Genomic DNA, 53,399 nt, shown 5'->3' on the forward strand with positions numbered 1-53,399 from the left:
CCAGGAATGGGGGCCATCGTTCACGACGACGGAGTTGCGTTCCGAGTTTGGGCACCCAACGCGGATCGCGTGAGCGTGGTCGGCACGTTCAACGATTGGCAATCAGAAGCCGCTCCGCTGAAGCGAGAAGAGCACGGGACTTGGTACGTGAACGTTGCCAATGCGAAAGCGGGTGACGAATACAAGTACAGAATCACCCGAGGCGACAACTCCTTTGATCGCATCGACCCGTACGCCCGCGAAGTCACCAACTCGATCGGCAACGCGGTCGTCTACAAAGACACATTCGATTGGAAGCATCCGACCTTTCACCGGCCGACTCAGAACGAGTTGGTGATCTACGAGATGCACATCGGAACGTTTCATCGAGACGATCCCGATCAACCGGGAACGTTCTCCGATGCGGTTGCGAAGTTCAAGCATCTCAAAGAGCTCGGTATCAATGCGATTCAGATCATGCCGGTCGCCGAGTTCGCTGGGGATCTTTCGTGGGGTTACAACCCAGCGCACATCTTTGCGGTCGAACAGGCTTATGGTGGTCCGGACGCGTTGAAAGCGTTTGTCGACGCAGCACATGAAGCTGGTTTCGCGGTGATCATCGACGTTGTCTACAACCACTTTGGCCCCAGCGATTTGGATTTGTGGCAGTTCGATGGTTGGAGCGAGAACGACAAGGGCGGCATCTACTTCTATCAGGATCACCGGTCCAACACGCCTTGGGGCGACACGCGACCTGACTACGGTCGCGGCGAAGTTCGCCAGTTCATCCACGACAACGCAATGATGTGGATGCGGGAATACCATGCTGATGGATTGCGGTATGACATGACCGCCTACATTCGTACGGTTTCCGGTATCGGCGACGACGACATCGCGGAAGGCTGGGGATTGATGCAGTGGATCAATCGCGATTTGCGAAACGAGTTTCCGGGGTGTTACTTGATCGCGGAAGACTTGCAGACCAACAACTGGTTGACCAAGACGGAAGACCAAGGCGGTGCGGGCTTCACAACCCAGTGGGACGCGGCCTTCGTTCACCCGATCCGAGCGGCGGTGCAAGAGATCGACGATGCACATCGAGACATGTGGGCGGTGCGAGACGCGTTGTGTCATCGATACAACGGCGACGCTTTCCAACGAGTCGTGTACAGCGAATCGCATGACGAAGTTGCCAACGGCAAGTCTCGCGTTCCCAGCGAGATCGATGCGGAGGATCCCGAAAGCCGCTTTGCAAAGAAACGAACGATCCTGGCAGCGGCTTTGGCGTTGACTGCACCGGGAGTTCCGATGTTGTTTCAAGGCCAAGAGATGTTGGAAGACGACTGGTTCGAGGACACGGATCCGCTCGAGTGGGAACGGACTCGCCGCCTTCGAGGAATCAAACGTCTGTTCCGTGATCTCATTCATTTGCGTTTGAACAAAGACGGTTTGTCAAAAGGGTTGACGGGCCAACACATCGTGATGCATCACGTCAATGAAAATGACAAGGTCGTCGCGTTCGTGCGGCGTGCCGAGGATCCTCAAGACGACGTTTTGGTGCTGGCCAACTTTGCCAATCGTTCTTGGGATCAATACGAAATCGGTTTTCCCGATTCAGGCGATTGGCAATTGAAGCTGAACACAGATTGGTCCGGCTACGATCAAGACTTCGACGATCACCCGGTTGAACATGTCGATGCGACGGACCAGCCGTACGACGGTCTGCCCGCTCGAGCGGCGGTGTCCTTTGGGGCTTACGCGGTGCTGGTGTACACGCGGAAGTGAGGCTTGGATAAGCGAGTCCCAAGGCCGATCGCGAACCTCAATTTAGGACTTCGTTGAGGACGTGGCCGTGGACATCTGTCAGGCGACGTTCAAAGCCGTTGTGATAGTAGGTGAGCCGCTTGTGGTTCAAACCCAACAGATGCAAAATCGTGGCGTGGAGGTCGTAGACGGTGCTGATATTCTCGACGGCTTTGTAACCGAATTCGTCGGTTGCTCCGTATGTGAAGGGGGCTTTGACGCCGGCTCCCATCATCCATGCGGTGAAGCCTTCCGGATTGTGGTCACGCCCGCTTGCTCCTTTCTGGAAAGTTGGCATGCGCCCGAACTCGGTCATCCATACGACCAAAGTGTCTTTCAACAGCCCACGCCGCTTCATGTCTCTCAGCAGAGCGGCGCAGGGTTGATCGAGCACCGGACCGTGCTTGCTGTATTGTTCGTGAAGCGATTTATGTCCATCCCAATTGCTCACACCTTCGCCGCCGGTTTGATAGGCGCCGTTGAACAGCTGCACAAAGCGGACACCGTTCTCAATCAGCCGCCGCGCGAGGATGCAGTTCTTCGCGAATTGTGCCTTCAGAATGTTCTGCGAATCGTCGGCTCCGTATTCCCTTAGGGTGCTCTTCGATTCGCTCGATAAGTCGGTGACTTCGGGAACGCTCAACTGCATTCTCGCCGCGAGTTGATAGCTGGAAATCCTGGCTGCCAATTCGGTATCACCCGGAAATTGTTTGAGATGCCGTTGGTTCATCCGTTCTAGAAAACCGCGAGTTGCTCGATCGGTTTCGGGACTGACACCCGCCGGGATGTCTAGGTTATCCAGCGGTTTGAGGGCACTGAATTCGGTGCCTTGAAAGGCGGCCGGCAGAAATCCTGGTCCCCAGTTGTTGACGCTTGACTGCGGAGTGCCACGCGGATCGGCGATCGCGACGTAGGCGGGTAGGTTTTCGTTTTCGGTTCCAAGGGCCCATGTCGCCCACGCTCCCATACTGGGGAAACCGTCGAGCGTTTGACCAGTCGACATGAAGTTTTCGCCGGGCCCGTGCGTGTTGGTTTTCCCCGTCAACGAATGGAAAAAGCACATGTCGTCGGCAAGTTCTCCGAGTTGAGGCACCAGCTCCGAGATCATCTTGCCCGACTGGCCACGTGGTTTGAACGCCCACGGACTCTTGGTCAGCATCCCTTGTTCGCCTTGAAACGTTACCAAGGACTCCGCACCCGGCATCGGCTGACCGTGGCGTTTGATCAGCTCCGGTTTGTAGTCAAAGGTATCGAGTTGACTGCAAGCGCCAGCGCAAAAGATCACCAACACGTTTTTCGCAGCGGCAGGATGGTGCGGAGGTCGGCTGGCAAACGGTTTCGCCGGATCGATGTTCGGGCGAATTGGTGTTGAATCAGCGAGCAATCGTTGTTGATCAAGCAAGCTCGCCAGAGCGATGCTGCTTAGCCCAGACGTCGCTTGAGTGAGAAAGTGTCTGCGGTTTAGGAATGGAGTCATGATTTACTCTCTTCGCGTCGCTCCCAATTACGGAATGAACACAAACTCGTTTGCATTCAGCATCGCCCGGGTGAATTGTTGAATGCCTTCTTGCTCGATGAAACTGACGCTATCGGCTAGTTCTTCATCGGTTGGCTTTCGTTGAAAACACAACCGCCAAGCTCGCGTGATTTGATGTGACAGTGTGTCTGATTCATTTTCCAAACGCTTCGCGAATAGGTCAGCTTGTTGCATGACAAATCGACTGTTCAGAAGATTCAACGCTTGCAGTGGCGTGGTGGAGCGACTGCGTTTCGCCACGACCATGCTGGCGTCGGGACAATCAAAAGCACCGAACACCTGCTCGCGTTCTTGACGAACCTTGGTCATGTAGATCATCCGTCGCCAATCTGCTGGGCCGAACGTTTGTTTTGCGTGATAGTGCCGCACGTTCTCCAGTTCCACTTCAAACGGGCTGAAGCCTGGCCCACCGGCGGCCTCAAGATCAAGCACATCGGTGACGGCAAGAATGGAATCGCGAATGGCTTCCGCCTCCAATCGTCGCGGAGGGAAACGCCATAGCAAGCGAGAGGTCGCATCGACTCGGATAGCATCTTCGTGGGGCCGATTGCTTTGTCGCCATGTGTCTGAATTAAGAATGAGCCGATGGATGTGTTTGAGAGACCAATCGTGGTCCATCAGTTCGCTGGCCAGCCAATCGAGTAGCTCGGGGTGACTGGGCGGTGATCCGTTGAGTCCAAAATCACTGGGCGTATCGACGATTCCCGTGCCAAAGTGGAATTGCCACAAGCGGTTGACGATCACGCGAGCGGTCAGCGGGTTGTCCTTGCTGGCGATCCAGTTTGCCAATGCGAGACGACGGTCCCGCTCGGGTGCATTGGTTGCCAAATTCAATGACGTGAAAACTTCGATCGCGTTGGGAGCAACTTGCTCACGCTTCGCGTCCGGCTCGCCGCGATAAAGACGATGAGTTGGCCCGGGTTGTACGAACGTCCCCGCATAAACGAGCGTTGACTTCTCGAGTTGTTGCTTTTCTTCGAGAGCCGCCTGCAAACGGTTTTGCCAATCTCGTCCTTGCTGTGCTTCCGCAGAGGGAAACTTTTCGAACTGATACTTTGGACTCGCTGACTTTTTGCCGGTGAACGTTTTGCGATCCGCCGATGATGTGAGCAATTCCCAGTTGTCAGCTTCCCTGGCGGAGTCGATGCGATATTCGATCGGCAATCGGTCGCTGTATTTTCCGCTGCGATCGCGACTCCACACGATGCGGTCGATGACGGTTGGTTCGGCGAGTTCAATTTGCACCCAGCCGCCACTGGAAGAATCGACAATCCAGCTGTGGTCATTGCCGTGGCGACCATCATTGATGTGCATCAACTTGTGTTTTGGATGCACGAAGTCGCCGGACGATATCACCTTGGAACCGCTGCTCGCCAAAGCGACATTGAGTCCGTTGGAATAAATTTCCAGCTCATCCAAGCACCCTTCCCCGCCGGTGGTTTTCTGAATGGTGAAACGAATGAACCGGGCTTCTCGTTCTTCGAAGACCTCTTCGTTTCGCTTTGCGTTGACTGCCGGACGGGGCTTCGACTCGTCAATGACGATGAATTTCTTCAATCGGTTGGTTAGTCCGGAGATCTCCTCATCGAGCGATGCGATTCGTTTCGCGGTTTCCGGCGTGGGTGGCAGTGCGCGATCGCCATGCTGGACGCCAGCGAACACGGCTTGCATGGAGTAGTAATCACGCTGGCTGATTGGATCGAACTTGTGGTTGTGGCATCGTGCGCATCCAGTCGTCAGCCCCAAGAACGCGGTGCCGGTGGTGTTGATCATGTCGTCCAACTCGTTCATCCGCTGAGTCTGTCGCAGCTTCGGATCGGACCCTTTGACTTGATCGACCGGACCAGCAACCAAGAACCCGGTTGCGACGTCCGCTCCCAATGCATCGCCAGCGATCTGCTGCCTTACAAACTCGTCATAGGGCTTGTCGTCATTGAGCGACTCGATGACCCAATCGCGATACTGCCAGGCTGTCGGGCGTTCACGGTTCATTTCATAGCCGTGAGTCTCGCCAAATCGCACCAAGTCCAACCAGTACGTCGCCCATCGCTCGCCGTAATGCGGGCTGGCGAGAACACGCTCGACAAGGTTCTGCCAGGCGTCGTCACTTTCATCGGTCGCAAACGCTTCGACCTGTTCCGGTGTTGGCGGGATACCGAGCATGACAAGATACAATCGCCGAACCAAAACCTTTCGTTCGGCGGTCGGTGACAAGGTCAAACCGTTGGCCACCAGTTTTTCATGAATGAAACGATCGATGGAACTTCCGTGCGAACGTTTCACCGGCTGAAACGACCAGTGCGATAGTTCGATGTCCGTCTTCTCAGGTCCGTAGCTTTCGGGAGTCTTGGCACCGCCGGCGATCCACGCTTTGATCGACGCGATTTCAGAATCCGAGAGCGAATCATCGGGCGGCATTTCCATACCGGATTCTTCGTGCTGAATGAGTTTCAGTAGAAAACTCTCGCCCGGTTTTCCCGGCACGACGGCGGGTTCGCCGGAGTTGCCACCGGAAATCAGAGCGGCCAGGCGGTCCAGGCGAAACTGGCTTTCCTGTTCATCCGGTCCATGGCAATCGATGCAATGAGCCTGAAAGATCGGTTCAATGTCTTTGATGAAGTCAACGGCGTTCGCTTCACAACCCAAGATGATTGTGAAGAGAAAGACAGAAAGACGGACCCGAGAGAATGAACGGCCTTGTCGATTGAGCGTCATAAGCCTGACATTCCATCATGGAGGAAGATCGTCTGGTCAGCCGATTGTGCATTTGCCGCAATGGAATATACACGGCGGCGAGCCCGGTGGTGGCGTGATGGCTCTTGAAGACTGGCTTATGAAACGCTTGGCTGCTCCGAATTTCTGTTGGATCTTTCTCGTTTGGACAAATGTCAGACGGTGGCTATTGCTCTTTCGCGGGCGTGATTTTGCCGAACAAGTGACCGCCCTTTGCATCATGCTGCCAAGTGCCGGCGTAGCGTCCGTCGTGAATCAGAACTCGCGAAGAGAACGTTCCCAGTCCGGGGATCCAAACGGAATCCATGGTGATGACCGGGGTGCGATCCGACCAAAGGATCTTCAGTTGCATCGGGAACTCGCCATCGGTGTCACCGTATTTGATGGCGACTTTCATCGAGTACATATCAGGCTCGGGAAGTTTCTCGCACGACTTGATCGTGTACGACTCGGGCTTCAACGCTCGATCTTCTTTGCCATCGACGGTGAAGTGGCCCGTGAACGTGGCACCGCTGAGGTACTTGGCCAATCGCAATTCGCGAGCATCTTTGTCGGTCGATTCCGTGGGAGCTTGTGCGGTCGCCACGCTGACGTTGGTGACAAGCATTGTGATACAAGCGAACACCAAAACGATGGATCGAATCATGGTTTCAAACTCCTGATGGGGCGGTAACAAAACACTTTCGTAACCAGAACAAACCCGCTTTTGCGACGCGGGCGTGCAAGATGCTCGGGTGAGCTCCGAGGTGTTGTGTGATGGATGGGAACGAACCATCGGGTGCTGCAACGAGGAATGTGACATTGCTTCCCGGCAGCGGATGATCGCTGGTTTGATGCAGGCTGGGGTACTCGTCGACGAGCAACACCCAGTCGGCCGATAACCGTTGACGCAGTGCGGTCAAACACGTTTCCGCGGAAGCGTCGTCGGCCATCCCGGTCCATTGTCGCAGATCGTCGAGGTTGGCGAGTGAAATTCCGCCGATGAATGCGGGAACATCCGCGGTGAATCCGGGCTCGTCCGAAACCGCAGCGAACCAATCACCCAGCGGAGCGGCGCGGCCGAGTTCCACCAACAGCAAACGTTGGCCGACTTTGTTGAGGTGTCGGATCACGGCGTGATGTTGTTCAAACGTTTCGCCGTCGCCAAAATAGTACTCGCCCGCTTTCTCAAGAATCTCATCGCGGGTGCCGGCAATCGCGGCTTCGCAAGCCTCGGGAGTTTCCCCGGTCGCGACGATGCGCAGTGAAATGGTCGCGGCGCTGACGGTGATGCCGACTCGCGGCTGGCGGTCTCGAGCGATCATGCCGCCCAGTTTGGCTTCCATGTCACTTTCGCCGATGCCAAAGAATTTCATGATGTGGTGGGCGATGTGCTGACGCTGGCCGTTGGTTGCCAGAACCGCGGGAGCCACCGATTCGTCGAACATCGTTTTCATCTCAGCCGGGACGCCTGGCAGGGCGAAGATGCGAGATTGGGTGCCGTCTTCGCGAGTCGCACGAACGTCGATGCCGGGCGCGGTCCCTTGCGGGTTGTGAATGGGGGTGGATCCCAGCGGGAACATGGCCTGGCAATGGTTGCGTTCCGGCATTTCGCGGCCGCGGCGTTTGAACATGCCGCGAATGAACTTCAGCGAAGGTTCGTGCAATTGCAGTGGCAGTCCCAGTGATTCAGCGATGGCTTCGCGAGTCAGGTCATCTCGTGTGGGCCCCAGTCCACCCGTTGCGACCACCACGTCCGCTCGTCGAGCGGCGATCCGGAAAACGTCGGTGTTGTGCGACAGGGTGTCGGCGACGGTGGTGTGAAATTGAACGTCCACGCCCAATTCGCCCAACCGCTGACTGAGCCACTGGGTGTTCGTGTCCAATCGAGCTCCGGTGATCATTTCGTCGCCGATGGAAATGATTTCGGCCGTGGTGTGTGGCATTCGGTTGGCGTGACAAAATGGATGCAAGTGGAAGGGTGAAAAGACCCGCTCGCCGCGTTCACCTGGGGCGACAAATCTTGTCACGCAGCTTAACCTTTGCGGGACAGTTCGTCATTGGAGTTGGATGACCCTTCCCGCCAGCGAACCGCACAGTCTGACGCAAAATCTCGACGCAAACTGGACACTCACCAAGCATGACATCATCGCCCACCGGTTTTCCCGACGTCACAGCGGTCATCGAAAAGTCACACGGCAAAGCGGTGGACGACGCCAAAGGAGCGAAACGTTCCAGTGATTCTGACTCGCCGATCCGTTGGACGGTGGGGTATTGCACCAACATTCACGCGGGAGCGGATGTTGCGGGCGTGACGGACAATCTGCAGAACATTTCCGCGGAAGTTCGACGCCGGATCTTGAATTCGCAGTACGCCGATGAGAACGGTTCGCCAAAGGTTCAGACGGGCAAAAATTTCGCGACCATCGTCAGCACCGCACCGCCGTTGGGAATCGGTTTGTGGTTGTCGGCCGAAGCGACCGCGGACCTGCGACGCAACGGACTGAAACCGCTGACCTCGGCGATGAAACAAGCACGCTTGCTCGCCTACACCATCAACGGGTTCCCGCATGACAACTTTCATCAAGACGTTGTCAAACACGCGGTGTACTCGCCGACTTGGTGGGAAGACGAGCGAATCATTTACACGCGTGAGCTGGCGAAGATCTTGGCTGAGATCCTGCCGGCCGATACGAATCTGGGCACGATCAGCACGTTGCCAATCGGTTGGCCTCAATCGACCGATGAAGACGGCAACCGAGTCAGTGTCACCGACGACCAGTTGCATCATGCGGGAACCAATCTGCGACGCATGGCGGAAGACCTGCGGCGATTGGAGGATCGCACGGGCAAGCGAATCGTGTTGGCGATCGAACCCGAACCAGGATGCATCTTGGACACCGCGGCCAAGGTGATCGATTGGTTTGATAAACAATTGCCCGATGCCACGCACCGTCGCTACATCGGCGTTTGCCACGACGTTTGTCATTCGGCTGTGATGGGCGAATCGCAACATGACGTGTTGGCCGCTTATGCCAAAGCCGGGATCGTTGTCGGCAAGATTCAAATCAGCAGTGCGATCGTGGTGGATTGGAGCCGAATCGCGGACACCGATCGCGAAGCAACCCTGATTCAGCTGCGTTCGTTCGCGGAAGATCGTTACCTGCATCAAACCGGCCGAGTGACGGCGTCGGGGAAGTTTGTCTTGGAAGAAGACTTGCCCGCGGTGCTGGCGGATTTGGATGCCAACCCAAGTCGTTATGCGGCTGACAAGCGATGGATGATCCATTTCCATGTGCCGATCTTTGCCGAACAATTTGGACATCTGCAAACCACTCGAAGCGATGTGCTGGACACGCTGAAGAGCATCGTCGAACTGACGGATGCATCGAAGCGTCGACAGCCGCTTCAGTTCACCGGGCACTTGGAAGTGGAAACGTACGCTTGGTCGGTGATGCCCGAATCGGCCGGTCGAAATGACTTGGCCGGCGACATTGCCTCCGAACTTATTTGGTTGCACGATGTCTTAGCGGACTGTTGATCAGCCGGTATGCGTTTGTGTCCAGTTTGAGTTCGGTAAACGGTGCCAATGCCCGGCGGCTGATGCTTCGATCTCCGGACGATAGCGACTTCCCTTTCCTTCATTTCATTTTTTCATTCCACTCATGCCGCATTTCATTGATCTCGGTGTCAACGTCGATCATGTTGCAACACTCCGTCAAGCTCGTCGGGGGCAGGAACCGGATCCGATCACCGCGGCATCGCTAGCGGAACAGGGCGGAGCGGATGGCATCACGTTTCACCTGCGCGAAGATCGACGGCATATCTCCGATCGCGACGTGGAGCTGTTCGTGCAGACGGTTCAAGTGCGAACGAATTTTGAATTGGCTTGCGCGGCTGATGTCCTGGCGATCTGTTGCCGTGTGCAACCCGATTGGGCATTGTTGGTGCCCGAAAGCCGTGAAGAAGTGACCACCGAAGGTGGCTTGAACGTCGCCGGTGACTCAGGCCGCATTGCCGATGCGATCCTAATGCTGAAAGACGCCGGGATTGCAACCAGCCTGTTCTTGGATCCAGAACCCAATCAGATCGAGGCGGCAGCGAAGTTGAAAGTTGACGCGGTGGAACTGCACACGGGGCCGTATGCGTTGGCACGAGGCACCGCGGTGGAGCACGAGTTGGGGCGACTAGCGGATACCGGCAAGATGATTCGTGATGCGGGAATGCGTTTGCACGCCGGGCACGGATTGAACTACGTCAACGTGCGACCTGTCGCGGCGATCGATGGGATGGCGGAACTGAACATCGGGCACAGCATCGTCAGTCGATCGGTGATGGTCGGAATGCGAGAAGCGGTTGCGGAGATGCGGCGTTTGTTGGATAGCGTGACGATTGCGGGGCGGTGAATTGTGGGGCGGAGAGATTGCAAATTGCAAAATGGACGTTGCAAATGGGGTGGTGAGACGCGGGAGGTGGCGCCTCGCTTTGTTCCAAAGCATTGGTTGGGTGCCATGTGGGACATGGCCTACTTTCAGAAGGTAGATGCAATCACCAGATTGGTGCGATTTGGACTTGGTAGGCTTCTTGGGTGTCTGGGGTGGTATCGACCGGGGTGTGGCCGGCGGGCAGGTTGATTCTCAGGAGGACCCACGAAGGTTCGGTGATTGCAATCACGCTTGTTCCCATCGTTGGCGTTGACTCATCGGTGGATTCTTCTGATGCGATGGCAGTGGACTTTGCCATGTCGGCTCGTGTGATGACCGGGCGAATGTCCAGACCAGGGATGGTTGTTCCGGCCGGTGTTGCGATTGGAAGCACGCAAACTTGCAGCTGACCAAGTGGATGGCCACGGTTGTATTCCAGCGTGATGCCCGCGGGTTCACTGATCCAATCCGGCGTGACGTGACATCGTCCGTCGGCTGCGAAACGCAGGCGGGCTCCTTTGGGAAACCACACGCCAACCGATTGCCAGGACTGATCCGGCGTCACCCTCATTTGAATGGGCACTCCGCTGGCACGGGGATCGGATGTGGATAGCTTCACCCGATGACGCGACCAATCAAAGCCATAGTCGAGATCATTCATCATCAACCGCCAGCGTGCCGATAACACGGGCCATTGTTCCGCGACTTCGCGATAGAATTCGGATGTGAACGCTTCGCTTTGATCCGAGCCGTTGCGAGCCGCTTTCAAAAACGCGGCATTGGATTCAGGAGATTTGGTGAACAGCGAAGATGCGGCCCAGCACCACGTGTAGGCTTCGACTTCTCCGTTCAGTTCAGTGGGCAGTTTGAGAACGGATTTGAGCGTGGGCAATGTGCCCGCCTCTCGATGTTGGGCGACGATCTTGTAGCGTCCCCATCCAGGAGTGTCCAAGCGGTCGCGTGGCAACTGATTGATGGTGAACACATCCATCGATTGTGCCAGCACCGATGTGTTCAGCGAGAGCTCCGATCGTGGTTGCTTTGAGGGCGTTGGAACGCGATCGCGATGCAGTGCCAACAATTCCGCGGTGCCCTCCATGTACCAGCTTGGGCCGCCAGCACCAAACAGTTCAAACGCGAGCGAATGAATTCCTTCGTGCAACACCAAGTGGCGGTTGTAGTACGTCGTGTCTTGGTGGCGGATCCAAATCGTCTGCGGCGTCGAGTATCCGTGGTCGAATCGCGGCACATAGTTTGGGAGGGCACCTGATTTGCGAAACGTGTCGACGTTCCTCATCAAGTAACCTTGGATCTTCCAGTTCGCAGCCCGAGATTCCGGCACGCCCCAAAACGCCAACCATTGAGGAACCGAATCGTCAAAGGACTGAATCAGATCGTTCAGTAGCAACGCATCGTCGACATCGCTGGTCAATCTCAAGTGCTGGCCTTCTCGCGTCAGCAAGCCGGTTTCGTCGAAGTCGTTTTCATCCGCCGAGAGCGACGGGGTGGTCAACGAAACGATCCCACCGATCGCCATCGCGAGCAGCACACGCCATAATCGAGTTTGCAAACGCTTGTCCATCATTCCTCCAGCGTACTCGGCTTCACGTGTCATTGAAAACTGTCTGCGTCCCCGTCGCTTCGTTTTCCGCCCTGCAACTCGTTTCCGTCGCCGTCTGGCTGGCGTTTTGTTCCGGTTGTGTGTCTCGTAGCGAATCCGACGTCGTCGTTTATTCGGCTCTCGACGAAGATTTCGCGGCTCCTATTTTGGCCGCGTTCGAGCGATCGACCGAGAATGAGGTGGGCGTGATCGGAAAGTACGACATCGAATCCACCAAGACAGTCGGCTTGGCCAACCAATTGATCGCCGAGGCTGACGCACCGAGATGCGATCTGTTTTGGAACAACGAGATCATGCACACGGTGCGTTTGCAGAAGCTAGGCATTCTCGAGCCTCATGATTGGCGGGTGCCGTCGACTTGGCCGCAAGACATGGTCGCCAGCGATGGGACATGGTGCGGGTTTGCTGCGCGAGCTCGGGTGTTGCTTATCAATACAGATTTGCTACCCAGCATCGATGAGCGTCCGACTCGCGTGAACGAACTGGCGGATCCCAAGTGGGAACAGAACTGTGCCATGGCTCGGCCGTTGTTTGGAACCACGGCGACGCATTTTGCTGTGCTGCGAGACATCATGGGCAAAGAGAAGACGCTGGAGTTGTTGGAAAGCATCCACGAAAACGCGGTGGTGTTGTCGGGCAACAAGCAAGTCGCGCAGGCGGTTTCGTCCGGCAAGGTGGCTTGGGGACTGACGGACACCGATGACGCGATCATCGAAAAGGACTTGGGGTATCCGGTCGAAATCATTTATCCCGATCAACAACCGGAGCAACCCGGAACGCTTCGAATCCCAAACACATTGGCAATCCTCAAGAACGCCCCGCATCCGGTCGCGGCGGGCAAGCTCGCTGACTTTCTAATGACGCCTGAGATCGAAGATCGATTGGCGATGGGGCGAAGCAGTCAGTTGCCGATCAGCAAAGAGAGCAAATTCCCTCCCGCTGTTTTGCCAAGTGAACCGGTGCGTTGGATGCGTGTTGACTTCGAGGCCGCCGCCGAGGATTGGGACGCTTGGTCAAAAACGTTAGCGGATCTGTTCGCCGGCTGATCCAATCAGTTTGCTATTTCGTAGAGAACGAACGACGATTGTTCCGGGACGTCGCTTACGTCCGAATGTTATGTTATGTGCCACCGATGAAAGCGGTTCCAATTCCATCGTTTTTTCGCCGTCTTTGGCACCAACGAATCGAGTAGCCTGGTGAAATTTTACATGCGAGGTGCGTGATTTCTCATTGTTGCTTGCGTAGCTATGTTTAGCATCAAGTCGTTGTTTGCATCACAATGGCTTGCTCTGCCGCTTTGACTGCTCGACTCCGCACGGTCGTCATGGAAGATCCGGCGTCGACCTCCTTCCGAACACTTCGTATCACGGCACTTGTTGTCGTCCCATCCTAATGAAGAACACCTTGCTTATCGCGATCGCTTTCCTCGCGTCTTGGACGGCCACCTCGGCTTGGCATGCCGAGAACGCATTCTCCGCCGACCAGCGCCGACTCAACGTGCTGTTTTTGGGCGACAACGGGCATCATCAACCCAGGCCGCGGTTCGGTGAATTGCAGCCCGCGATGGAAAGCAACGGCATCGACCTGACCTACACCGACGATATGTCGATGCTGAGTTTGGACAAGCTGAACGAATACGATGCGTTGGTGTTGTACGCCAACATCGATGAGATCGCGAAACCACAAGCCGATGCATTGTTGCAATACGTCGAAGAAGGTGGCGGGTTTGTGCCGCTGCACTGCGCAACTTATTGCTTCCGCAACAACTCTGAAATCGTTGCGTTGATGGGGGCTCAGTTTCAACGTCACGGAACGGGCGTGTTTCGAACGACGCCTGATAAACCCAATCATGAAGTGATGAAGGGTTACAGCGGATTCGAAAGTTGGGATGAAACCTACGTTCATCACCTGCACAACGAGACGAACCGAACCGTCTTGGAATACCGCGTCGATTCCAGCGGACGAGAACCATGGACTTGGGTTCGTGATCAGGGCAAAGGGCGTGTTTTCTACACCGCGTGGGGACATGACAGCCGAACGTGGACCAATCCCGGATTTCTGAACTTGGTCGAGCGTGGCATTCGCTGGGTTGCAAAGAAAGATCCACAACAAGCCGGCGAGTTTGCGGATGCGGCCGCGTTCCCAGTGCCCGAAATGACATCGCTTCCCGAAGGCGACAAGCCGTTCACGTTCACCGATGTCGGCGCAAAGATTCCCAACTACACCGCGGGCGAAAAATGGGGCGAACAAGGCGAATTAAAAACGTTGATGCAGGACCCGTTGCCGCCTGAGGAATCGATCAAACGCTATGTCAATCCGAAGGGCATGCACATGGAGTTGTGGGCCTCAGAAGGTGGTATGGGAGGCAAGCCTATCGCGATGACTTGGGACGAACGTGGGCGTTTGTGGGTTTGCGAAACGATGGATTACCCCAACGAACTGCAGCCCAAGGGCAAAGGCCGCGACCGTATCCGAATTTGTGAAGACACCGACCAAGACGGCGTGGCTGACAAGTTCACGTTGTTCGCCGAGGAATTGAGCATTCCCACGACGTTGGTTTGCTACCGCGGTGGCGTCATCGTTCAGGACGGCCAAGAAACGGTTTACCTGAAGGACATTGATGGCGACGACAAAGCCGACTTCCGCCAAACTCTGATTACCGGTTGGGCACTGGGCGACACTCACGGTGGCGTCAGCAACTTCCGCTATGGATTGGACAACTGGATTTGGGGGATGCAAGGCTACAACGCCTCTCGCCCGGTTATCAACGGTGAACGCCAGCAAGGGTTTCGGCAAGGTTTTTGGCGTTTCAAAGTGAACGCCGATCCGAATGGAGAAGCCAATGCAATCGACGGATCAGCCGCTGGAAACGACTTCTCTGATCACACGTTGCGTGTCGACAAGGTCGAGTTCATGCGAGCGACCGACAACAACACCTGGGGATTGGGTTTCACCGAAGAAGGCTTGGTGTTCGGATCGACCGCCAACCGAAACCCCAGCAACTTCTTGCCGATTCCAAACCGCTACTACGAACAAGTTCGCGGGTGGTCACCTCAAACATTGCGCATGATCTCGGACACTCACTTGTTCGATCCGATCACGCCGAACATTCGTCAGGTGGACCAGCATGGCGGCTACACCGCTGCGGCCGGTCATGGCATTTACACTGCTCGGCAGTACCCGCAAGCTTGGTGGAACCGAACCGCGTTTGTGTGCGGTCCCACGGGGCACTTGGTCGGCACGTTTGTGTTGACACCTGACGGAGCCGGATTCAAATCCACCAGCCCATTCAACTTGGTCGCCAGCGATGATGAGTGGGCGGCGCCGATCATGGCAGAAACTGGGCCGGACGGATTTGTTTGGGTTCTGGATTGGTACAACTACATCATCCAACACAACCCAACGCCGCACGGTTTCGAAACCGGCAAAGGCAACGCTTACGAGACCGACCTGCGAGACAAAAAGTACGGGCGAGTTTATCGCTTGGTCACCGATGGAGATGACGCCAAGACAGTTTCTGTTCCAAGTTTGAGCTCGGACGATGTACCAGGCTTGTTGGCTGCTTTGAGCCATTCCGCCATGCCGGTTCGCTCGCAAGCTCAACGCTTGTTGGTGGAGCTGGGCCAGCTTGATGATGCGACGGTTTCGTCTTTGTTGGAATTGATCGCCGATGAGGATCAAGACGCGATTGGTTTGACTCCCGGAGCGATTCACGCTCTGTGGACGCTGGATGGATTGGGAATGGTCGGCAGCGGCAACGCGACGATCGATGCCGCTGTTCGAGAAGCTTTGCAGCATCCCAGTGCTGGGGTTCGTCGATCGGCGGTGAAGGTGCTCGGAAGCTCTGAAGAAGACATTCAACATCTGATCGAATCCGGCGTGTTGAGCGACGGCAATGCTCAAGTCCAATTGGCAGCGTTGCTGAAATTGGCTGAGCCGACCACGCCGACCACCGACATGGTTGTCAGTGCATTGGTTCAATCGATGAAGAGTCTCGGCGACGATCGATGGTTGCTTGATGCATGGACAAGTGCGACTGCGATGCACGCCGGTGGGGCTTTGCCAGCTGTGTTGGCATCCGCGCCGGAACGCGACCTTTCGCGATCGATCCGCGGTCGACTCAACGTGATCAGCGAACACTTCGCTCGATCGCAACCCGATGCCAAATCACTGCAAGGCTTGATTGAATCGGTTGCCAAAACCGCTGCGGGCAACGCCTCCGGTGTTTTGGAAGGACTCGCGGAGGGATGGCCAAAGGATCACAGCGTTGAGCTTCCCGAAGCCGCTGAGTCGCAACTGGTTGCCTTGTTCGATCAAGTCTCCGTCGATCAACAAAGTCAGCTTGTTCAGTTGTCCGAGATGTGGGGCACCGACGCGTTGACCGAAAAGGTTGCTGAACTGGCCGACCAGATGCTCGAATTGGTCCAGGACGATTCGCTCAGCGATCGAGATCGAATCAGCTCGGCTCGCCAATTGGTCGCGATGCAGCCAACCGACGACGATGTGGTTTTCGATCTGCTGGAAAGCATCGGTCCGCAAACGTCACCCGCCGCAACGGTTGGAATTCTGGATGCACTGAAATCCAGTCGCAGCGAAGAACTCGGTGGTGCTCTGATCGAACAGACCGCAGCATCAACCCCGTCGGTTCGCGGTTCCATCATTCGTGTTTTGCTTTCTCGTCCCAACACGACGTTGGAATTGATCGACAGCATCGAAGCGGGTGAACTGCGAATGTCGGATCTTTCGCTCGATCAACGACAAGCTCTGAGCAACCACCCCGACAAGGCGATCAAGCAGCGAGCTGAAAAGCTGCTGAAGTCATCCGGTGGTGTTCCGACTGCGAACCGAGTTGCGTTGCTGCACGAGTGGTTGCCGGTTGCTCACGCGAAAGGCAATGCGACACTGGGAGCCCAGGTGTTCAAGAAGCATTGTGCCAACTGTCATCGCCACAGCGGCGAAGGAGCCGACGTCGGTCCCGATTTGACTGGTATGGCGGTTCATCCAAAGGAAGAACTGTTGACGCACATCTTGGATCCCAACCAAAGCGTGGAAGGCAACTTCCGTACGTTTGCCGTGCTGACGACCGAGGGCCAAGTCTTCACAGGGATGCTCGGTGGTGAATCGCGGACATCGATTGAATTGATCGATGCTCAAGCCAAACGGCACACGATCTTGCGGGAAGAAATCGAGCAATTGAATGCTTCCAGCCAATCGTTGATGCCGGAAGGTTTTGAAAGCCAGATCAAAAAGGAAGAAATGACGAACTTGCTCGAGTTCCTGACCGCTCGCGGCAAGTACACACCATTGTCATTCTCGGGGATCGCCACGGCGGTCAGCACCAAAGGGATGTTCAGCAACGGTGACAACGGTCCCGACCGAATCATCTTCTCGGATTGGGGACCCAAGCAGCACAACGGCGTGCCGTTCAGCTTGGTCGATCCGCAAGACGGACGCGTGCCGAATGTGATCCTGTTGCACGGGCCGCAAGGCAGCAAGCCACCATCGATGCCCAAGCAGGTGCCGATCGTTTGCAACGCGAGTGCGTCCGCGATTCATATTCTGGGTGCCGTCAGCGGTTGGGGCTTCCCATTCGGATCCGAAGGGTCACACACCGCAACGGTTCGTCTGAAGTATGCCGATGGCGAAGTGGAAGACCACAAGCTGCTCAACGGTATGCACTTCGCTGACTACATCCGCCGCGTGGATGTTCCGGAATCGGAGTTCGCGTTTGACGTTCGCGGCCAGCAGGTTCGCTACTTGAAGCTCACCCCGAAACGCCAAGAACCGCTCGAGACGATCGAGTTGATCAAGGGAGACGACAGCAGTTCGCCCATCTTTGTGGCAATCACGGTCGAATCACCCTGATCTTGACTTGGCAGCTTGTTTCGCGATCACCTCGCTGTTGCGAGTTGGTCGCTTGGATGGGCTTGCGGGTTCAAAGAGTTGAAACGCGGAGCGAACGGAGGAGCGGAGAACGCGGAGTGGTCTGGACAATGAAATTCCTCCGCGATCTCCGCTCCTCCGCCTCTCCGTGTTTTCATCGAGCGCGTAATAGTGAAGTTGAAGATCCGGGCTGGCGATTTGCTCGCTTCAGTGATCTTCGGATATCCGAGACCTTCGCAGCCGATTAGATCTTCCGGAATTTGCGCCGGTAGGTCGCCGGTGGATGACCCATGGCTCGCCGGAACGCGACGCTCATGTACTCGTGGTTCTGGAATCCGGTCCGCCGAGAAATTTGAACCAGCGTCAGGTCAGTTTCGATCAACAGATACCGCACACGTTCGATTCGGCGGCGTGTGATCTCTTGGTGAGGTGTGCGTCCCATCAAAGCCAGGAATCGGCTTTCAAAAACTCGCCGTGACAGAGGCACCTTTTTCACAACGTCTTGCACGTTGATGCCGTCGCAGCAGTGATCGCGGATGAAACGAACCGCGGCGGCGATCTCAGGATCCTTGATGGCCAGCACATCGGTCGATTGGCGGGTTGCCACGCCGAGCGGTTCGATCAAATGAGGCTCAGCGTGAACTTCTTCACCCCGCATCATCGCGTCCAGCAACGAAGCCGCTTCGCGACCCGTTTGGTGAGCGGCGGGCACAACGCTGGAAAGTGGCGGCGTGCACAAGTCACACAGCAGTTCATCATTGTCGACGCCCAGCAAAGCGAGTTCGCTGGGGACTTTGATGCCGTGCAAGCGGCAAACGTCCAAGATCTTCTGTGCCATGATGTCGTAACATGCCAGCACTCCGATTGGATGTTGGAGTGACAGCACCCACTCGGCCAAACGTTCGCGTTCACGCTTGAGTGACTGCGGTCTGCGGTCGTCGACATTGAAATTGAACGAGTGGCACTCGAACCCGTCTTCCATCACCCGGGCCTCGAAGGCTTGACGACGCAGGATCGACCAATTGAAACGAGACTCACCGCAGAACGCGAAATTTTCAAACCCGCGTTCGCGGAAGTGTTGGTAGGCCAACTCGCCGATCGCGACATCGTTGGTCTCCACCCATGGAATATTGGGGATGCGGCGAGCGGCACTGACATCCACCACGGGAATCTTGAGATTGCGAACCGAACTTGCAATTTCCTCGTTCTCGATTCGCGCAATCAACCCATCTCCTTCCCAGTCGTTCAGCCAACTTGGTGGAGCGGCACCGCGTTCTTGCTCGACCAAATAAATTGACCAGAGCTCATGCTCGTGAATGTAGGAGGCGATTCCGCCGAGTAATCCACGCGCATAAGCATTGGATGTTTCGATGAGGAGAGCGACCGCTTTCTGCTTTGGCATCTTCTTCCAACAAATCAAACCTAGCGAGCGAGGAATTGCCCCCGCGATTCGACGCTGAAACCGATTGTCTATGCATTTGGTCCCGCGTGGGGGTCCATCATAGACAATCGAGATTGACGTCTAGAGGTAAAAAAGGCATGTTGGATGTGCTATTTCACTCGCGTGGGTTGCTGATTTTGGTTTGGTTTGGTTTGGTTGCGATGAGGGATGAGTGCGAGTCATCTAGGAGTGTTCCCAGCGGCTCGCACGAATCCGACGCTGGTTGGCCGATACGCCGGCCTCCTGCAAATCAATAGCGGAAAATGGCGGCCATCGGCTGCTTGGAAGAGTTGCTTTGCAGTTCACGGACCGTTCCACCTGACTTCAGGGTTAGTCGAACGGCGGTGTTGACCAGATCGGTACCGTCTTCATCCAGTGTGACCTGGTGTTTGGCTTCATCGCAACGGCCAACGATTGGCTGGTCTTCGCCCAATAACAGTGTGTCGACACGGCCCTCGGTAGCTGCGAGAACCACTTCCTTCCAATCGTTGGAACCCTGTTTGTCCGCGATCGCGGAGCCGAGACGTTCTGAGATCACATCGTCGTTATGTTGATTGTGCTCTTTCGCGAAAGCGTTGATGCGAGCTTTCAATTGGGAATCGCTCAGCCCATCGGGACTGACGTGGATGCACTGAGTCAACTCGACGGCTTCAGCGGCGGCATCGAAATGTCCTGCGACTTCTTCGGTCGCAACGGCAACGAGTTGTTGATCGGTGTTGTAAAGACGCTTTGCAACATATTCGCCAACCCGCGAAAGGTAGGCTCTTCGATCGGCCTCAATCTTGTCCTCGCCATTTCCATGGCCGTGGTACATGACGGTTTCCGATCCTCCGCCACCGAGTGTTTCGTGTGACGAATATTGCAACTGCTTCTCAGGATCTCTCGCAGTGACGAGTTCGTCCATCGTTAGTGGAAAAATGTCGTCTTCAATCTCCAGCGTCGTGTGACCATCCGAGCGGAACAAACGAGCTCGCTCCCAAGAGAGAGCCAATGTCATCAGGTTTGTTTCACCACAGGCGACACTTGCGATGGGCCGGAGATTGAACTCTGAACTGACTGAAACGGTCTCGCCGGGATCATGGCTCAGGAGAACGCGTTCTTCAAATCCTTCGCTGACGTAGATCGCCAAACCAGCGGTTTGGTTTTGCCAGAAAGTCGAGTCGTGCTCGAGCTTCGCGAGTTCCTCCAGTTGTGGAAGAAGCGGACTGTCTTTCTTCTTCAGTTCGCCAATCGCTTGATGCACCAAGTTCTTAAATCGGATGGGATTTTGATTGGTGTCACGGCCCGCCTGATAGGTGCCCATCAAAATGGAAACGCAGTCGCCTTTCTCATGAGTCAACAGTTCAGTCAATTGTGTCTTGGTTGGAAACGCGATCACGGTCGATGTCCTCTCTGAATTGGCAATGAAGTGGCTCAATCGTCTGTCGGTGAAGACCGCAAATAGGGTGCCGATGAACGTTGCGAAGCGTCTGGCAGGAGAAAGGCGTGACGACGAAATTTCCCCGTGAGATATTTTCCGTCAGTGGCAAGCTGTCTTGATGCCCAATCGCACTGATGTCGAAGCGCATCGACGTTATTTTGTGATTGGCGATACGCATGTCGCTCTACGTCCAAGGCAGATTTGTGCCGAGAGCGGACAGCGTGGTTGATTCGCGGCCGGCTCGAGTTTTCTCGCGGCAGGTGACTGTTCGGATGTTCTCGATCGATCGACGAGTTCATAAGGAACGGGTGAACAACAAGCGACATAGCGGAAGGGCGCGAGCGCTCCGGTTCCTCGCCGGGCGGCTTGCGCCGCACCGCTAACATCGTCATTTGTTGTTCAATCCTTCCTGAGCAATCCCAGGTTCCTGGCACGCTTCGTGCATGTCTACGACGGGCTCGTTTCGAGCTTCCTCACCAAACCACTCTCCGTTTGGCTTACGATGAAACAACGCTCGAGCAGAGTGCGTTGTGTCGGTTGCCATGGCAGATTGGGTCGATTGGTGAAAGCCGGACTTCAGTCACACCTCAACGCTCGCTCCAATCAAACAGAGGACTCATCAAATGTCACGCCTATCTCCAACGCATCAAATTCACGCCGGTGACCTGCCTACTAATTCCGCGGGTGAGTTCACGGCCACCTCGGGTCGGAGAAGCCGCCGCCGTTGGCGACGCTCGGTGTTGGCGGCGATGCTCTTAGCTGGTGTGACGACAACAGCGACCAACGTATCCGCCCAAGATTCGCGAATTGCCGAGCCTGCCAATGCCTTGCGCCAAGTGGCGGGGAATGAACAGGGCGATCCCAACCGGATCAGTGATTGGGGCTTGGCCGGCGTGATTTGGAGTGACGCGAGCTTGGTTCGCAAACTTGCCTCCGAGTCCGTTCAACGCACCAAGGACCCAAAACAGGTTGCTGAGTTTGAGCGATTGGTTCGGCAGTCGACGGAAGTGATCGAGTCCCTGGAATCGTTTGGCTGGAAACTGCGTCGACAACAAGCCGAACAGTCCGGCAATCCGGTGACTGAACAATCGCAGGTCAGTTCCGAACGAATGCGAGCGGAATCGCAACCGCAATCTTCTGAGCGTCAAACGGAAGAGCCGTTGCCCGATCCAAAGGAAGTCGGTGAAAAGCTCGCCGAAGAATTGCGGCAAACTCGTCCACCCAAGGCGTCCGCAACCGAAAGCGACGATCGATCAAATGAATCTCCGGAAGGCGAACTGGCCGCGGAAGCGAATGGATTGAAACGATTCGATACTGAGACTCCCGCGGGCGTGGATGACCCAGGCATCGATGATGAATGGACTGCCGCCCGCACTCCGATCGATGTCGACAACTACCGCGTGGATGACTACATCGATGAGACGCCTGCGGAAGAAGCCAACATGGCCGATGCCGTGGAAGACGGAGTGGAAGGTGCCATTGCTTCCGCTGCGGGCCGACTCGGCACCGGACGTGACTTGGGTTCCCGAATCAGTGAACGTGAAATCCAGACGCTTTCGGCAACGCTGCCCTATTCCGACGACTCCATTTACGACGCGGACGATTACGATCCCGACCGGGACTACCGAGTCGACAATCCACTGGCTGCAGTGCCCGGTGCTGAAACCGGTGCTGACTTGGGTGATGGCGACGATGACATCAGTCGACGTGCTGACCCGAAGGTGATCGATGGGGAAGACGAAATGATCGCGGAATTGGCAACGCCGGATGCTCACCGAAAGGTGCCCGCGATGCAAAGTCGTTCGAACTACCAAAGGTTCACAACGGAAGAAGCTGTTCAGGAACGTGACGCTCAATGGGTCCAGTTTCAATTGGACTCGAATGAGTTGGTGCTAACACGTCACACGACGCTTGAAAATCTACAGCAACGAACCAACGACGCGGTGATGAAGCTGAAGTCGGATGCCAGCGTTGCGTGGGACACAACCGAGAACGAACAGCTCAAGCGAGTGTTGAAGGCAGTCAGCAAGTTCTAAGATTTTTGGAGTGCGACGGAAACGCTTTGCATTCATTTGTTCCGCGTCGCAGTTGACCGGGCCCGATTTGCTGCTGCTGTTGATGCAGCGGTAGCAAGCCGTAAGTGTGAGTCAGAGCCAAGAAGGCTGGCAATCTGCTGTAGCTTCAAAGTCTGAGATCAAGCCCTTACTTATCCGACCCACGCATTCGCTTGAACGCTGTGTTAAACCGCAAGGACATCGCAGTTGGCTGGCAACGGGGCGGCTGAGTGTCACATGCGACATTCATCGTCCTGTCCCACCAATTTTTGTGGACACGCTGCTGAGCCACGAGAATATGGCCTCAGTTTCGCCGTTGGCTAATCTGTGGGCAATTACCCACAAGAGGACTTGCAAAAGCGTGCTCTGCCAGAGGCGGCAGGTATTCGTTTGAGTCAACGAATCACGAGAGATTAAAGAAGCGACGCGGACGGGACTCGAACCCGCAACCTCCGGATCGACAGTCCGGGGCTCTAACCAATTGAGCTACCGCGCCTTGAAGAGGTCAACCAAAGCGTTTGAAAACAACTTTTGGTCTTCTTCAAAGGCTCGCAAGAAGATGAAGAAAGTCTCATCTCCGCTGCGATGGGGTGGAGTATATCTATGCTCGGATTGCTTGCAAGGCCGGTCTGAGGGGTCACCCAAAATTTTGTTTGCCGCCCCGCAAACCACGTCGGTTTGCACTGATTTTAACGGTCAAACCTTGCGGGAAACTCGCATCTGCGTGTTTCTACTTCGCACCAAGGAGAACAGTGCGACGTCGGTGACCAATCGAACTACGGTTGATTGCACGTACCCCGTGAAACACACGCAATCGAGAGTTCCAATATGGACGCTTTCCTGCTCGCCTTTTCTATCGTCGACTACTTCTGGGACTGTTGGTGGGAGTTCAAACTGTACTTCCTGCACCTGACAAAGTTCCAATGGATGTTGCTTTCCATCGCTTCCGTTTTGAGCGGATTCCTCTGCCTTCGCGGTGATCGATTCCGAATTTGATCGGATCGACTGGACCTCGCTTCAAACGCGAAAAGCAAACTTTCGCCTGACCCGCACCAGGCTGCCGAAGCATTCGGCGGTCGGGTTCACTCTTTTCGCTTTAGGCGAGCAACTCGCGAACGACGCGAGCTTCTTCCACACCGGTCAAACGCTGGTCGAGCCCCTGGAACGGGTAGGTGAATCGTTCGTGGTCGATTCCCATCTGATTCAGAATGGTCGCGTTCAAATCACGAATGTGGACTCCGTCACGGACGATGTTGTAGCTGAACTCGTCCGTTTCGCCGTGCACGACGCCTTGCTTGATTCCGGCACCCGCCATCCAGATCGAGAAACACTTGGGATGGTGATCGCGACCGTAGTTGGTTTTGGTGAGCGCGCCCTGGCAGTAGATCGTTCGACCGAACTCTCCGCCCCAAACGACCAACGTGTCATCGAGCAGCCCACGCTGCTTCAAATCAGTGAGCAAGCCGGCCGACGGTTGGTCGGTGTCTCGGCATTGGTTCGGAAGATCCTTGGGCAATGCACCGTGTTGGTCCCAACCGCGGTGGAAGATTTGCGTGAAGCGAACGCCACGCTCGGCCATCCGTCGTGCCATCAAGCAGCAGTTTGCGAATGTTCCCGGTTTGGTGACGTCGGGACCATACAGGTCGAGCACGTGTTGCGGTTCGTCACTGAGGTCAGTGAGTTCCGGCACGCTGGTTTGCATTTTGAAAGCCATCTCGTACTGAGCGATCCGGGCTTCGGTTTCGGGATCGTGCCAGCGGTCGAGCGTGTTGCGATTCAGTTCGGCCAGGGTGTCGAGCATCCGGCGGCGCACACCTGAGTCAATTCCGTCAGGGTTGGAAAGATACAAAACCGGATCGCCGGCACTTCGCAACGCGACGCCCTGATACTTGCTGGGTAAAAAGCCGCTTCCCCACAAGCGGTTGTAGAGAGCTTGAGCTTGTTTGCGGCCGGTCCAAGACGCGGTCATCACAAGGAACGCGGGAAGGTCTTCGTTTTCGGTTCCCAGTCCGTAGCTCAACCACGAACCCAAGGACGCTTTGCCGGGAAGTTGATTTCCGGTGCAGATGTACGTGATTGCCGGATCGTGATTGATCGCTTCGGTGTACATCGATTTGACCAAGGCGATCTCGTCCACCTTTTTGGCCATGTGCGGAATCAGTTCGCTGGCCATCGTCCCGTTGGCACCATGCGGGCTGAACTTGTAGATGCTCGGCGCGATGGGGAATCGAGATTGACCGCTGGTCATCGTCGTCAACCGTTGGCCTTGCCGGATCGACTCAGGCAGATCTTTGTCAAACCAATCGGCCATCTGAGGTTTGTGATCCCACATGTCCATTTGGCTGGGAGCACCCGACATGAACAAGTAGATCGCGCGTTTCGCGGCCGGCTCATGGTGCGGCAAGCCAGGTTGCCCGGGAACACCGGCTCGAGGTGCTCCGGCGGGCGGCGTGTCCAGTGACACCGCTTGGCTATCGGCGGCACGTCCCATCCCGGGCATGGAGGCGAGTGCGGCGGCACCCAAGCCCGCCGCGGCGCTGGAAAACAGCGAGCGACGAGTGAGGTGTTGCATGCGTTCTTGCAGGACCGAGGACATCAAAGGTGATTGTGTCAGCGAGTTCCAGTCTTCGCAGGGGAATTCAGAGCGACTCATTTGCAAACCACCTCGTCCAAGTTCAAAAGGGTGTTCATCACGACGGTCCATGCGGCCAGTTCAGGGTCGGGAGTCCCGGTCAACTCACGGGCTTCTTCAAGCTGGACTGAGTAGTGCTCGATCAAATCCGCCAACAAAAGTTCCAGCGATCGGAGTTCGTTCGTCTCGATCGGGCGCAACGTCACTCGCTCGAAAGCAGATTGAATTCGCTTTCGAGAGATCGCTTCCCAGTCGGACTGATCCGGGGTCGGCGATGCGGTGATCTCTTGGGCCATGGCTTTTGCGGCCTGCATCGCTTGCGTTTCATTGAGCAGCAACAAGGCTTGCATCGGCGTGTTGGTTCGTTCGCGGCGGGCGGTGCATGACTCACGACTGGGAGCATCAAACGTTGACATCACAGCGGGAGCACTGGTCCGTTTCCAAAACGTGTAGATGCTACGGCGAACAGTTTTGTCGCCTTCGTCGGGGACGAAGTTAGCGGTGTCACTATCGGTGTATCCCACCGCTTCCCACAAACCCGCTGGTTGAGGCGGTTTAACGCTCGGGCCGCCTCGGGTTGCGACCAGCAAACCAGACAGCGACAGCATTTGGTCGCGAAGCGTCTCGGCGTCCAATCGGAAACGGGGCCCGCGGGCGAAGTAGCGATTGTTCGGATCGACGGTGAGCATGGTGCTGGTCGCCGTGGCGTCACGGCGATAGGTCTCGGTCATCACCAGTCGTTTCATCATCTCTTTCACATTCCAACCGCTCTCGCGAAAATCGATGGCGAGTTCGTCGAGCAATTCGGGATGCGACGGCAGGTGACCTTGGCTGCCGAAGTCTTCGCTGCTTTTGACCAATCCGTTTCCAAAGAGCTGCTGCCAAAGACGATTGACGGCAACGCGAGCGGTCAGAGGGTGATCTTCGCGAAGTAACCACTGGGCGAGTCCCAAGCGATCCAACGGAGCGTCTTCGGGGAACTCGGGGAGAAAACCGGGGACCGCACGTTCGACTTTTTCGCCGGGTGAATCGTAGAGCCCGCGTTCCAGAATGTGAGCGTCGCGGGGTTTGGCGGTTTCTTTCCAAACCAGCGTCGTTGGAACTTGGCCGTTGATCTTGTCTCGCATCGCGATCATGCCGTCATGCATGTCGTTCAACGCGATCCAACTTGGATGATCACAAACGATCTCGCGATAGAACGCTTGGGTTGCTTGCCAATCCAGGGTTTCGGTATCGCTTGATTCCTCGGGTGCTGACAAGGCGGCCAAGCGTTGTTTCAAGGTGTCGGAGAATTCGACGGTGGACGATTGGATCGCATAGGTCAGCGTCGCTGGTCCGCTTCGGTTGACGTGTCGAACGAACAGGTGGTTGTCGCCTTTTTTGAGCGACAGCTTGTGTCGCTGCGACAACGGTCGAATGTCATCGTCCTTGCGATTGCCAGGTTTCTGCTTGGCCACTTCTTTGCCGTTGAGAAACAGAACGCTGCCTTCATCGGCTCCGAACATCAATTCAACGGATTGATCCGACGGAGACCGGATGACTTGATGCAGAATCGAAACGCTGGGGGAACCTTCGATCGTCGGCAGTTCGTTGCTCAACACCGAAACAATGTCGGTGCGATGCTCCCATTCATATTCTTGATCTTGATAGGAGACCTTTTTGGCCGGATCGAATTCATTCTTGTCTTCGCCCGCGAAGGCTTTGTTCAAACCATCGCCGACGTTCTCGATTTTCAGCGGCCCGATCAAGTGTGAGTCACCCAGGACGATGCGTTGGTCTTCGGGCAATTGGTTCATCGAGGAATGCAACGACAAAGCCACATGGCGAAGCATGTGGGAAACGTGCTGCGATTTGTAATGCAATGAAACACGGATCTGTCCCGCCTCGGCTTCGATGGCTTGGATTCCAAACCAAGCCGTTCGGTCGCCAGTTGCCTCGTGACCGCCAACGGCCCATCCGGTCGTCGTGTCAATCTTTCCGTCAATCGCATTGGTCACCGCGAATTCATCGCCGGATTGTTCGCGGGTTGCTTTGGCGGAACGAATCGACACTTCGGTCCATTCCGATTGGTCATCGGGACGCGTTTCGATTTTGATTTCGCTGAGCACGGCGTTTTGATTGGATGCCGTTCCGACTCGCGGGTGTTCTTCGTCCGTTTTGGCGTGCAGCTGCAACATCCGCCAAGTACCAGCGGGCAGCGACGAAACGATATGCATCACGTCTTTCGCGGGAGGTGTGCCGTCCCATTCCACCGATCCGTCTTCGTTCTGTTTGAACTTTCCGTCGTTCTTGGTGGTGACTTCGACCGGCATCAAGTTCGCGTGGAACGACTCTTCGCTCGCTGCCAACGTTTGCTGCCATTGGAGTTGGGCGGCATCGACTTCTGGCAACGGTCCTGCCATCTCGGCTTTCAGTTCAGCGAGATCGGAAGCAATTTGCTTCAGATCGGCTGATTGTTCGGGGGAAGGAACACGCACGACTGGCGGATGAGCTTTGTTGTTGCCATCCATCGCTCGCCCGTCCAACGAATTGAAGAACGCGGACAGCGCGAAGTAGTCCTTCTGCGTGATGGGATCGAATTTGTGGTCGTGGCAGACGGAGCATCCCGTAGTCAATCCCAGGAAGATCGTGCCAAAAGAATCGGTGCGGTCGATGACGTTGCGAGCGAAGACTTCATCGTAGATCGATCCGCCTTCGTTGGTGGTAACGTTCAGTCGGTTGAATCCGCTGGCGATTTGGTTGCGAAGCGTTTCGGCCTCGTCCGTTTCGGGCAACAAATCACCAGCCAATTGCCGGGTGATGAATTGGTCGAAGGACATGTTTTGATTGAATGCGTCGATGACCCAGTCGCGGTAGGGCCACATCTCTCGGTAGTTGTCCAGGTGCAGACCGTGTGTGTCGCCATAGCGAACCAAGTCCAACCAATACCTCGCCATGTGTTCGCCATAATCCGGTGAAGCAAGCAGTTCGTCGACGTAGTCTTCGTAGGCGTTCGGCGATGAGTCAGCAACGAACGCTTCGACTCGTTCCAGTTTGGGTGGCAAACCGGTGAGGTCGAACGACACGCGACGAGCGAGTGAGCGTCGATCAGCAGAGCCCGCAGCGGACAATCCCAACGATTTCAGTTGAACATCAATCCATTGATCGATGCGATCCGAATCGGTTGAGTCCGCATCGGCACCCGATGGCAGTTCGTGACGGCGAGGTGTCGCGAAGGCCCAGTGCGATGCATAAACCGCACCTTCGGAAACCCACTGGTTGAGCAACTCAATCTGTTTGGGCGACAGCGGTTTGTGGAAATCTTCCGGCGGCATGATCATGTCGGAATCGTCGGTCGCGATTCGCTCGATCAACAAACTCTCCTGCCATTCGTCTTGGTCGATGACATCGGCGATCCCTTCCGCTGAGTCTAACCGGACACCGGCTTGGCGATCGTGTTCGTCCGGCCCGTGGCATGCAAAGCAATGATCCGAAAGGATCGGACGAATGTCGCGTGCAAAATCGATCTCAGCTTTGGAAACTGTTTCTTCCGCGGATGCATTGCCGGATATGGCAGTGCATGAAAGCAACAAGACAGCAAACCATCCAATCGTGCGACGGGACGCGAAGACGTTCCAGATCATCTAGGAACCCAGGAAGGAAGGAGGTTGGGTAGGCGGGATGATCTATCTTACTATCAATGCGACGATGCTCCAAACCAATAGACTTGCGTGAAAGCCTATTGATTCAATCGCTAGGTCGCGTTGTGCGCTTTATCAATCACCTTCGCTAGCAACCCCAATGATCGGGGGCTTTTTGCAAGGATATTCCTAATTGCAAGGGATTGTCATTCGAAACGATCACGAGTGCGTGTGTACCTCGGACCACCCATCCGACCGATCGTGAAGATTTGCTCGGGATCAGGCAGCCCATTTTTTCCGACGACGGAATCGGCCACATAAAAGGAGACAATGCGTCCAACGACCAAATTGGCTCCGCCGCGTCCGGGGCCCAGTTGCATCGACGTCAACATTTCGCATTCCATCGCCGCAACCACATCAGCAACTCGAGGCACTTTGACTTTGACCGAAGGAGCCTTTTGCAATCCGGTCAGGACAAATTCATCTTCGTCCGGACGGACGTCCGTTGCGGATTGCTTCATCGTTTCGGCGAATTCCTCGGTGACGACGTTGACCACGAACTGGCCATTGGCACGAACATTGGCGAGCGTGTCCTTGGGAGTTCCATCCAAACGGTTGACCGGACAAAACATCACCGTGGGCGGGTTCGCCCCGACGCCGCCAAAGAAACTGTACGGCGCCAAATTCGCGACTCCATCGGCGGAGAGCGTCGAAACCCAGGCGATCGGTCGCGGCGTGATCAACGCGACCATGGATTCATAGACCGCGCCGATCGACACATCGTTTGGATCGATGATCATGTTCCGCTCAGTTGTTTCGTCAAAAGCGATTGCAGTTCGGGCGTTGCCGAGACGCAGAACTTCGGATTCCAATCATCGAATTCCTGGCCACCGTAGCCTTCCAAGATCGCGCCGGATTCACGAGCGATCACGGTGCCGGCGGCAGAATCCCAGGCGGCAACATTGGTGGCCCAGTAACCATCGAGTCGTCCGTCGGCGACGTAGCACATGTTGAGCGCGCACGAACCCAAGCGTCGCAGCGAACGGCACTTCTCGAGCACCTTCACAAAGCGAGTGACTTCGGGCGAGTCAGCGGTGACACCCGCGCGGAAACTGCACGCGACCAAGCTTTCCTCGATGTCGGTGCAACCACTAGCGGACATCTTTTGATCGTTGCAGTGGGCGCCTTGACCATCAATCGCGGTGAACATTTCGTCTCGCGTGGGATCGTAGATCACTCCCAGCCGCATTTTGCCAGCCGCGTACAAGCCAATCGATACAGCAAAGCTTTGCAGGCGGTGAACGAAATTGACCGTTCCGTCCAACGGGTCGACCACCCAGCAAGGCGGCGCGTCGGGATCGCCCGATCGGACGTTGGCGGGCGGATCGTTTTCGCCCTCTTCTTCGCCAACGAACGCATAGTCCGGGTAGGCGCCGACCAGCAAGTCACGAATGGCTTTTTGAGATGCCAAGTCGGCGTCGGTCACCAGATCTTTGGGGCCTTTCTCACTCACAACGCGGTGATCGCGTCGCGACATCAATTCAGCGGCTCCGGCACGTGCCGCGTCGACGGCCAGCCTCAAATGGGCACTGTCCATGGAGTTTGTCTTGGGGGTTGGTTGGAGGCGGTCCGATGGGTCGGAAGCCGTCAGTCGTTTTCCAACCGGCGAAGCTCTTCCAACCACAAGCGAATGTCATTGTCGTATTCCGTCGACATATTGCCAATGATGAGCTGTCGATGGAATGCCGCTGCACCCTGTTCCACGTGCTCAGCCGCCTCGGCACTGACGAATCGAAGCGTTGGATCGGGGGCAATCAGGCCTCGCAAAAAATTCATCAACAAAGCGTTTCGCAGAACTTCCTCGGGAAGAATCCGTTCCAGATTCATCGGGAGTTCGCGTTTTGCCTGCAGAAGTTCACCCAGATTCTTCGTGTTGTTGAACGGATTGAAACCGGACAACAGCTCGACCAGCACGTATCCAACGCTGGCCAAGTCACTGCGGGGAGTCGCGTCGAGGTTGTCGAGGACTTCCGGAGCCGCGTACAGCGGAGTGCATTCGCGATCCTTCGGCGGGTTGCGATAATCGATGGACGAACCCATGTCGATCAGTTTCGCGTGCCCACTGCGTTTGAGCATGATGTTGGCAGGTTTGACATCGCCGTGAACGATTCCGTCACGGTGCAAAGCCGCTAGCGCCGCCAAGCATTCGCGAACGATCGCGACGGCGACGCCGGGTTTGAATCGAGATTGCTCGGGGCCTTCGGTGATGATCACATCATTGATGTATTTCCACCGCTTTGGCGTGATGTGGTCACGCAGCAATTCCAGGCACTTCGGCATGACCAACTGCCGGAGATCGTAGCCATCGACCCATTCCATCAGCATCACACGGATGCGATCACGTTCGAAGAAGTTTTGAACGTCCAGCAAATTGTCGTGCTGGATCAACGCGATTCGAGCGGCGATCGACGCGATTCGTTGCATCGCTTCGTCGTACGAACGAGCGTCAGGGAACCGTTCCGGCGAAAAGATCTTCATCGCCACGGGAACGGTGAATCCGTCGGTGCCTCGGTGCTCGGTCAGGTAAACCTCGCCCTGACCACCCCGGCCCAGCATTCGGCGAAGGTTGTAGTGACCGGTCCAGTTGATTTTGCGTCGACGCGTCAGCTCATCGTAACGCGATACCAATTTGGGATCGCATTGGCTGGATTCCTCTCCGAGATAAGTGATCGTCGGAACAGGTTCGTAGCGTGTGGTTGCAGGCATACCATTCATACCGTCGCGGCGGCTTCCATGTCACCAAACGTAAACCAGCAGCTGACACATTGGCTGCGGGGACGCTTTAACACTAAGCGTCGGACACTATCTTGACTTGGGATTGTGGTTTCGTCGAACGCTAAAAAATAACAGGGGGGATGAATATACCGATCGCGACAATTGAAGGGGTTCATTTCCCCAGAAGGATCATGGCAGCACCGAATAAAATGCCCGCCACGCAAAATGCCTTCCGCTGAAGGTTCACTTCGCCCAGCCGAGATGCTCCCAATACCAACGCGACAACGACGCTGCATCTCCGCAGCGTCGAAATGACAGAAACCATCGCGTCTGGGTTCGCCATGGCGGTGAAGTAGACCATGTCTGCTGCTAGCAGCAGAGGGCTGATGCACCAAACCGCCGTGCGGAACTCAAACTTGGACGTGGACGAACCTGCAATGGTTCCCTTTGCCGTTTCGATCGCGGATAAACGTTCCGTCGTCCTGTTTGCAGTCTCCTTCGTTGACAAGTCCTCCGGCAAAGGCATCGTCGCCGTTTCAGCTTGCGTCGCTCGAGTCGCGCTTTCATCGTGTCCCGCTAACCGACGTTGGTTGAACCACCAATGCAGTGCCAGCGGAGTCATCACCGGCAACATGTATATCGTGAACCAAGCTTGAACGGTTGCCGGTGAATAGCCACCACCTTGCAATAGATATTTGTCGTAGATGGAGCTGAACGATCCCAGCAATGTTGCCAGCAACATGCAGCCGACCCAGCGATTGGTCGTGAACGCGATGCCCTCGGATTTTCCGATCGTCGAGAACAACCAGAACGATGCAATGACGATCGCGATGCCGGCCCATTGCATCATCGCGGGTCTTTCACCCAGCACGCCAATGGCAATCGCGATCGTCCAAACGGGACTGGTGGATCGAATCGGTGCAGCGATGGACAGCGGCAAGTGTTTCAGGGCGAACAACGCAAGCGTCCAAGATGCTCCGACGAGAACACTCTTTGCCAACAGCTTGCCATGATCGGTCCAGGTCAGCGGCTGGACTTTTAAGAACTCGATCGGGAAGGCATCGCCGGCAAATTGCTGCGCGATCAACAGCGGTCCCCAAATGGTTGTCGCAATGCAAGCGGAAGCAAACAAAACCATTGGCACCGCGTTCTCGCGAGCGGCCAGTTTCTTTGCGAGGTCATAGACCCCGAGCAATCCGGCGGACACCAACGCCATCAACATCCATTCCATTGGAAGTGTTGACCTAGCGAGTTTGTTGGCCGGCGTAGCGAATGCTACGCACGATGGCATCTCGAACATCGGTGATGCTGGCTCGGCGAGCCACTTCCATGTTGACGCTCCACTCCGGTCGTAAACGCCGGTCGAAAACGGTCATGCCGCGAGTCAGTGCGCCGTTGACTTCAACGTCACCGGCCATTTCATCCCACTGAAACATCTCGGGTTCAATGACTGAGATCAACGCGGTCGCATCCTGCAAAGGAACGACTTCCCGTCCAAGTTTCTGATGCGAGATCCGAAACTTGTATGGCAGGATCTTGTGCAACAAGGCTCCCGCACGAGTTGTTTCGGGTGGCAACTTTTCAAGCAGGTCGACGCCAAAGGTGACCGCGTCGGTCACGTCGAGTGGAACCAGGCTTTTGGTTGTTGCCGATGCGATGACTTGTTTGGCACTGGACGGATCAAAGAAGAAGTTCATCTCGGAAACGGCTGTCGCGTTGCCGCTGTGCGAGACCGCTCCGCCACTGATGACAACTTTGTCAATCAAGGGCAATACGGCAGGATCCATCCGGCAAACGCGAGCCAGGTTGGTCAGTGGTCCCAAGCAAACGATGGTGATCTCGTCGGGATGACGCCGAATCAGATCGGCCATCAACTTGTCGCTGGAATGATCGTTTTGACGAGTAGCCGACGGGAAGTTGAATCCAGCCAATCCATCAGGGCCATTCAAATGGCTGTCATCCAACATGGGCGGATCGGCTGGAGTGACCGCGGTTCCCAGTTGCGGGTATCGAGCCGGATCCAACAGGTCAACAATCCCCATCGCATTGATGCTCGCCTGGGCCGCGTCTACGGTTCCGGCGGTGGGAGTGATCGCGACAACGTCGAGTCGCGGATCAAACAACGCCATCGTGATTGCAATGGCGTCGTCGATTCCGGGGTCACAGTCGATGATGATCTTTCTGGTCATGCCATCCAGTCTAAGTTCTTCCCGGTGGCCGGGCGAGACCCTCGCCTCGGTCAGGTCGCGAATCGCACCGGAGTGGAGTTGGCTTGGATACGATGAGGCAACGTGGGAGAAGTTTCTTCCACTGACCAACCTCGGTTGTGATTTTAGTCAGCGTTTTCGGAACGAGCCCCACATGTCCACTCCATCTTTCTGCCTGAATCGGAAGCAACCGGTGTTTATCGCCGTCGTCATCGCAACTTTGTTTGCAGTGGTCTTGCCTGTTGCCGCCAAGGCAACCGCAGCGGACGGTGTTTCGGTCGTGTCGTTTCATGGCTACGACGATTGTCTCCGCATTAGCAATGGTGATGCGGTGGTGACGCTTTGTCCGGCCGCGGGTGGCCGAGTGTTGGAGTATTCCGTCGGTGGGACGAATGTTTTGTACCTGGATTCCGAAGATGCCGGGTGGACGCTGCAGCAATTCGAAAAGGGTCAAACGGATCGACGCGGTCAGCTGTCGGCTGGGCGATTCGACATCGGCCCCGAAATGGTTGTCCAGCGAGGCAACGTGCTTTGGAACGGTCGCTGGACAGCGGAAATTGTCGCAGATCGCACGGTGAAGATGACGAGCCAATACGATCCAAAATCGGGAGCCCGACTGACGCGAATTTTTGAACTGGACGAAACGGGGGCTCATCTGACATGCACCCAAACGATCGCCAACGAATCCGATCGCCAGGTCAGTTTGTGCCACTGGAGCCGAACGTTTGCGGTCGGCGGCGGAATTGTTTTGGTGCCTCGATCGGGGCCGGTGCGGTTTCCGCGAGGATACGTCCGCTACGAAAACGGCCTGATTCGTTCGCGGCCAACCGAGCCCAACATTCACGTTGATGAGGATGCGGTTGTTGTTTCCGCGACGCCGGAATTTCCCAAACTGGGGTTCGACAGCCACGCGGGTTGGTTGGCGTATCTGGCACCGACGGACCAGTTGTTTGTGAAGCGTTTTCCGACTTTTCCTGAACGGTCGTACAACGAATTGGCGGGGCTGACGGTTTCGGTTTGGTACCCGGAAAAGGATTTGGTGGAATTGGAACCGATCGGGCCGGCAGAAAACTTGGCACCGGGAGAGAAGGCGGACTTCACCGAAGATTGGTACCTGCTGCCGTACGCGTTTCCGGCTGAGTCCAGGCAAATCGATCGAGAAGATATCGAGCAACGAGTGAAGGCGATCAGCGAGTGAAGACGCTGGGCAAGCGAGCCCAGACGGCGTCGTTTGATGCTGGCTCCTTCGGATCGTGGCGGCAAGCTACACTTGGGGCGTTCAACCCAACGTCGCGTCGCGAAAGCACGCTTTGATGCTCTTGTCCTGCCAGGCTGATGACTGATTCTTCGACTGATCCTTCGCTCTCTTTTTCGGATGCCATCACTCACGCGCGAGGTGGCAACGATTTGTCGGCGGAGCAAACCGGTGCCTTGATCGATGCCATGTTGCAAGGTGCCGCCAACGAAGAAGAAGTGGGCCAGCTGTTGCTGGCACTTCGCGAAAAAGGCGAGGCGGTGAGCGAGTTGGTCGGGGCGGCGCGGGCGATGCGAAAACACATGACTCGGATCGATCACGACCATGATGTTCTGCTGGACACGTGCGGCACGGGCGGCAGCGGATCGGGGACATTCAACATTTCCACCGCGGTTGCGATTCTGGCATCAGCATGCGGTGTCGCCGTCGCCAAGCATGGCAATCGACGTGCAACCAGCAAGACTGGGTCGGCCGATGTGCTGGAATGTTTGGGCGTCAAAATCGAATCCGAACCCGATCAGGTTTCGCGACGACTCAACGACATCGGCATTTGCTTTTGTTTCGCGGCCAAGCTGCATCCTGCGATGCGTCATGTCGTTTCCGTCCGACGCAAACTGGCTGTGCCGACGCTTTTCAACTTGCTCGGGCCACTTTGCAATCCGGCTGGAGCGACTCACCAATTGCTCGGGACGGCGGCTCCCGATACGCAGACAAAGATTGCCGCGGCACTGGCGGAACTGGATACGCAGCGAAGCTATGTCTTGCACGCTCAAGACGGACAAGACGAAGTCTCGTTAGACGGAGAAACATCGTGCATTGAGGTCGCATCCGGGACTCAGGAAAGCCATACCTGGGTGCCAGCCGATTTTGGACTGACGCCGGTTCACCAGAACGCACTCGCCGCAGCCAATCCACCTGAATCGGCTGAGATCATTCGCTACCTTTTCGAAGGCAGCCCCGGAGCGCACCGCGACACGGTGTTGGCGGGATGCGCCGCGGCACTTCGTTTGGTTGGTCGAGTATCGTCGCTCACCGAGGGCGTTGAAATTGCCGCCGAAGCGATCGATTCCGGGGCAGCCCAGGACAAGTTGAGACAACTCGCCGAGTAGTTTAACGGTCAGTGCATCGACGCTTTGTGTTGCGGCAATTTGCTGGTCCGACTGATCCTATTCGGGATAACCGTCTTCACGAATGGTTTGCAGCAACGCTTTCATTCGCTTGACGATTTGCGGGTATTCGCTCGCGACGTTTTCGCTTTGGCCAATGTCGACGGACAAGTCGTAAAGCTCGTGCGGGAGTTTGTCGTCGGCGGGGATTTGCCGGCGTGATTCCCAGCCTTTGTTGCGACCGCTGACGTAGCCACTCTTGGCATCGATCAACAACCACTTGCCATCGCGAATTGCGTATTCGTCGACGCGAGTGTTCTGGACCAGCGCCTGACGATGTTGTTGTTTGGGTTCCTTCAGCAGTGGCATTAGGCTGCGTGAATCTTTGGCTTGTCCGTCCGGGATCGAATGCCCAAGCATCTCCGCCAGCGTCGCGAATAGGTCGACTTGAGATACCAATGCGTCGCAAGTTGATCCAGCGTCGGTGACGCCCGGCCAATGAATGACGAAGGGCACGTGGTGACCGCCTTCGTAAAGATCGCGTTTCAATCCACGGAAAGGTTGCGACGACCAGTGGTCGTACTTTTCATCGCGAGCGTAGGCGTAACGTTCCGGTCCGTTGTCGGCAGAGAAGATCACAATCGTGTTGTCGCGTTGTCCCGATTGTTCCAAGGCTCGAAGCAGTTTTCCGCAGGCGTCGTCGGTTTCGCAAACGTAGTCGCCGTAGGGGCCCGCTCCCGATCGACCGTCGAACTCGTCGTTGGGAATGATCGGCGCGTGGGGCGCCGGAAAAGCGAAGTATAGAAAGAACGGTTGGTCGCTTTCTTTTTGCGATTCGATGAACTGCACGCCGCGTGCGAGCGTGGTGGGAATGTTTTGATACGGATCCCAATCCGATGTCATCGGGCCAGGACGACATTCCCAGTTTCCCTCTTTGATCGGTTTCCACTTTGCGGTGTCCATGATCGTGTCGGGAGCCTTCACGACTTTGTCGTCTTCGATCCAGCAGTACGGCGGCAAGTTGATCACGGTGTCGCCAAAGTACGAATCGAACCCGTGAGACAGAGGTCCATCCGGGATCGACTTCGTCCAATCAAACGCTTCGGGACCGAATCCTTTTTTGCGTCCTTGGTCGAACGGTTTCGCGTCGGGTTTTTTGATCGCATCCCAATCCCAACCCAGGTGCCACTTGCCGATCGCGGCGGTTTGATAGCCGTGCTCTTGGAACATCTCGGGCAGCGTCAGTTGTTCGGGTTCGAAAACCGATTCACCAAACGCGTTGACGATGCCGTGAAAATCTCGCCAGTGATGGCGTCCGGTCAGCAATGCGTACCGACTGGGTGTGCAAATTCCCGATGATGAGTGACCGTCCGTGAACCGCATGCCTGATCGAGCGAGTTGATCTAGGTTCGGTGTCGGGATTTTCGAATCCGCGTTTTGCACATTCAGGTCGCCGTATCCGAGATCGTCGGCGTACAGGATCAGCACATTGGGATGCGTTTTGGTTTCGGCCAATGTCGAGGAAACGCAAACGACGGAGCCGAGAAGTATGATGAGGAAAATGGCGAACGGTGATCGCAAGTTGAGTGGGAATCGCATCGAGGTTCTCGCCGCAAAAGTGCATTTTTATTGTGAAAAGCTGTTACTCTATCTCGCCCGACCACGTCCGTGGTCCTCACCCATCGAAAAACCTCCCTCCTGTCAAAACATCATGATTTCTAGTTGGTGCCGAAAGGTTTGGTTCCGTCCCGTCTCGCCAGCAATCTGCCTGAGCGTTTTTGCCGCGTTGCTGGTTGGCAGTTTGTCGTCCACGGTCAGTGCCGCTTCAGGCGACTCCGAAAAAGCATCCGACGCTCCAATGAATGTCGTGGTTTTGTACGCTGATGATTGGCGTCATGACACGCTAGGAGTGGCCGGAAATCCTGTCGTGAAAACGCCCACCTTGGATGCTCTTGCGAGCGAAGGCATGCGGTTCACGGAGAACTGCGTGACGACATCCATTTGCGGTGTCAGTCGCGCGTGTTTGTTCACCGGACAGTGGATGTCCTCGCACGGTTGTGATGGTTTCAAACCGTTTGAAACACCCTGGCAACAAACCTATCCGGGCATCCTGCGAGACAACGGGTACTACGTTGGGCACGTTGGCAAATGGCACAACGGAAAGTTCCCCGGCGAGAAGTTCGATTTCGGACGGTCCTACTATGGCCGACACTGGTTCAAGATGCCCGATGGATCGAAGGTGCATGTGACGCAGCGGAATGAAAACGATGCGTTGGAATTTCTGGGCAAACGTCCGAAGGATCAACCGTTCTGCTTGACCGTCGCTTTCTTTGCGACGCATGCCGAGGACGGGAATCCGCAGCAGTTTTTGCCGCAACCGGAAAGCATGCATCTGTACCAAGACGTTGAGATCCCCGTTCCAGCAAACGCGACGGATGAGTCTTTCCATCGACTGCCAGAGTTTGTTGCCAATGACGGCAACGAAGGCCGCAATCGTTATCACTGGCGATTTGATACGCCCGAGAAGTATCAGATCATGATGAAGAACTACTACCGCTTGGCAACGGAAGTCGATTCGACTTGCGGTCGGATTTTGAAAGAACTGGAAGAGCAAGGCGTGCTGGACAACACGTTGGTGATCTTCACGACCGACAACGGTTACTACCACGCGGAGCACGGTTTGGCCGACAAGTGGTATCCGCACCAAGAGAGCATTCGCGTTCCGTTGATCATTCGTGACCCACGAATGTCCGCGGACAAACATGGTTCGACGAACGAAGACTTCACGCTCAGTGTTGACCTAGCACCGACAATTCTGAATGCCGTTGGTGCGGATGTGCCCGAATCGATGCAAGGCCGCGATATGTCGGTTTTGTATGGTGTCGACGACACCGACCAAGGCCAATGGCGTGAGGAATTCTTCTACGAACACCCCACGATTCGTGACAAGAATTTCATTCCGACCTCGGAAGCGTTGGTGAGAAAGGACTGGAAGTATTTCTACTGGCCTGAGTTCGACCGTGAGCAGTTGTTTCACATCTCGGAAGATCCGCACGAGGAAAATGATCTTGTGAACGATCCGGCCCACGCAAAGCAACTGGCTGAGATGCGGGCTCGTTTTCAAGAGCTGAAACGCGAAGCGGCGTCCAAGTCGAACGGCTGACGCTGAATTCTTGTCCGGAGAGTCCTAAGAAAGTCGGCTCTGATTCGTCGTGTTCTTGGCGTACTGCCGAACTGTCTCGGTTTAGAATCGAGGCAGACGTGTGGGCGCCAGCCGATGCGTTTCAGGCTTCTCTTCGACTCTTCTGGATATACAGGCATGAATGGCTTCCGTTGGAACCGAACGCTGTTGGGTTCGTTGTTGTGTCTTGTCACAATTCCGCTGTCGGCTCAAGAGGCAACGGAGCCGCCATCTAAAACACCGGTCCAAGAGGCGGAGAATCAAGCGATTCCGGAAGTGGAACTTTCGCTTCGGTCGGTCACGCTTCACGCTGCCGGGAAAGGTTGGTTTGAATTTCGCGGCAAGATCACCGGTGCGGGAATCTTTCGGGTTGAGGTCGGCGAGTTCGAACTGAACGAAGCGATTCGCGTTTCTCGAATTCTGGATCCTTCGGCACCGGGTGAAATTCGGATGGTGTCATCTCGCGATCCGGTGCACCCGCCGACAACATCGCCCAACACACGAACGCTTGGCGATTTGTTGGTGTCGATGAAGGGGCAACGCATCGTCGCGACGGAGCATTCAGGCAAGAAGGTCGAAGGCACGCTGGTCGCGATTGAGCAACGCACTGAGATTGTTGATGAACAACGAATCGAGCGTGAGGTCATGACCGTGTTGACCGAGACGGGATTGAGCTCGATGTGGGTGAATGACTTCGAGTCCATCGACGCCTTGGATGAGGGGTTTCAAACTCGTTTGAAAGAAGCCTTGGAAAATGAGGCTCGTCCAGCCGAACTGGCGACCCATGCGGTCGAATTTGTGTTCGGCGATGGACCCGAGCGAGAGGTCACGATCGGTTTGATGCGTTCGGTGCCGATGTGGAAAGTTAGCTACCGAATCGAAGGCGACCAACTGATTCATCGCAGCATCGTTGAGAACGTGTCAGGTGTGGATTGGGAAGGCGTCGAGCTGAGCTTGATCGACGGAAGCCCTGTTCTATTCGCGATGGATCTGCGATCGGTCGTGCGGGCCAGGTTGGATCAGTTGCAGCGTCCTTCGCGGCAGGTCGCGATGGCGCCAAGGTTCAGTGAATCGTTGGGGCGAGCATATGACGACCTCGAGTTGGCAGGACCAGGGATCCCCGAAGAGACGATCGGGATGGATAGTTCCATGGACATGATGGATATGGATATGTCGATGGGTATGGGCATGGGAGGCGGCATGGGAGGAATGGGCGGCGGCATGGGAGGCGGTTCGTTTGGAGCGATGCCGGCCCGCGAGAGCCGAAACGGGGACGACGATTTGTTCGCAAACGGTTCCGGTTACGGCGGTTCATTGAATCAAGTTTTGAACGAAACCAAGGATGCTCCCGCCGGCAGCACGTTGGAATTGCAGTTTGAGTCCGTTGATTTGAACAGCGGGAAGACCGCTCTGTTGGACACGCTGATTGATCCAGTGTCGGTCAACGATGTCTCGGTCTACCGCCAGTCCTATCATCCGACAGCAACACTGTTGTGTCTCGAAATCGAAAACAACACGTCGGCGCTGTTGCCTTCGGGGCCCGGTAGTGTTCTGGCGGGTGATCAAATGCGTTCGATTCTCGGCGAGGTCGTGCTCCCAGATTTGGCTCCCTCGGTCAAGCGATTGGTGGGGTATGCGATGGATGGAGGTGTCCGTGTCACTGCCCATCCTGTCGAAACGACATCCGAGCAACAATCGATCGAGATCGATGAGAAGTTGCATCGAATCACGATCAAGACGCAGCATCAACGATCGACAAAGTACGACGTTCTGAATCGATCCGGTGATGACCGGACCGTGATCTTAGAAGTCCCCCTGCCACCACAGCCTTTCGAGTTGCAGGCGATGGAAGACAAAGACATCGAGGTCGAGAAAACAGATGAGTGGCATCGGTTGCGAGTCAAGATTCCCGATGGTGGCTCTCGCGAAATTGTCACCGTGTCGAAGCAAACGGCAGACGATTCCAACGCGTGGGGCGAAATCGCGATGGGAACACTGGAACGTTGGATCGCGGAAGCCAAATGGGAAGAGGCTCAACTGGAAACGATTCGAAGCATCCTGGCGGATCGACGCAAACTCGACGAAACGGATCGTACGTTGGAAGGCTTGTTGGATCTGCGCAAACACCTGGTGACAGAACTCGAACGCATTTCGAATCAGTTGACTCGTCAGCGTGGCAGTAGCTCATTCCCGCGGGAAGTGATCCAGCGTTACCAAACGGAATTGCTGAAACAAGAAAACCGCTTGGCCCAGTGCGAGCAGCGGATGCAAGAATTTGCGAAGCAGCGGCGTGAGCTGGTCGATCAACTTGGCAAGGATCGCGAACTGCCGTCCTCGTTGTCAGGACTGAAGGCGTTTGTCATCGACACCGATTTGATTCCCGAGGGAATGTAGACGGTGTTGCCAACGGAGACCGCCACGCCCGCGGCGCAGCCCAAGAACGATCCGTTTGGCAGCGATCCATTTGGGAACTGAATCCCGCTTCAGTTGTTGCTGAAATGCATTTTGAGATTTCGCTCGCGACCCAGCGGGTTGCTGCGATAGCGACGGTAACAGGATTCGCAAAGGTCAAACGATTGCGAAACCGTTTCGCCGGTTGAGATCGGAGCGTCGTGCAGTTCGATCGTGGGTTCGGCGAAGCATTCTGGCTCGCTGTCATTGCGTGGCGACGCGGCGTCGTGGTCGATCATTTCGATCAAATCATCTTCTGCTTCATCCGCTTCGATCGCTTGGTGCAAAGCGTCCAGGTGATCCACGGCTTCGTCGTCGTTCCACTCCTCTTCCAACTTTTGCACCTCGATCGCAATCGTGTATCGAGAGCTTTGTGATGGGTCAATTACTTGTCGACATCGATCACATGTGTAGTGAATCATCTCGAAGTGACTCGCCGGAATGAATGAAAGGCAATTGCCAAAAGAAAAGGTTCGGCCGACTCGCATCGCAACCGCGATTGTTTGTCCGCCCGTTCTTCATGTTACTTCTCCGCGCGCCTCGCCCGCAAGCATTTTCTTTTTCGGAGGTCACAAAGGAATGCGGCGGGGTGCAAATCTCTGGGACCCTGCCCAGCGACGAGCGATCCAGTATCATCGTCGCTCATGGGCACCGCGGTGTCATTCAATCCAGTTCATTCATTCAAAACTCCTCTCCATTTTTCTGCACGGAACCCATCATGAGCTTGCTCCGTTTCGACGCTTCCGGATCAATCAACGACGACTACGGGATCACTCAAGCACAAATCGATTCGTTGAAGGGCCAGATGGAAACCCTTCGCACTGAGATGGTCGAAACCGATCAGAAACAATACGATTCGGGCGACATTCCCGCGGACAAACAGCCTCTGGACGCTCGGTTCTTTTGGTTGCCTGAAGAGATGCTGGAAGCGTACGCGAAAGAGCGGGAAGCGTCGGAGTTGGGGCGGATTTTCAAGGTCGCCAATGGACTGCATGACCAAATTGACGCAGCCGTGGTTTTGGGAATCGGCGGGTCCTACATGGGCGCCCGAGCGATGATGGAAGCTTGCTGCGACCCGTATCACAACGAAATGAGCCGTGCCGCTCGCGGCAGCAAACCTCGGATGTATTTCGAGGGCAACAATGTCGACAACGATGCCTCCGATTCGCTTTTGCAACGCGTTCGTGCGGGCGGGTACGCGGACAGCGACGCCGAAAAACGCCACGCTATCATCGTGATCAGCAAGAGCGGTGGAACGATGGAAACCGCCGTCGCGTTCCGCCAATTCCTCGCCAACTTGGAATCCGAACTCGGGCCGGAAGCCGAGGATTGGTTGTCGCGTTTGGTCGTTCCCGTGACCGGCGAAAGCGGCAAGTTGCACGACTTGGCGACCGAAATTGGTTGCGATGAAATCTTCACCGTGCCCGATGGTGTTGGTGGGCGATTCAGTGTCCTGTCACCGGTTGGCTTGGTCCCTGCCGCGTTCCTTGGTTTGGACTGCATGAAGTTGTTGGAAGGTGCCGTGGCAATGAACGAACACTTCAAAACCGCGGACTACGCCGACAACGTCGTGATGCAGTACGTCGCCGTGAACCACTTGCTGTCACAGCACCGCGACAAATCGATTCGCGTAATGAGCGTGTGGAGCAAGGCTCTTGAGTCGGTTGGACTGTGGTACGACCAATTGCTGGCTGAGTCCAACGGCAAAGACGGCAAGGGTGTGACGCCACTGACAACGCTCAACACTCGCGATCTGCACAGTCGTCACCAGCAGCATCAACAGGGCCGCAATGACAAGGTGTTCAACAACGTGATCGTGGAATCACAACGGACGGATTCGTTGGCGGTTGGTCACTCGAAACGCAACCAAGACACGCTCAACGACATCGCCGAGAAAACTCTGCCAGACATCATGGCGGCCGCGATCAAGGGAACCAACGACGCTCTGCATGCGGATGGACGTCCCACGACCGACATCATCTTGCCGCAGATCGACACGCATGTGTTGGGGCAGTTGTTCCAAATGCTGATGATCGCCACCGTGATCGAAGGCCGCTTGTTGGGCATCAACCCTTACGGGCAACCTGGGGTGGAGCAGTACAAGACCAACATGAACAAAAACCTCGGACGCTGAGGTTCTTAGGTTGATCTGCCTTCTATAGCTCGGTGGTCCTCCACCGAGACCTGCACTGCTCGTCGCGTATTCACGGTGGAACCACCGTGCTACAGGTGTTGCGTGATTTGGTCCGCTACGTGGTGGACTCGAGACCTTTGATACCGGTCGCGGTGCTGGATCCGAAGGCGTCAATTTCGAGTCCCATGCGTCGGGCGAGGTCGACGTACAGATTGCATAGCGGTGTGTTGTTCGCCGCGTCGTGAGCGACGTACTCGCCATGCCGGTAGCCGCCGCCGGCCAGCAAGATCGGAAGGTTTCGCCAATCATGTGCACTGGCGTTGCCAAGATTGGATCCGAACATCACCGCGGTGTGATCCAAAAGCGATTGGTTGTTTTCCTCGATCGATTTCAATTGATCGAGGAATTCGCCAAACGCTCCCCATTCGGCCGCTTCGATTCGTTTCAGTTCGGCGATCTTCTCAGGGTCTTTGCCATGATGCGATAGACCATGCCAATCGCTTTGAACCCCGGGGATCTGAGGAACGGAGTTCAGCCCAGCCAACTGGAACGTGACGGTTCGTGTCGAATCGGTTTGCAACGCCAATGCGATGATCCGGTACATCAACTTTTGGCGTTCAATCGCGAGAGCTTTGTCGTTGATATCCGAAACGGGTTCTTCGTCGACGACTGGTTTGGGACGACGGACCCAGCCTTCGGATTGCTGCAGTCGCGATTCCAAATCTCGGATCGAGTGCAGGTACTCTTCCAGCTTTTGTTGATCGCGAATTCCGAGTTCACGTTTGAGCGATTGCGCTCGCGATCCAACCGTGTCGAGAACGCTGCGGCCGCGGCGGAGTCGGTCGAGGTCCGCTTCGACCTCGTGCGGTTTGCCATCGACGAACATTGCGGTGAACAGCTTGGCAGGTGAATGCTGGGCTGGGATTTCGACCCCGCTGGAAGTCCAGGAAAGTGACTGCCCGCCGGTCGTGAGTGCCAGGAATGGGAAGCGAGTTTTCAGTCCAATCTCTTGTGCGATGAGTTGGTCGAGCGAGATTGTGTTTCGAAATCCTGCCAACCCCGGGCGTCGAGCGGCGGTCAACCAAGTCAACTCGGAGGCGTGACCGTTGTTGCCGTTTTGTTCCGGATGAGACAAACCTGAAAACAAACTGAAGTCATCACGATGGCGTTGGACTTTTTCCAGGTACGGTGTGATCGCGTAGTCGCGGCCGGTCGATTCGGGAAACAAGTGATCGCCGTGAAAACCAAGCGAAGCACAAATGGCAACGAAGCGTTTCGGTGTTCGCTCCGAATCGGCGGCGTGATCATTGCCCAACACGCGGCTTCCGAGTGAAGGACCCATCGCTTCCAAGAACGGCAATGCCAAGGCCGCACCACCGGCGGATCGCAACAGTCGTCGTCGAGACATCGGCCGAGTGGGGATCAACATGGCATTTTCAAGTGAAGGGTAAGAGCGTCGTTGAATTGTATGAGCGAGTTGCTACTTGGTGCGGAAAATGTCGCTGGCGATGACCAACGCCAACATCGTTCGAAGCCGATGACCTCGCTGAGCGGACTGTCGTGTCAGGGATTCAATTTCTTCGCGATCCGAGAATCCCATTTCGCGACCCGTCGCAAACGTCAGCCACTTGGTGATCAGTGACTTGGCCAGTTGGTCAGGGGCTTTGAGAAGGCATTCGCGAAACGCTTCGAAGCCTTCGAAGGACTCACCCGATGGCAAGGCTCCACTGGAATCGACCGGCAAACCCAAGCGATATTGCACACGGCGATTGTTGACGCGCAAGTCGATCCGTTCGCCTTCGCCAAGACTGCGATAACGATCACGCCAACCGCCGATGGGATTGAAGCTTTCCAATGCGAACCCGGGCGGATCGATCAACGCGTGACACGCACGGCAGGAGTCTTCGTTGCGGTGTTGGTCGAGAAGCTGGCGCAACGTCGCTGCTCCGCGAATATCGGGTTCGACGCCGGAGATGCCTGGCGGAGGCGGTGCAGGATGCACGCCGAGCAAACGTTCGGTGACCCACACACCCCGAACAACCGGCGATGTGTTCGTGCCGTTGGCGGTGACCTTCAACACGCTGGCCTGTCCCAGCAAACCGCCGCGAACGGAGTCTTTGGGAAGTGGCACACGGCGAATGTTAGCGTGGTCCACTCCTTCGATGCCGTAGTGATCCGCCAATCGCAAATTCAGCATTGCGAAATCGGATTTCACTAAGTTCGTGACCGGCAAATTTTCGCGAAGCAACGTTGCGAAAAACTGACGCGTTTCTTCGACCATGCTGTCCCGCAGATACCGGTCGTATTCGGGAAATAGCTTTTGATCGGGGCTGGTTTGATCAATGTCACGCAGGTTCAACCAAGCATCCGTGAAGTCGACCACGAATCGATCCAATCGCGGATCAGCAACCAACCGCTTGGCATGACTCAGCAACGATTCGGTTGATCGAGTCAGTTCGTTCTGGTCGGCTGCTTTCAGCAATGCCACATCAGGCGTGGTCCGATGCAGGAAATATGACAACCGAGTTGCGATGGCATGATCATCGAGTTTGCCGGCCGGTTCGCGAAAGTACAGAAAGTCGGGCGAGCAAAGGATGGCGGCGACCGCGGTTCGCAACGCTTCTTCGGTGGAAGCACCGCGGTCTTGTTCGGAACGAAATAGCTCGATGTAGGGTGTCAATTCGGCTTCGTTGACTGGGCGTCTCATCGCGGCGGTTGCCACTCGCTGCAAAGAGCTTCGCAGCGACTCGTCTGGGCTGTTGCTGGTCAATTCAAACTCAGGTTTGTACCAAGACTTCTCACGCTTGGACGGCGAGTTAGGCATGACCTCATTACGTTGCCAATCGTCAAAGATCAAACGGTGACCGCGAGAAGGGAAATCGTCATTCAACGGGCCTTCGATACGTACCTTTGCGATCGCCAGTCCGGGACCGGTGTACCCGTCCACGCCATCGTTGCGGATGTTGTAATCGCGAACCACCAAACCATACGGAATGATGTTGAGCATGTAGCGATATTCCAGATGCGCGGTCAGCTCGATGGTGGTCATTTCACCGTCGGGGCCGAGCGGCGGCATGTCGAAGTAACCCAGCGTCGGCTGTTCACTCCCGCGGGCAAAGCTTTTTGCGCCGACATAGAACGGGATCTTCTGATCGGTCTGGTGAGCGTATCCGGTGATCGAGATCCGATAGCGTCCCGATTCGGGAATGCTGCTCGTGCGAAGCATGCCGTCGGGGTAACCGAAGGCTTGGTAGAACACGACGGAACCATCATCGAGTTGTTTCCAAACCTTGCCCAAGTGCGTTTTGGCTTCGCGTGTTTCCGCGTAGTGAGTTTCGATCAGATGTGTTTTGGGCGGATCGGCGGTTTTCGCGATGGCAGATTCCAGAACTAAGTCGGCTGCGTCGAGGTAGCGTTCCAGGTGAACCATGGAGATGCCAAGCGATTCGCCCACGTTGTCGAATTCGTGGCTGCGTCCATCGGCGGGCAACAGCGTTTCCAGTTCGACGGCGGTGCCGAACAAATCATTGAGCGTGTTTTCGTATTCACGCCGGTTCAGCCGACGAAGGACCGTGCCTTTTTCCGATGCGTGATGCTGCGTCAGCGGAGCGGCCAACGCGGTCGTGAAATCGGTTCGTTGGGATTCGTCGAGCGAAGACGAATCCGGTGGCGGCATCTCGCCCGATTGGACTCGGTCGTGGATGCGAACCCAAACGGCCAAGTCAGCAGCTCCGACGATGGTTCCTGGCAGTGTGTCCAGGTCGAGTCCACCTTCGGAGGCTCCATTAGCGTGGCAGTCGCTGCAGTGATTTTGCAGGAAGGTTTGGATCTCGGGATCGGAAACCGACGTCGGTTCGCTCGCATTCGTGGCAAACGAGTTTGCCACCAGAGCCAACGCAGTGGCGAAGAGAAAGAACTTCGTCCGTGATGAATGGCGACTTGGACGAATCGGAAACGGACCGGAAATACGCGATTGGCTCATGCCCGAGATTTTAGTCCATCGACTTAGGCGGCGTGCGAGACATCGGGCACGGGAACCGGGCGGACTCGGTGTCAAACGCGCCCGCCCCGGAGTGCGAGGTCGTGCAGTTTCTAATTTGTTGTATTGCCACGCATTTATCATCACCCTCCCAAAGGGCGGGTGAAGTAAACCTGCTCGACCTCGTGCGTCGAGAGGGCTTTTTGACGTCTCTGCGACGAAAACTTGTAACTTAGTTTGAAAGAATCCGCTTGGGAGGTTAGCTTCTCCCCTAAGTGGAGGTCTCTGAGGCAGGGCCCTCCGGTGGCGGGTTGAGTTCTAGGTGGAGAGTTCGCGAGCAGGTTCTTTGTCGCTTTATGGATGCCCGGATCAAGGCACTTGGTATGTTTTTGAATCGCTTTTCAATTCGCGTCGTCGCGGTCATGACGGTGATCGCCGGTTTGGGATGGTCGTCGGTCGGATGGTCACAAGTCCCGATGACTTGGCACAGTCGCGCTGGTTCGAGCGTGAGAGCCGAGCTGATTCGCGTGGACGATTCAAAGGTCGTTCTGCAGGTCGAAGGCAATCGGTCTCCGGTCGAAGTTTCGCTGGATAGTTTGACGCTCGAATCGCGTTTGCAGGCGATGCAGCTCTGGTTCAACGAGCGTGACGCGAAGCAATTCCAGATGATTCGCCAGCACTTGCCTGGAATGTACGAGCGGCCTGAGGCCGTCAGTCGTTTGTTGCTGGAAATCCACAAAGCAGTTCCCGAAAGTCCGTACGCGGGGATTTGGGCGGGCGTCGGTTTGTCCGAAGGCGAGAATAATTTGGAGCTTGCCAAGCGTTTGTTGATGCAAGCGATCAAACGCATCGAGGCTCAGCAAGAAGTGATGGCGGGACGTCACTCGATGACGCTGGCATCCGCTCGCAATAATTTGGGCGTGGTGGCTTTGAAGCAACAAGAAGCCAACCCCGCCGCATCGTCATTCATCGCTGGCGTGCAGTCGTCCCGAGTCGTGTCAGCGGTGCTCGAGCACAACATGCAATTGCTGGCTCAAACCGATTCGATGCGGACTGGTTTGATTGAGCTGGCACCGCGACTGCGGAGTGAGTTGCTGACGACGCTCGCGTCCGCAGACGTCAGCACATCGAAACCCAATTTGAACGAGAGCCTCTATTACACGTTGGATTTTGACTTGCCGATCGAAGCCGGCGCGGGAAACCGAAAGGTCGAAGGCCTGGACAGCCCCAGTGTGTTCATGGAGTTGGTCTCGATTGGAACGGGCTTCGTCGTTGCTCCAGGAATTGTACTGACTTCGACCGATGTGATTACAAACACTGATGGTTATGGGCCCAAGATGATTACCGTGGGTTCGTATCAACACGGCATTTTCAAAGCATTGACGTGCAAGAACTGCTTGATGACCTCCCCGCGAATTTCAGCTCGAAGCGGGATTGTGATTCGTACCAATGAAACCATCGGAACAGTCACTCGGTTTCGCATCATTCCGCACCGTGCTGGTTCTTCCGATGCTGAACTGGCCGCGTTGCACGTGCCCGGGTTGGACTTGGCACCGTTGTGCATTGCGAACGACACGCCCACGCCAGCAACCGAACTGAAATTGTATGGCTACGACCCTGGACAGAATTTGGTGAAGCAGGGCGTGCGTGAGTTCACCGGGGAAATTTTGACCGAACCGGATCATCTAGGAGTTCAGAAAGTTTCCAACGAAACAACGGGCGGCAATCGTGGCGGTCCTGTGATGAGTGACGACAAGGTTGTCCAAGGAATCGTTTTCGCCATGTCGGAGAACGAATTGGAAACGAACGGCCGAGCCTTCGGTGCTCGAATGATTCGGTCGTGGTTCAACCGCAACGTGCGAACGACTTCCCTGACCAGCGTTGATGATCTCCCACCTGAAAAACGCTTTGACCCCAAGGCATCGGTGGTGCCCGTGTTTGTTTGGGGACTGAAATCCGGAAGCGGTCTGTTCAGCGATGTGGCCGATGGCACCGGTCCGAGCGAGTCGCTGATGATTGAGAACACTTGGTGTGTTTCGTGCATCGGCTCGTCGTACCAAGATTGTCCGAACTGTGTGAATGGTTCGCAATCTTATCGAAAACAGGAAGTCGTCTCTTCGTCACGGATTGCCGGTGACGTGTACGCGCCCGTTGTGAAAAAGAAACGTTGTCCGACGTGCAGCGGTCGTGGCAAACTAAAATGCCCTCACTGCAAAAATGGACGGCTGGATCTGAGACGCCGTTGATCGCGCGGGCCAACGCTTGAAATCGTTGGCGGACAAAACGCTCGTGAACAAGTCTGCGAGTCGCAGGTACGACTAAGCGGAGCTAGGCATTGATGCGAACGTCGACCCAATCCATGCCGGCTCGTTTGGCGGCTTCGAAACCCAGTGGGCTGTCTTCAAAGACGAGGCATCGTTTGGGATCGACGCCCATTCGCTCGGCTGCACACAAGAACACATCGGGCTCCGGTTTGTGCAGTTCCGTGTCTTCACTGCCCACCAGGACTGGGAACCAATCGGCAACACCGATCGTTCGCAGTTGGTCCGCGACGATGTCTCGCATCCCGCCGCTAGCAACGGACATCGCGATTCGGTTGAGGTGTCGCTCGGCGATGTCGGTGACGTGTGCCAGGCGTTCGACGTTGGGAATACGAGCGATGAAGTTCGCTTCTTTTTCTTCTGTCGCCAGATCAACGTCGACCGTCACACCCTGTTCTGAACTCAACACGGCGATGATCTTTTCGCTGGGCATGCCCCCCATCGCGTAGAAACGTGACTCTGGGAAATCAATGCCGTGCTGAGTCATCGTCTCATTCCATGCCAGGTAATGAAGCGGCATGGAATTGGTGAGCGTTCCGTCACAGTCGAAGATCAATCCTTCGTAGCGTTCCGTCAAATCATGAGCGATCGCAACATCAAGGTGCAGTTGACCGGATTCATCGGGGCTGAGGAGCGAGGCGGTGTTGTTGTCAGATTGGGACATTAAGTCGACATGGGTTTGGTTTCGGCCATCGAATCGGCCTTGGACATAGCATTGGCCCGAGCCATTTCGATCGAACGATCCAGCGCCGGGAACATTTTGCCCGCATCTTCGTGGAAGACACGGCCGATCAGCAAGTCCGTCACGTTGCCGCGATGCTCTGGATGTTCCTTCATGAACCGCCCAATGCTGAAGTCTCTATTGTAGAAAGCATGAACGAGTTGCCGGACCCTGGAAGCTCCTTCCTTAAAATCGTCGGTCCATTGACCCAGTTGCTCTGCCGACAAGTCGTTTTTCTTCAATCCTTCGACGATCGCGTCACCGGCTCGAACACCCATTTCGAGTGCGAAGTAAACGCCAGAGGAATAGACAGGGTCAATGAACCCGAGTGCATCGCCGATCAAGACCCATCCCGGACCGGAGTGCCGGCGGGTCATGTAGCTAAATTCTTTGGCGGTCGTGATTTTGCCCACTCGAGTCGCATTGGCTAGACGAGGCTGAAGCCCGGGGCAATTGGCGAGCTCTTCTTCGAAGGTCTCCTCGGGAGTTCCGCGGCCTTTGAGAAGGTAGTCGTTGTCGCCGACGCACCCGACGCTGGTGATTCCGCGAGATTGAGGAATGAACCAGAACCAGGAATCACGCGACTTGGTGTTCAGAATGATTGTCGCGCCGTCGTTGTCGCCTTCGCCGCGAACGGCATCGCGGTAATAAGTCCAAATCGCGGCTTTTTTTAGGTCGGGATTGATTTCTTTCAGCCCCATCTTTCCAGCCAAAAACGCTTGCTGGCCCGTCGCGTCAACGACGACTTTGCAGCCGATCGTTTTTTCGGTGCCATCGGCGGTTCGCACGACCACGGCACGAGCGACCGGTTGGTCATCTGTATCGCCGGGTTCCGTTTGAACATCGATCAAACGAGTTTGGTCAAAACAATCCGCTCCCAGCTCGGAGGCTCGATCGTAGAGCATTTTGTCAAATTCGCCGCGTTCGACTTGCCAAGTTGTGCTGCACTCGCGTTCATCGTGTTCGCGAAAAAAGAATGGAGCTGATTCTTTGCCGGTGTGCGTGACAAACTGCACACTTTTCTTCGTCTGCCATCCCGATCGTTTGACTTGATCGATCAATCCGAGTCGCTCGAGTGGCCAATAGCATTCCGGCATCAGCGATTCGCCGACGTGAAACCGGGGCACGGGATCTCGTTCGATCAACAACGTGCTAACGCCGGAATCAGCCACAATCGAAGCGGCGGCACCGCCGGCCGGGCCTCCACCAATCACCACGCAATCGTAGAAATCCTTCATCTTTGGCGTACTCATGTGCGAAAGGGGCAATTCGATCGGAAAATGGAGCGGAAGACGTCGTCTGGTGTAACCGAAAGATTGCTGAGCAGACAACGTGGGGGTTTTTCGTCAATGTCAGGTGGCGTTGAGCACCTTCAATAGGCCATTATAGCGGGGTAGCAACTCGATCTTGAATTGTCGCCGCAGACCGATCCCACCCGAGAGACGCGATGGCCATGACCCCCTCCGACGGACCGTTTGTAGAGTCAGGGGAGGGCCGACCCTTGGCCGATCAGCGCCGTTGGTGCATCATTGCAGCAATGACTGATTGCCCCTCCGCACCGCATGACTGGTCATGGAGCGTCCAAGATTACGGTCAAGAGAGAACGAGATTGTTCTGCGACGGCATCATTGCAACAGGTTGAATCGGTGGACCTCCAACAGTATTTCAAAAACGAAACGCCTCCTCACGACCACTTCGTCTCGGTCTTGCGCCACTGGGTGCAGGTTCGGCCGGATGCTCCCGCGTTCACGTTCACCGACGGGGAAGGTTCCGACCAGACGCTTTCGTACGCTGAATTGTGGGAAGAAGTCCGCGGTCTCGCGGGATATTTGCAAGGCCGTTGCGGCATCCGTGCTGGTGACCGAGTGCTGCTGCTCTACCCGCCCGGGCTCGATTTCGTCATCGGTCTTTTCGCGACCCACGCCGCCGGTGCAATCGCGGTCCCCGCCTACCCGCCTCGCCGGAACCGCAAGGCATCTCGCATTCGTTCGATCGTGGTCGATGCGGATGCGCGATGGGCTTTGTCGACCAGTTCCGTCGTTGATCAATTGTCCGGCAATGAACTGCACGAGGATTTGGTCGGCGTCCAGTTGCTGGGAACCGACTTGGCCAGCAAACGCGATGCGACCCACTGGCGATGTCC

At 55.9% G+C, this 53,399-nt stretch carries 34 protein-coding genes and 1 tRNA gene; 14 read left to right on the forward strand and 21 right to left on the reverse strand.

Annotated elements, in window-relative coordinates:
• Positions 1-1,764 (forward strand): alpha-amylase family glycosyl hydrolase (locus RE6C_RS17110; protein WP_039962369.1); only part of this gene is annotated, 1,764 nt, incomplete at its 5' end.
• A 37-nt stretch (positions 1,765-1,801) separates the two neighbouring features.
• Here RE6C_RS17110 and RE6C_RS17115 read toward each other — a convergent pair.
• The 4 genes from RE6C_RS17115 to RE6C_RS17130 all read right to left on the reverse strand — a co-directional run bounded on the left by RE6C_RS17115 (position 1,802) and on the right by RE6C_RS17130 (position 7,977).
• Positions 1,802-3,259: a DUF1501 domain-containing protein gene (locus tag RE6C_RS17115; protein ID WP_039962362.1), complete on the reverse strand. Its 1,458-nt coding sequence runs from the start codon at positions 3,257-3,259 to the stop codon at positions 1,802-1,804.
• Positions 3,260-3,286: 27 nt separating this feature from the next.
• Positions 3,287-6,034, reverse strand: coding sequence for a PSD1 and planctomycete cytochrome C domain-containing protein (locus RE6C_RS17120; RefSeq protein ID WP_008658494.1), 2,748 nt, complete (start codon positions 6,032-6,034; stop codon positions 3,287-3,289).
• Between the two features lie 184 nt (positions 6,035-6,218).
• A complete protein-coding gene (locus RE6C_RS17125) occupies positions 6,219-6,698 on the reverse strand; it encodes a hypothetical protein (protein ID WP_008658496.1) in 480 nt (159 codons plus the stop codon).
• Between the two features lie 4 nt (positions 6,699-6,702).
• Positions 6,703-7,977 carry a competence/damage-inducible protein A gene (locus tag RE6C_RS17130; protein ID WP_039962363.1) on the reverse strand — a complete coding sequence of 425 codons (1,275 nt, stop codon included), beginning with the start codon at positions 7,975-7,977 and terminating at the stop codon, positions 6,703-6,705.
• 194 nt (positions 7,978-8,171) lie between these two features.
• Between RE6C_RS17130 and eboE the strand changes: the two genes are divergently transcribed.
• Positions 8,172-9,572, forward strand: a complete 1,401-nt coding sequence (gene eboE / locus RE6C_RS17135; protein WP_008658498.1) for a metabolite traffic protein EboE — start codon at positions 8,172-8,174, stop codon at positions 9,570-9,572.
• A gap of 124 nt (positions 9,573-9,696) precedes the next feature.
• Positions 9,697-10,437: a pyridoxine 5'-phosphate synthase gene (locus tag RE6C_RS17140; RefSeq protein ID WP_008658499.1), complete on the forward strand. Its 741-nt coding sequence runs from the start codon at positions 9,697-9,699 to the stop codon at positions 10,435-10,437.
• A 142-nt stretch (positions 10,438-10,579) separates the two neighbouring features.
• On the opposite strand, the gene RE6C_RS17145 is transcribed toward RE6C_RS17140, so the two are convergent.
• Positions 10,580-12,070 carry a hypothetical protein gene (locus RE6C_RS17145; RefSeq protein WP_008658501.1) on the reverse strand — a complete coding sequence of 497 codons (1,491 nt, stop codon included), beginning with the start codon at positions 12,068-12,070 and terminating at the stop codon, positions 10,580-10,582.
• Here RE6C_RS17145 and RE6C_RS17150 point away from each other — a divergent pair.
• Positions 12,064-13,122: an extracellular solute-binding protein gene (locus RE6C_RS17150; RefSeq protein WP_008658500.1), complete on the forward strand. Its 1,059-nt coding sequence runs from the start codon at positions 12,064-12,066 to the stop codon at positions 13,120-13,122. The genes RE6C_RS17145 and RE6C_RS17150 overlap by 7 nt on opposite strands.
• 346 nt (positions 13,123-13,468) lie before the next feature.
• Entirely contained in the window at positions 13,469-17,941 is a 4,473-nt protein-coding gene (locus RE6C_RS17155) for a PVC-type heme-binding CxxCH protein (RefSeq protein WP_008658502.1), read from the forward strand.
• Between the two features lie 262 nt (positions 17,942-18,203).
• On the opposite strand, the gene RE6C_RS17160 is transcribed toward RE6C_RS17155, so the two are convergent.
• Positions 18,204-19,361: an AraC family transcriptional regulator gene (locus RE6C_RS17160; RefSeq protein WP_173401803.1), complete on the reverse strand. Its 1,158-nt coding sequence runs from the start codon at positions 19,359-19,361 to the stop codon at positions 18,204-18,206.
• 289 nt (positions 19,362-19,650) lie between these two features.
• Complete coding sequence (locus tag RE6C_RS17165; protein WP_008658507.1) at positions 19,651-20,817, reverse strand: baeRF3 domain-containing protein; 1,167 nt, start codon at positions 20,815-20,817, stop codon at positions 19,651-19,653.
• Between the two features lie 626 nt (positions 20,818-21,443).
• Between RE6C_RS17165 and RE6C_RS17175 the strand changes: the two genes are divergently transcribed.
• Positions 21,444-22,856: a hypothetical protein gene (locus RE6C_RS17175; RefSeq protein WP_236618289.1), complete on the forward strand. Its 1,413-nt coding sequence runs from the start codon at positions 21,444-21,446 to the stop codon at positions 22,854-22,856.
• Between the two features lie 440 nt (positions 22,857-23,296).
• Here RE6C_RS17175 and RE6C_RS17180 read toward each other — a convergent pair.
• Positions 23,297-23,370: transfer RNA gene (locus RE6C_RS17180), tRNA-Asp, on the reverse strand.
• Between the two features lie 332 nt (positions 23,371-23,702).
• Between RE6C_RS17180 and RE6C_RS32510 the strand changes: the two genes are divergently transcribed.
• The gene (locus RE6C_RS32510; RefSeq protein WP_008658515.1) at positions 23,703-23,870 is read left to right on the forward strand and encodes a hypothetical protein; all 168 of its coding nucleotides are present in this window, start codon (positions 23,703-23,705) and stop codon (positions 23,868-23,870) included.
• A 100-nt stretch (positions 23,871-23,970) separates the two neighbouring features.
• Here RE6C_RS32510 and RE6C_RS17185 read toward each other — a convergent pair whose 3' ends face one another.
• From RE6C_RS17185 to RE6C_RS17215, 7 genes are all read right to left on the reverse strand, one after another.
• Entirely contained in the window at positions 23,971-25,527 is a 1,557-nt protein-coding gene (locus RE6C_RS17185; protein WP_008658517.1) for a DUF1501 domain-containing protein, read from the reverse strand.
• Entirely contained in the window at positions 25,524-29,129 is a 3,606-nt protein-coding gene (locus RE6C_RS17190; protein WP_008658519.1) for a PSD1 and planctomycete cytochrome C domain-containing protein, read from the reverse strand. The genes RE6C_RS17185 and RE6C_RS17190 overlap by 4 nt, the downstream gene beginning before the upstream one ends.
• Before the next feature lie 203 nt (positions 29,130-29,332).
• Positions 29,333-29,926 carry a flavin reductase family protein gene (locus RE6C_RS17195; RefSeq protein WP_008658521.1) on the reverse strand — a complete coding sequence of 198 codons (594 nt, stop codon included), beginning with the start codon at positions 29,924-29,926 and terminating at the stop codon, positions 29,333-29,335.
• Entirely contained in the window at positions 29,923-30,723 is an 801-nt protein-coding gene (locus RE6C_RS17200; protein WP_008658522.1) for an inositol monophosphatase family protein, read from the reverse strand. Before RE6C_RS17200 ends, RE6C_RS17195 begins: the two co-directional genes overlap by 4 nt.
• 50 nt (positions 30,724-30,773) lie before the next feature.
• Complete coding sequence (locus tag RE6C_RS17205) at positions 30,774-31,892, reverse strand: serine/threonine-protein kinase (RefSeq protein ID WP_007324953.1); 1,119 nt, start codon at positions 31,890-31,892, stop codon at positions 30,774-30,776.
• Positions 31,893-32,073: 181 nt separating this feature from the next.
• A complete protein-coding gene (locus RE6C_RS17210) occupies positions 32,074-33,192 on the reverse strand; it encodes an EamA family transporter (RefSeq protein WP_236618290.1) in 1,119 nt (372 codons plus the stop codon).
• The gene (locus RE6C_RS17215) at positions 33,146-34,090 is read right to left on the reverse strand and encodes a nucleoside hydrolase (RefSeq protein ID WP_008658527.1); all 945 of its coding nucleotides are present in this window, start codon (positions 34,088-34,090) and stop codon (positions 33,146-33,148) included. Before RE6C_RS17215 ends, RE6C_RS17210 begins: the two co-directional genes overlap by 47 nt.
• A 172-nt stretch (positions 34,091-34,262) precedes the next feature.
• Between RE6C_RS17215 and RE6C_RS17220 the strand changes: the two genes are divergently transcribed.
• The gene (locus RE6C_RS17220) at positions 34,263-35,306 is read left to right on the forward strand and encodes a hypothetical protein (protein WP_039962365.1); all 1,044 of its coding nucleotides are present in this window, start codon (positions 34,263-34,265) and stop codon (positions 35,304-35,306) included.
• Positions 35,307-35,443: 137 nt separating this feature from the next.
• Positions 35,444-36,472, forward strand: coding sequence for an anthranilate phosphoribosyltransferase (trpD, locus tag RE6C_RS17225; RefSeq protein WP_008658540.1), 1,029 nt, complete (start codon positions 35,444-35,446; stop codon positions 36,470-36,472).
• Positions 36,473-36,529: 57 nt separating this feature from the next.
• On the opposite strand, the gene RE6C_RS17230 is transcribed toward trpD, so the two are convergent.
• Positions 36,530-38,068, reverse strand: coding sequence for a sulfatase family protein (locus RE6C_RS17230; protein ID WP_039962366.1), 1,539 nt, complete (start codon positions 38,066-38,068; stop codon positions 36,530-36,532).
• 112 nt (positions 38,069-38,180) lie between these two features.
• Between RE6C_RS17230 and RE6C_RS17235 the strand changes: the two genes are divergently transcribed.
• A complete protein-coding gene (locus tag RE6C_RS17235) occupies positions 38,181-39,632 on the forward strand; it encodes a sulfatase family protein (RefSeq protein ID WP_008658545.1) in 1,452 nt (483 codons plus the stop codon).
• A 156-nt stretch (positions 39,633-39,788) separates the two neighbouring features.
• The gene (locus RE6C_RS17240; protein ID WP_008658547.1) at positions 39,789-42,044 is read left to right on the forward strand and encodes a putative secreted protein; all 2,256 of its coding nucleotides are present in this window, start codon (positions 39,789-39,791) and stop codon (positions 42,042-42,044) included.
• A gap of 89 nt (positions 42,045-42,133) precedes the next feature.
• On the opposite strand, the gene RE6C_RS17245 is transcribed toward RE6C_RS17240, so the two are convergent.
• Entirely contained in the window at positions 42,134-42,445 is a 312-nt protein-coding gene (locus RE6C_RS17245; protein ID WP_039962371.1) for a hypothetical protein, read from the reverse strand.
• Between the two features lie 374 nt (positions 42,446-42,819).
• Between RE6C_RS17245 and RE6C_RS17250 the strand changes: the two genes are divergently transcribed.
• Positions 42,820-44,235, forward strand: a complete 1,416-nt coding sequence (locus RE6C_RS17250; protein WP_039962372.1) for a phosphoglucose isomerase-related protein — start codon at positions 42,820-42,822, stop codon at positions 44,233-44,235.
• Between the two features lie 115 nt (positions 44,236-44,350).
• On the opposite strand, the gene RE6C_RS17255 is transcribed toward RE6C_RS17250, so the two are convergent.
• Both RE6C_RS17255 and RE6C_RS17260 read right to left on the reverse strand, forming a co-directional pair.
• Entirely contained in the window at positions 44,351-45,664 is a 1,314-nt protein-coding gene (locus RE6C_RS17255; RefSeq protein WP_008658552.1) for a DUF1552 domain-containing protein, read from the reverse strand.
• Between the two features lie 51 nt (positions 45,665-45,715).
• Positions 45,716-48,217 (reverse strand): DUF1592 domain-containing protein, encoded by a 2,502-nt coding sequence (locus tag RE6C_RS17260; protein WP_008658553.1) that lies wholly within the window; start codon positions 48,215-48,217, stop codon positions 45,716-45,718.
• 353 nt (positions 48,218-48,570) lie between these two features.
• On the opposite strand from RE6C_RS17260, the gene RE6C_RS17265 reads away from it, so the two are divergent.
• Complete coding sequence (locus tag RE6C_RS17265; protein ID WP_008658554.1) at positions 48,571-50,460, forward strand: DnaJ-like cysteine-rich domain-containing protein; 1,890 nt, start codon at positions 48,571-48,573, stop codon at positions 50,458-50,460.
• 82 nt (positions 50,461-50,542) lie between these two features.
• Here the strand turns inward: RE6C_RS17265 and RE6C_RS17270 are convergent, their stop codons facing one another.
• Positions 50,543-51,199 carry an HAD family hydrolase gene (locus RE6C_RS17270; RefSeq protein WP_008658555.1) on the reverse strand — a complete coding sequence of 219 codons (657 nt, stop codon included), beginning with the start codon at positions 51,197-51,199 and terminating at the stop codon, positions 50,543-50,545.
• The gene (locus RE6C_RS17275; RefSeq protein ID WP_008658556.1) at positions 51,199-52,509 is read right to left on the reverse strand and encodes an NAD(P)/FAD-dependent oxidoreductase; all 1,311 of its coding nucleotides are present in this window, start codon (positions 52,507-52,509) and stop codon (positions 51,199-51,201) included. The genes RE6C_RS17270 and RE6C_RS17275 overlap by 1 nt, the downstream gene beginning before the upstream one ends.
• 309 nt (positions 52,510-52,818) lie before the next feature.
• Here RE6C_RS17275 and RE6C_RS17280 point away from each other — a divergent pair.
• Positions 52,819-53,399: AMP-binding protein (locus RE6C_RS17280; RefSeq protein WP_039962367.1), on the forward strand; the 581-nt coding region annotated here is incomplete at its 3' end.

This window comes from Rhodopirellula europaea 6C (genome assembly GCF_000338295.1).
Taxonomy (GTDB): Bacteria; Planctomycetota; Planctomycetia; order Pirellulales; family Pirellulaceae; genus Rhodopirellula; species Rhodopirellula europaea.

Coding starts and splice junctions, on each gene's coding strand:
- RE6C_RS17115 (WP_039962362.1), bottom strand. CDS start 3,259: ATGACTCCATTCCTAAACCGCAGACACTTTCTCACTCAAGCGACGTCT.
- RE6C_RS17120 (WP_008658494.1), bottom strand. CDS start 6,034: ATGACGCTCAATCGACAAGGCCGTTCATTCTCTCGGGTCCGTCTTTCT.
- RE6C_RS17125 (WP_008658496.1), bottom strand. CDS start 6,698: ATGATTCGATCCATCGTTTTGGTGTTCGCTTGTATCACAATGCTTGTC.
- RE6C_RS17130 (WP_039962363.1), bottom strand. CDS start 7,977: ATGCCACACACCACGGCCGAAATCATTTCCATCGGCGACGAAATGATC.
- eboE (WP_008658498.1), top strand. CDS start 8,172: ATGACATCATCGCCCACCGGTTTTCCCGACGTCACAGCGGTCATCGAA.
- RE6C_RS17140 (WP_008658499.1), top strand. CDS start 9,697: ATGCCGCATTTCATTGATCTCGGTGTCAACGTCGATCATGTTGCAACA.
- RE6C_RS17145 (WP_008658501.1), bottom strand. CDS start 12,070: ATGACACGTGAAGCCGAGTACGCTGGAGGAATGATGGACAAGCGTTTG.
- RE6C_RS17155 (WP_008658502.1), top strand. CDS start 13,469: ATGAAGAACACCTTGCTTATCGCGATCGCTTTCCTCGCGTCTTGGACG.
- RE6C_RS17160 (WP_173401803.1), bottom strand. CDS start 19,361: ATGCCAAAGCAGAAAGCGGTCGCTCTCCTCATCGAAACATCCAATGCT.
- RE6C_RS17175 (WP_236618289.1), top strand. CDS start 21,444: ATGTCACGCCTATCTCCAACGCATCAAATTCACGCCGGTGACCTGCCT.
- RE6C_RS32510 (WP_008658515.1), top strand. CDS start 23,703: ATGGACGCTTTCCTGCTCGCCTTTTCTATCGTCGACTACTTCTGGGAC.
- RE6C_RS17185 (WP_008658517.1), bottom strand. CDS start 25,527: ATGAGTCGCTCTGAATTCCCCTGCGAAGACTGGAACTCGCTGACACAA.
- RE6C_RS17190 (WP_008658519.1), bottom strand. CDS start 29,129: ATGATCTGGAACGTCTTCGCGTCCCGTCGCACGATTGGATGGTTTGCT.
- RE6C_RS17195 (WP_008658521.1), bottom strand. CDS start 29,926: ATGATCATCGATCCAAACGATGTGTCGATCGGCGCGGTCTATGAATCC.
- RE6C_RS17200 (WP_008658522.1), bottom strand. CDS start 30,723: ATGGACAGTGCCCATTTGAGGCTGGCCGTCGACGCGGCACGTGCCGGA.
- RE6C_RS17205 (WP_007324953.1), bottom strand. CDS start 31,892: ATGCCTGCAACCACACGCTACGAACCTGTTCCGACGATCACTTATCTC.
- RE6C_RS17210 (WP_236618290.1), bottom strand. CDS start 33,192: ATGCCATCGTGCGTAGCATTCGCTACGCCGGCCAACAAACTCGCTAGG.
- RE6C_RS17215 (WP_008658527.1), bottom strand. CDS start 34,090: ATGACCAGAAAGATCATCATCGACTGTGACCCCGGAATCGACGACGCC.
- RE6C_RS17220 (WP_039962365.1), top strand. CDS start 34,263: ATGTCCACTCCATCTTTCTGCCTGAATCGGAAGCAACCGGTGTTTATC.
- trpD (WP_008658540.1), top strand. CDS start 35,444: ATGACTGATTCTTCGACTGATCCTTCGCTCTCTTTTTCGGATGCCATC.
- RE6C_RS17230 (WP_039962366.1), bottom strand. CDS start 38,068: ATGCGATTCCCACTCAACTTGCGATCACCGTTCGCCATTTTCCTCATC.
- RE6C_RS17235 (WP_008658545.1), top strand. CDS start 38,181: ATGATTTCTAGTTGGTGCCGAAAGGTTTGGTTCCGTCCCGTCTCGCCA.
- RE6C_RS17240 (WP_008658547.1), top strand. CDS start 39,789: ATGAATGGCTTCCGTTGGAACCGAACGCTGTTGGGTTCGTTGTTGTGT.
- RE6C_RS17250 (WP_039962372.1), top strand. CDS start 42,820: ATGAGCTTGCTCCGTTTCGACGCTTCCGGATCAATCAACGACGACTAC.
- RE6C_RS17255 (WP_008658552.1), bottom strand. CDS start 45,664: ATGTTGATCCCCACTCGGCCGATGTCTCGACGACGACTGTTGCGATCC.
- RE6C_RS17260 (WP_008658553.1), bottom strand. CDS start 48,217: ATGAGCCAATCGCGTATTTCCGGTCCGTTTCCGATTCGTCCAAGTCGC.
- RE6C_RS17265 (WP_008658554.1), top strand. CDS start 48,571: ATGGATGCCCGGATCAAGGCACTTGGTATGTTTTTGAATCGCTTTTCA.
- RE6C_RS17270 (WP_008658555.1), bottom strand. CDS start 51,199: ATGTCCCAATCTGACAACAACACCGCCTCGCTCCTCAGCCCCGATGAA.
- RE6C_RS17275 (WP_008658556.1), bottom strand. CDS start 52,509: ATGAGTACGCCAAAGATGAAGGATTTCTACGATTGCGTGGTGATTGGT.